At 42.7% G+C, this 57,671-nt stretch carries 60 protein-coding genes and 1 riboswitch (2 of these 61 cut by a window edge); of the genes, 14 read left to right on the forward strand and 46 right to left on the reverse strand.

Annotated features, from left to right (window positions below):
- From qoxB to MHI41_RS17820, 6 genes are all read right to left on the reverse strand, one after another.
- Positions 1-494, reverse strand: partial view of a cytochrome aa3 quinol oxidase subunit I gene (qoxB, locus tag MHI41_RS17795; RefSeq protein ID WP_008345496.1) — the beginning only. Its footprint begins 1,465 nt before the window's first position; only the first 494 of its 1,959 coding nucleotides appear in the window; the start codon lies at positions 492-494; the stop codon falls past the left edge of the window.
- 27 nt (positions 495-521) lie between these two features.
- Positions 522-1,478, reverse strand: a complete 957-nt coding sequence (gene qoxA / locus MHI41_RS17800) for a cytochrome aa3 quinol oxidase subunit II (protein WP_089374137.1) — start codon at positions 1,476-1,478, stop codon at positions 522-524.
- 514 nt (positions 1,479-1,992) lie between these two features.
- Complete coding sequence (locus tag MHI41_RS17805; RefSeq protein WP_282833296.1) at positions 1,993-3,075, reverse strand: aminopeptidase P family N-terminal domain-containing protein; 1,083 nt, start codon at positions 3,073-3,075, stop codon at positions 1,993-1,995.
- A gap of 7 nt (positions 3,076-3,082) precedes the next feature.
- A complete protein-coding gene (gene galT / locus MHI41_RS17810; protein WP_342494369.1) occupies positions 3,083-4,603 on the reverse strand; it encodes a UDP-glucose--hexose-1-phosphate uridylyltransferase in 1,521 nt (506 codons plus the stop codon).
- 31 nt (positions 4,604-4,634) lie between these two features.
- Positions 4,635-5,627 carry a UDP-glucose 4-epimerase GalE gene (gene galE / locus MHI41_RS17815; RefSeq protein ID WP_024719494.1) on the reverse strand — a complete coding sequence of 331 codons (993 nt, stop codon included), beginning with the start codon at positions 5,625-5,627 and terminating at the stop codon, positions 4,635-4,637.
- Complete coding sequence (locus tag MHI41_RS17820) at positions 5,627-6,811, reverse strand: galactokinase (RefSeq protein WP_342494370.1); 1,185 nt, start codon at positions 6,809-6,811, stop codon at positions 5,627-5,629. The genes galE and MHI41_RS17820 overlap by 1 nt, the downstream gene beginning before the upstream one ends.
- Before the next feature lie 175 nt (positions 6,812-6,986).
- Between MHI41_RS17820 and MHI41_RS17825 the strand changes: the two genes are divergently transcribed.
- On the forward strand, positions 6,987-7,832 hold the full coding sequence (locus tag MHI41_RS17825; RefSeq protein ID WP_008345501.1) for an AraC family transcriptional regulator: 846 nt from the start codon (positions 6,987-6,989) through the stop codon (positions 7,830-7,832).
- Positions 7,833-7,866: 34 nt separating this feature from the next.
- On the opposite strand, the gene MHI41_RS17830 is transcribed toward MHI41_RS17825, so the two are convergent.
- Together MHI41_RS17830 and MHI41_RS17835 are read right to left on the reverse strand one after the other, a co-directional pair.
- Complete coding sequence (locus MHI41_RS17830) at positions 7,867-8,124, reverse strand: hypothetical protein (RefSeq protein ID WP_008345502.1); 258 nt, start codon at positions 8,122-8,124, stop codon at positions 7,867-7,869.
- Between the two features lie 26 nt (positions 8,125-8,150).
- Entirely contained in the window at positions 8,151-8,534 is a 384-nt protein-coding gene (locus MHI41_RS17835) for a GtrA family protein (protein ID WP_024719496.1), read from the reverse strand.
- A gap of 458 nt (positions 8,535-8,992) precedes the next feature.
- Here MHI41_RS17835 and MHI41_RS17840 point away from each other — a divergent pair, with 458 nt between their 5' ends.
- From MHI41_RS17840 to MHI41_RS17865, 6 genes are all read left to right on the forward strand, one after another.
- Positions 8,993-9,133, forward strand: coding sequence for an anti-repressor SinI family protein (locus MHI41_RS17840; RefSeq protein ID WP_008345506.1), 141 nt, complete (start codon positions 8,993-8,995; stop codon positions 9,131-9,133).
- Positions 9,134-9,431: 298 nt separating this feature from the next.
- Positions 9,432-10,121 (forward strand): class I SAM-dependent methyltransferase, encoded by a 690-nt coding sequence (locus MHI41_RS17845; RefSeq protein ID WP_342494371.1) that lies wholly within the window; start codon positions 9,432-9,434, stop codon positions 10,119-10,121.
- Positions 10,114-10,782, forward strand: a complete 669-nt coding sequence (locus MHI41_RS17850; protein ID WP_046526772.1) for a glycosyltransferase family protein — start codon at positions 10,114-10,116, stop codon at positions 10,780-10,782. Before MHI41_RS17845 ends, MHI41_RS17850 begins: the two co-directional genes overlap by 8 nt.
- Before the next feature lie 107 nt (positions 10,783-10,889).
- Complete coding sequence (locus MHI41_RS17855; RefSeq protein ID WP_025208191.1) at positions 10,890-11,204, forward strand: DUF485 domain-containing protein; 315 nt, start codon at positions 10,890-10,892, stop codon at positions 11,202-11,204.
- Entirely contained in the window at positions 11,201-12,739 is a 1,539-nt protein-coding gene (locus MHI41_RS17860) for a cation acetate symporter (RefSeq protein WP_282833292.1), read from the forward strand. The genes MHI41_RS17855 and MHI41_RS17860 overlap by 4 nt, the downstream gene beginning before the upstream one ends.
- Before the next feature lie 301 nt (positions 12,740-13,040).
- Positions 13,041-13,379, forward strand: coding sequence for a DUF4288 domain-containing protein (locus tag MHI41_RS17865; RefSeq protein ID WP_017360152.1), 339 nt, complete (start codon positions 13,041-13,043; stop codon positions 13,377-13,379).
- Between the two features lie 26 nt (positions 13,380-13,405).
- Here MHI41_RS17865 and MHI41_RS17870 read toward each other — a convergent pair whose 3' ends face one another.
- The 4 genes from MHI41_RS17870 to MHI41_RS17885 form a co-directional block, all read right to left on the reverse strand.
- On the reverse strand, positions 13,406-13,780 hold the full coding sequence (locus MHI41_RS17870) for a nuclear transport factor 2 family protein (RefSeq protein ID WP_008345523.1): 375 nt from the start codon (positions 13,778-13,780) through the stop codon (positions 13,406-13,408).
- 113 nt (positions 13,781-13,893) lie between these two features.
- On the reverse strand, positions 13,894-14,583 hold the full coding sequence (gene thiE, locus MHI41_RS17875; RefSeq protein ID WP_342494372.1) for a thiamine phosphate synthase: 690 nt from the start codon (positions 14,581-14,583) through the stop codon (positions 13,894-13,896).
- Positions 14,570-15,394, reverse strand: coding sequence for a hydroxyethylthiazole kinase (thiM, locus tag MHI41_RS17880; protein ID WP_342494373.1), 825 nt, complete (start codon positions 15,392-15,394; stop codon positions 14,570-14,572). Before thiM ends, thiE begins: the two co-directional genes overlap by 14 nt.
- Positions 15,395-15,411: 17 nt before the next feature.
- Entirely contained in the window at positions 15,412-16,299 is an 888-nt protein-coding gene (locus MHI41_RS17885) for a LysR family transcriptional regulator (protein WP_008345526.1), read from the reverse strand.
- A gap of 165 nt (positions 16,300-16,464) precedes the next feature.
- Between MHI41_RS17885 and MHI41_RS17890 the strand changes: the two genes are divergently transcribed.
- Together MHI41_RS17890 and MHI41_RS17895 are read left to right on the forward strand one after the other, a co-directional pair.
- Positions 16,465-16,848, forward strand: a complete 384-nt coding sequence (locus MHI41_RS17890; protein ID WP_008345527.1) for a CidA/LrgA family holin-like protein — start codon at positions 16,465-16,467, stop codon at positions 16,846-16,848.
- The gene (locus MHI41_RS17895) at positions 16,842-17,522 is read left to right on the forward strand and encodes a CidB/LrgB family autolysis modulator (protein ID WP_007497850.1); all 681 of its coding nucleotides are present in this window, start codon (positions 16,842-16,844) and stop codon (positions 17,520-17,522) included. Before MHI41_RS17890 ends, MHI41_RS17895 begins: the two co-directional genes overlap by 7 nt.
- Positions 17,523-17,559: 37 nt before the next feature.
- Here the strand turns inward: MHI41_RS17895 and MHI41_RS17900 are convergent, their stop codons facing one another.
- Positions 17,560-18,741 (reverse strand): class I SAM-dependent rRNA methyltransferase, encoded by a 1,182-nt coding sequence (locus MHI41_RS17900; RefSeq protein ID WP_045033808.1) that lies wholly within the window; start codon positions 18,739-18,741, stop codon positions 17,560-17,562.
- A 117-nt stretch (positions 18,742-18,858) separates the two neighbouring features.
- Between MHI41_RS17900 and MHI41_RS17905 the strand changes: the two genes are divergently transcribed.
- Positions 18,859-19,242: a VOC family protein gene (locus MHI41_RS17905; RefSeq protein WP_008345541.1), complete on the forward strand. Its 384-nt coding sequence runs from the start codon at positions 18,859-18,861 to the stop codon at positions 19,240-19,242.
- 87 nt (positions 19,243-19,329) lie between these two features.
- Here the strand turns inward: MHI41_RS17905 and MHI41_RS17910 are convergent, their stop codons facing one another.
- From MHI41_RS17910 to MHI41_RS17920, 3 genes are all read right to left on the reverse strand, one after another.
- Positions 19,330-20,058, reverse strand: a complete 729-nt coding sequence (locus MHI41_RS17910; RefSeq protein ID WP_025208197.1) for an amino acid ABC transporter ATP-binding protein — start codon at positions 20,056-20,058, stop codon at positions 19,330-19,332.
- Positions 20,055-20,699, reverse strand: coding sequence for an amino acid ABC transporter permease (locus MHI41_RS17915; protein ID WP_007497860.1), 645 nt, complete (start codon positions 20,697-20,699; stop codon positions 20,055-20,057). Before MHI41_RS17915 ends, MHI41_RS17910 begins: the two co-directional genes overlap by 4 nt.
- A 70-nt stretch (positions 20,700-20,769) precedes the next feature.
- Positions 20,770-21,534, reverse strand: coding sequence for a transporter substrate-binding domain-containing protein (locus MHI41_RS17920; RefSeq protein WP_148943751.1), 765 nt, complete (start codon positions 21,532-21,534; stop codon positions 20,770-20,772).
- A 528-nt stretch (positions 21,535-22,062) separates the two neighbouring features.
- On the opposite strand from MHI41_RS17920, the gene MHI41_RS17925 reads away from it, so the two are divergent.
- Both MHI41_RS17925 and MHI41_RS17930 read left to right on the forward strand, forming a co-directional pair.
- Positions 22,063-23,148: a Rap family tetratricopeptide repeat protein gene (locus MHI41_RS17925; protein ID WP_008345544.1), complete on the forward strand. Its 1,086-nt coding sequence runs from the start codon at positions 22,063-22,065 to the stop codon at positions 23,146-23,148.
- 19 nt (positions 23,149-23,167) lie between these two features.
- Positions 23,168-23,317 (forward strand): hypothetical protein, encoded by a 150-nt coding sequence (locus MHI41_RS17930; RefSeq protein WP_017358698.1) that lies wholly within the window; start codon positions 23,168-23,170, stop codon positions 23,315-23,317.
- 51 nt (positions 23,318-23,368) lie between these two features.
- Here the strand turns inward: MHI41_RS17930 and MHI41_RS17935 are convergent, their stop codons facing one another.
- From MHI41_RS17935 to MHI41_RS17955, 5 genes are all read right to left on the reverse strand, one after another.
- On the reverse strand, positions 23,369-24,001 hold the full coding sequence (locus MHI41_RS17935) for a GTP pyrophosphokinase family protein (protein WP_007497867.1): 633 nt from the start codon (positions 23,999-24,001) through the stop codon (positions 23,369-23,371).
- 94 nt (positions 24,002-24,095) lie between these two features.
- Positions 24,096-25,109: an ABC transporter permease gene (locus MHI41_RS17940; RefSeq protein WP_017368303.1), complete on the reverse strand. Its 1,014-nt coding sequence runs from the start codon at positions 25,107-25,109 to the stop codon at positions 24,096-24,098.
- A complete protein-coding gene (locus MHI41_RS17945; protein WP_342494374.1) occupies positions 25,106-26,602 on the reverse strand; it encodes a sugar ABC transporter ATP-binding protein in 1,497 nt (498 codons plus the stop codon). The genes MHI41_RS17940 and MHI41_RS17945 overlap by 4 nt, the downstream gene beginning before the upstream one ends.
- 72 nt (positions 26,603-26,674) lie before the next feature.
- Positions 26,675-27,793 (reverse strand): sugar ABC transporter substrate-binding protein, encoded by a 1,119-nt coding sequence (locus MHI41_RS17950; protein WP_007497873.1) that lies wholly within the window; start codon positions 27,791-27,793, stop codon positions 26,675-26,677.
- Positions 27,794-27,965: 172 nt separating this feature from the next.
- Positions 27,966-28,075, reverse strand: a riboswitch (SAM riboswitch).
- Positions 28,076-28,192: 117 nt separating this feature from the next.
- Positions 28,193-29,620: a right-handed parallel beta-helix repeat-containing protein gene (locus MHI41_RS17955; RefSeq protein ID WP_272511236.1), complete on the reverse strand. Its 1,428-nt coding sequence runs from the start codon at positions 29,618-29,620 to the stop codon at positions 28,193-28,195.
- Positions 29,621-29,979: 359 nt separating this feature from the next.
- On the opposite strand from MHI41_RS17955, the gene MHI41_RS17960 reads away from it, so the two are divergent.
- Positions 29,980-31,071: a branched-chain amino acid aminotransferase gene (locus MHI41_RS17960; protein WP_008345553.1), complete on the forward strand. Its 1,092-nt coding sequence runs from the start codon at positions 29,980-29,982 to the stop codon at positions 31,069-31,071.
- Between the two features lie 324 nt (positions 31,072-31,395).
- Here MHI41_RS17960 and MHI41_RS17965 read toward each other — a convergent pair whose 3' ends face one another.
- From MHI41_RS17965 to sigY, 13 genes are all read right to left on the reverse strand, one after another.
- Positions 31,396-31,794 (reverse strand): hypothetical protein, encoded by a 399-nt coding sequence (locus tag MHI41_RS17965; RefSeq protein ID WP_025208200.1) that lies wholly within the window; start codon positions 31,792-31,794, stop codon positions 31,396-31,398.
- Between the two features lie 117 nt (positions 31,795-31,911).
- On the reverse strand, positions 31,912-33,240 hold the full coding sequence (locus tag MHI41_RS17970) for a 6-phospho-beta-glucosidase (protein WP_007497885.1): 1,329 nt from the start codon (positions 33,238-33,240) through the stop codon (positions 31,912-31,914).
- Entirely contained in the window at positions 33,237-33,563 is a 327-nt protein-coding gene (locus MHI41_RS17975; RefSeq protein WP_342494375.1) for a PTS lactose/cellobiose transporter subunit IIA, read from the reverse strand. Before MHI41_RS17975 ends, MHI41_RS17970 begins: the two co-directional genes overlap by 4 nt.
- Before the next feature lie 26 nt (positions 33,564-33,589).
- Positions 33,590-34,939: a PTS cellobiose transporter subunit IIC gene (gene celB / locus MHI41_RS17980; RefSeq protein ID WP_007497888.1), complete on the reverse strand. Its 1,350-nt coding sequence runs from the start codon at positions 34,937-34,939 to the stop codon at positions 33,590-33,592.
- 14 nt (positions 34,940-34,953) lie between these two features.
- Positions 34,954-35,259: a PTS sugar transporter subunit IIB gene (locus MHI41_RS17985; protein WP_007497889.1), complete on the reverse strand. Its 306-nt coding sequence runs from the start codon at positions 35,257-35,259 to the stop codon at positions 34,954-34,956.
- A gap of 121 nt (positions 35,260-35,380) precedes the next feature.
- Complete coding sequence (locus MHI41_RS17990) at positions 35,381-37,324, reverse strand: BglG family transcription antiterminator (protein WP_342494376.1); 1,944 nt, start codon at positions 37,322-37,324, stop codon at positions 35,381-35,383.
- A 242-nt stretch (positions 37,325-37,566) separates the two neighbouring features.
- Entirely contained in the window at positions 37,567-38,181 is a 615-nt protein-coding gene (locus tag MHI41_RS17995; RefSeq protein WP_048001160.1) for a class F sortase, read from the reverse strand.
- Between the two features lie 69 nt (positions 38,182-38,250).
- Positions 38,251-39,633 carry a copper amine oxidase gene (locus tag MHI41_RS18000; protein WP_342494377.1) on the reverse strand — a complete coding sequence of 461 codons (1,383 nt, stop codon included), beginning with the start codon at positions 39,631-39,633 and terminating at the stop codon, positions 38,251-38,253.
- A 111-nt stretch (positions 39,634-39,744) separates the two neighbouring features.
- Positions 39,745-39,858, reverse strand: a complete 114-nt coding sequence (locus MHI41_RS18005) for a hypothetical protein (RefSeq protein WP_008345567.1) — start codon at positions 39,856-39,858, stop codon at positions 39,745-39,747.
- Positions 39,859-39,941: 83 nt separating this feature from the next.
- Positions 39,942-41,312 carry an NADP-specific glutamate dehydrogenase gene (gene gdhA, locus MHI41_RS18010; RefSeq protein ID WP_342494378.1) on the reverse strand — a complete coding sequence of 457 codons (1,371 nt, stop codon included), beginning with the start codon at positions 41,310-41,312 and terminating at the stop codon, positions 39,942-39,944.
- 308 nt (positions 41,313-41,620) lie between these two features.
- The gene (locus MHI41_RS18015; RefSeq protein WP_017368315.1) at positions 41,621-41,833 is read right to left on the reverse strand and encodes a hypothetical protein; all 213 of its coding nucleotides are present in this window, start codon (positions 41,831-41,833) and stop codon (positions 41,621-41,623) included.
- Complete coding sequence (locus tag MHI41_RS18020) at positions 41,830-42,141, reverse strand: YxlC family protein (protein ID WP_008345570.1); 312 nt, start codon at positions 42,139-42,141, stop codon at positions 41,830-41,832. The genes MHI41_RS18015 and MHI41_RS18020 overlap by 4 nt, the downstream gene beginning before the upstream one ends.
- Positions 42,141-42,671 carry an RNA polymerase sigma factor SigY gene (sigY, locus tag MHI41_RS18025; protein ID WP_241511627.1) on the reverse strand — a complete coding sequence of 177 codons (531 nt, stop codon included), beginning with the start codon at positions 42,669-42,671 and terminating at the stop codon, positions 42,141-42,143. Before sigY ends, MHI41_RS18020 begins: the two co-directional genes overlap by 1 nt.
- 488 nt (positions 42,672-43,159) lie before the next feature.
- On the opposite strand from sigY, the gene MHI41_RS18030 reads away from it, so the two are divergent.
- The gene (locus MHI41_RS18030) at positions 43,160-44,191 is read left to right on the forward strand and encodes a pectate lyase (RefSeq protein ID WP_138826679.1); all 1,032 of its coding nucleotides are present in this window, start codon (positions 43,160-43,162) and stop codon (positions 44,189-44,191) included.
- 57 nt (positions 44,192-44,248) lie between these two features.
- Here the strand turns inward: MHI41_RS18030 and cydC are convergent, their stop codons facing one another.
- From cydC to MHI41_RS18090, 12 genes are all read right to left on the reverse strand, one after another.
- On the reverse strand, positions 44,249-45,985 hold the full coding sequence (gene cydC / locus MHI41_RS18035; protein ID WP_272511242.1) for a thiol reductant ABC exporter subunit CydC: 1,737 nt from the start codon (positions 45,983-45,985) through the stop codon (positions 44,249-44,251).
- Positions 45,975-47,711 carry a thiol reductant ABC exporter subunit CydD gene (cydD, locus tag MHI41_RS18040; RefSeq protein WP_272511243.1) on the reverse strand — a complete coding sequence of 579 codons (1,737 nt, stop codon included), beginning with the start codon at positions 47,709-47,711 and terminating at the stop codon, positions 45,975-45,977. Before cydD ends, cydC begins: the two co-directional genes overlap by 11 nt.
- Positions 47,711-48,727: a cytochrome d ubiquinol oxidase subunit II gene (gene cydB, locus MHI41_RS18045; protein WP_017368319.1), complete on the reverse strand. Its 1,017-nt coding sequence runs from the start codon at positions 48,725-48,727 to the stop codon at positions 47,711-47,713. Before cydB ends, cydD begins: the two co-directional genes overlap by 1 nt.
- Positions 48,714-50,129 carry a cytochrome ubiquinol oxidase subunit I gene (locus MHI41_RS18050; protein ID WP_073413150.1) on the reverse strand — a complete coding sequence of 472 codons (1,416 nt, stop codon included), beginning with the start codon at positions 50,127-50,129 and terminating at the stop codon, positions 48,714-48,716. The genes cydB and MHI41_RS18050 overlap by 14 nt, the downstream gene beginning before the upstream one ends.
- 329 nt (positions 50,130-50,458) lie before the next feature.
- Positions 50,459-51,580 (reverse strand): heme oxygenase, encoded by a 1,122-nt coding sequence (isdG, locus tag MHI41_RS18055; RefSeq protein WP_035702523.1) that lies wholly within the window; start codon positions 51,578-51,580, stop codon positions 50,459-50,461.
- Between the two features lies 1 nt (position 51,581).
- Positions 51,582-52,595, reverse strand: a complete 1,014-nt coding sequence (locus tag MHI41_RS18060; RefSeq protein ID WP_342494379.1) for an iron ABC transporter permease — start codon at positions 52,593-52,595, stop codon at positions 51,582-51,584.
- Positions 52,592-53,530 (reverse strand): ABC transporter substrate-binding protein, encoded by a 939-nt coding sequence (locus MHI41_RS18065; protein ID WP_342494380.1) that lies wholly within the window; start codon positions 53,528-53,530, stop codon positions 52,592-52,594. Before MHI41_RS18065 ends, MHI41_RS18060 begins: the two co-directional genes overlap by 4 nt.
- An 18-nt stretch (positions 53,531-53,548) precedes the next feature.
- Positions 53,549-54,298, reverse strand: coding sequence for a class B sortase (gene srtB, locus MHI41_RS18070; RefSeq protein ID WP_058213457.1), 750 nt, complete (start codon positions 54,296-54,298; stop codon positions 53,549-53,551).
- A gap of 26 nt (positions 54,299-54,324) precedes the next feature.
- Positions 54,325-55,095, reverse strand: coding sequence for an ABC transporter ATP-binding protein (locus tag MHI41_RS18075; protein WP_342494381.1), 771 nt, complete (start codon positions 55,093-55,095; stop codon positions 54,325-54,327).
- Positions 55,082-56,068, reverse strand: a complete 987-nt coding sequence (locus MHI41_RS18080; protein WP_007497915.1) for an iron ABC transporter permease — start codon at positions 56,066-56,068, stop codon at positions 55,082-55,084. Before MHI41_RS18080 ends, MHI41_RS18075 begins: the two co-directional genes overlap by 14 nt.
- 33 nt (positions 56,069-56,101) lie before the next feature.
- A complete protein-coding gene (gene isdE, locus MHI41_RS18085) occupies positions 56,102-56,989 on the reverse strand; it encodes a heme ABC transporter substrate-binding protein IsdE (protein ID WP_113746841.1) in 888 nt (295 codons plus the stop codon).
- Between the two features lie 77 nt (positions 56,990-57,066).
- Positions 57,067-57,671 carry the 3' end of an NEAT domain-containing protein gene (locus MHI41_RS18090; RefSeq protein ID WP_342494382.1) on the reverse strand. It continues 1,249 nt past the right edge of the window, so 605 of the gene's 1,854 nt are visible here — the last part of the coding sequence; its start codon lies beyond the right edge, outside the window; it ends in the stop codon at positions 57,067-57,069.

The following is a 57,671-nucleotide window of genomic DNA, read 5'->3' on the forward strand; positions in this document are numbered from 1 at the left end:
CCTGCACTTGGTGATCCTCCAATAACGAAGGAAATGTTGAACAGCATTGCTCCGACCATAAATGTCCAGAAGCTCAAGTTGTTCAAATACGGGAATGCAACGTCACGTGCACCAATTTGAAGAGGAACCACGACGTTGATTAAACCAATTAAGAATGGCATCGCCATGAATAAAATCATGATCGTACCATGCGTTGTGAAAATTTCATTATAGTGGTTTGAATCTAAAAACGTATTATTAGGAAGCGCCAGCTGCGCGCGCATCATCAGTCCGTCTACCCCACCGCGGAAGAACATAATCACAGCAGCAAGGATATACATGATTCCAAGCTTTTTATGATCAACTGATGTCAGCCATTCTTTCCAGAGCCATTTCCACTTTTTGAAGTAGGTTAAAACAAACACAATGGCAATGGAAGTAAGAGCGATAGAAATTTGCGCACCAAGAATTAATGGGTCTCCAGTTACAAAAAACTCATCCCATTTTAAATGCATAACGGCCTCCTCCTTTCCTTAGTCAGTTTATTCGTTTTCTAGTTTTCTTTTATAGTTCTTCACATTCTCGAAAGGATCTGTCTTGGAATGCGGAGAAACTGATTGGTAACCTAAACGTTTGCGTGCTTGGAGTGCATATTCAGAATCCTCTCCGTGCTTCGCAAAAGATAAATGTGTTGATGAGAATGTCTGCACATCTGCAGCATCAGGAAGCATCAAGTAGTCATACGTTTTCTTCGTTAACTTTGGTGCTTCTTTTTTCGTTTTATTTACCCATTTATCATAGTCAGACTGCGTCATCGCATTGACTTTGAATTTTTGCTGAGCAAAGCCTTCGCCTGTGAAGTTGGCGTTTCTTCCTTCATATGTGCCTACTTCATCAGCTTGAAGATATTGTTCCATTTCCATTCCAGCCATCGCATACTTCTCCCCGCCTAGCTGAGGAATCCATAGTGATGCCATTGTATCAGCAGAAGTGATTTTAAATAAAACCGGCTGATCTTTTGGAATGTTTAAGTAGTTCACTGTTTCAATATTTTCCTCTGGATAGCTGAAGATCCATTTCCAATCAACTGCTGTAGCATAAACGACAAGTGGATCTTTATGACTTGTTGCTTGAGGCGCCTCTTCCAAAGAGTAAATGGTTTTTACAGTTGGAACTGAAAGGGCAGCAACGATTAATATTGGGATCACTGTCCAGACAACTTCTAGAAGCGTATTCCCGTGTAGTTCTGGGTTATAAGAGGCGTTTCCAACGTCCTTACGCTCACGGTATTTAACCAAAATGATGGTAAACAGTACAAATACCGCACCAACGATAAAGAGCATGAATCCAATAGATAAAAGGATTAAGTCTTTTTGTTGTGCTGCGACTGGTCCTTTAGGATCTAAAACAGCGATATTGCTGCAACCTCCTAATACAAAAACACTCACGAGCATCGCTAATAAAAGCATAGGTTTAATGGCTCTGAACAAGAAGATCACCATCCTTCCTTAAATAATGTATAAATTGCTGAATAATTGTGAAAAGCCATCTGCCTTCGAAAACTTTTCTTCCCTTTGTAATGCTATCAAAATCTGTTGGAGTTAGCTTCCCTTTTTTCAAAAGTTCATTTATTTTTCAACAGATTTCTATTAAAATGTCATAAATTCGACATAAATATATATTATTGCACACACAATAAATTTCTAGGATTTTGAAAAGTTGAGAGTTGAAGGCAAAGGACATACAATCAAGAACTTTGTCAAATTTAGGTTTACCACAATAAAAAAGTTTGGTCAAATTTCAATTTAACTTTATGAAATTTTATCTAGGTAAACAATTCCGAAATAGGTATCCCCATATTTAACAAAAACCTTACTCATTTTAACGCAAGTCGACAAGAAAAGAAAGTATCGATCGCTCGCCTATGCGCTGTAATGATTGGTAATGGTGATAAATGAGTGGAAACTCACTAAAGACTTCCAGCAAAAAACCGGCTCATCGCCGGTTTCTCATTTATTCATCTCTCACCAAAATGTCTGGTCGCCTATAGATGCTTCCTTCATGTTCTATGTCTATATACGTCCACTTGCCTGTATAGGTTAAAAAGCGATTCCCCTCTTTCTCTACGACCATCGTATCCTCTGATTTCAATCCTGGTAAGGAAGGATTCCAAGTGAATACTTGATGAAGCTGGATCTCTTCCACGGATGAAGGAACTGCAATGATCTCTCTAGACACAAATCCAGTCTTCCCTCCTTGGTGAAGCTTTTTCCAGCTATCAGGAAATCCTTCTTTTTCATATTGAGCAATGCCTGCCTTCAATACATCTCCAATGGTGTTCCCTGGACGAGTGGCTGCATTCATGACCGTGTCAATTCGCGCAAGCCTTTCCTTGTTTTCTTCAAGCTCCTTTGGTAGCTGTCCAAAGTAAACGGATCTTGTGACATTTGCCACGAGTCCATGCCGTTCAGCACAAAGGACAACCAGTGCATGCTTTTGAAGTGCTTTTTCTGTTGGGATCGGGTGGCGATATTGATGAATACGGTCATCTGTCGCCACAAGCAGCACTTCTATCGTCATCCCCTGCCCAATCGCTCTTTGAGCAACAAGCGAAGCAATTTCATGCTCCGTCTGTCCTGGAACGATTTCTTGACAGACACTTTCTACAATAACCGCTGTTTCATGACAAAGGGTTTCGTATTGGCTGAGCTGTGGCGCTGAAAGGATCGATCGAACACGAGACAAATCGGGTTCGATCCATTCCACTCCTTCCATTTGAATGTCCGCACCGATTCGTTTGTCTTTTATGAGTGTTTGAATGTAAGGAGTCTCATCCTCAAACCAATCCATTGTGACGACTTGAAAGGGATGGTCAAAATACGCCATTTCTTCTTCAATGATTCGTTTTTCTTCCATTTGATTCACAACTAGGACAATATCGTCTTTCAACACAAGGAGCTGACAAACGCCCTCTGGCGTGTTTAACACAATGTGGTTTCTTCTTCCCCCTGTAAGCCAAGAAAAGTTATTACGCTTTTGAATAAGAACACCGTCGAGTTGTTTTTCTTCCATTAAAGTTCTTACCTGTTCAATCATCAACTCATCACCTGCCTGTATGGAGTGTTTGAATGAAACGTTTAAATGCTGTTTTCCCTTGCTCTGTTCTTTTAAACACACCCGCCTGCGCGAGTATACGAGAAAAAATGAGGCCGATTTCTTTTTGTAAAATGGTTTCTACGTTGTCCTTCGTAAAGGTATTCTCTTCGATCAGACGCTCTGCCCATGGCTCGTGCTTCATGATAGACGGGCAGGCTTTGATTTCTTCAAGAGGTTTTTTGGATAGCAGCGCTGCTTTTAGCTGGCTTAATTCCTCTGCTAATCTTCCAGGAAGGACGGCGAGACCCATGACCTCAATTAAACCGATATTCTCTTTTTTAATATGATGAACTTCTTTGTGCGGGTGGAAGATTCCGCCTGGGTGCTGCTTGTCTGTACGATTATTTCGTAGCACGAGATCTAATTCGTACTCATCCCCATGACGGCGTGCGATTGGTGTAATGGTATTGTGCGGGGTCTCTCCTGTATGAGAGAACAGCCCCGCTTCTGGATCTGAATACATTTTCCACTCATTTAATATAAAATCCGCTGCCTCCGCAAGTGTCTGCTGGTCGCTGCTTTGAAGCCTGATCACTGACATCGGCCATTTCACAATACCTGCCTTCATCCTCGGAAACTTTTCGAGAGAAAACACTTCTTCCATCTCTGCTTTCGCCATCGGAAATTCATGAGCACCACCTTGAAAATGGTCATGACTTAATATGCTCCCTCCAACAATGGGAAGATCAGCATTTGATCCTATGAAATAGTGCGGATATATCGATATGAAGGAAAGCAGACGCTCGAAGGTCTTTTTAGATATCTGCATTGGTTCATGCTCGCCCTTGAACACAATACAATGTTCGTTGTAATACACATACGGCGAGAATTGCATAAACCACGACTCATTTGTAAGTGTCACCGGAATAATCCGGTGATTCTGTCTTGCTGGGTGATTGATGCGTCCCCCAAACCCAACATTTTCTTTACAAAGGAGACAAAGAGGATATTGCTTTTGACTCAGCTTTTTGGCTTCAGCGATCGCTTTTGGGTCCTTTTCCGGTTTCGATAGATTAATCGTGATCTCAAGCTCACCATCTTCTGTCGGTGTAAACCACTGCACGTTTTTGGCGATTCTGCCTGTATGAATATAGTGGGCATGCTGCTGCATTTCATAAAACCAGCTTGTCGCTGCCTTTGGTCCGTCATGTTGGCGTTTCTCTTCAAACTTTGCATAGATGACACTCGGAGGCGCCACCAAGCAGCCCATGATTTTGGCATCTAATAAATCACGATACGTATCTGTCCCGTCAGGAATAAGACCTGTTTCAACTGCCCAATCGAGCATCGGCATTAAGATGTCTTCAAGGTCGCTGTCTCCTGAGACTGTTCTTGCCTCAGCATCATCGAGACCAAGCACCTCTAGCAGCCGGTTCCTTGTATAATCCATATCTAGTGGTGATATTAGCTCTTTATTGATCCCGTATTGAATCAGCTGTTCTAGCTTTTCAAAAATATCAATCGCCATTCCCTTTGTCTCCTCCCTTGCCTGCTACACGTTACTCACTTTGATAGCCATCTGGATGTTTCTGAAACCAATCCCATGCACTTTGAATGATGGTGTGGAGATCTGCATATTGCGGCTTCCATCCTAGTTCTTTCAGCGCTTTTTCTGATGAAGCAATCAGCTTAGCCGGATCACCCGCACGTCTTTCTGCCACCTGTGCTGGAATGGCATGCCCCGTCACTTCTCTTGCAGCTTCTACGACCTGCTTCACAGAGAAGCCTGTGCCGTTCCCTAAGTTGTACGTCGCGCTTCCTTTTCCTTCACGCAGACGCTCAACCGCTAGAATGTGTGCCTCTACTAAATCCATGACATGAATGTAGTCTCTAATGCATGTACCATCCTCTGTTTCATAATCATCACCGTAAATCATGATTTGATCACGCTTTCCTAAAGCCACTTGTAGAATAATCGGAATTAAATGCGTTTCTGGCTGATGATCTTCACCGACAATCCCTTCTGTATGAGCACCGGCTACATTAAAATAGCGAAGCACAACATATTCAATACCATATGCCTGCTCAGACCACTTCAGCATTTTCTCAATCGCGAGCTTCGTTTCCCCATAAGGATTTGTTGGGTTCGTCTCATCCGTTTCAACGATCGGTACACGCTTTGGTTCACCATATGTCGCAGCAGTTGAAGAGAATACAATGCGTTTCACATCAAATTCATTCATCACCTGAAGTAAAGCCGTTGCCCCTCCGACATTGTTGTCATAGTACTTCAGCGGGTCTGTTACACTTTCTCCAACAAGAGAATCTGCCGCAAAGTGCATGACCGCTTCTATGTCATGCGTTTGAAAAACCCGTCTTAAAAAAGCATGATCCCTTAAATCTCCCTCTTCTAATACGGCACCCTTTACGACTGCCTCTTTATGACCTGTCTGCAAATTATCCACAATTACTACTTGTTCTCCTTTAGCCAAAAGAGCCGCTACCGCATGACTGCCAATAAAACCTGCTCCCCCACATACTAAAATTGCCATCAAAATTCCTCCTTCGTTAATTCTCTAGCGCCGCCTCCAATTCCAGCTGTGTAAAAAGAGGCTTGAATGCCTGTTTTTTCTTGATAAATCGCACCTGTTTCTTCTATAAATGAGTCCAGTAGCTCTTCTTTCACAATGCTGACGGTACAACCCCCAAAGCCAGCACCTGTCATACGGGAACCAATCGCCCCTGGATGTTGCCATGCGGCTTCCGCCAGTGCATCTAGCTCAAGCCCAGTGACTTCATAATCATTCTTTAAAGAAAGGTGAGATGCCTTCATGAGTGCACCTAGTTCTTCCATTTTATCATCTTTCAGAAAATTTACTGCTTTCATGGTCCTCTCGTTTTCCGTGATGGCATGTCTTGCACGTTTTCTACACGTTTCATCTTGTATCAAATGTTCATGCTTAGCGAATTCATCCACCGTGAGCTCACATAAATGCGCAATATCTCGTTCTTTTCTAAGATCGTTTAAAGCCGATTGACATTCTGAACGGCGTTCATTGTATTTGGAATCTGCAAGTGTTCGTTTTTTATTTGTATTGGCAATGACAAGTGCCAGACCCTCTTGCCGAAATGGGCTGTATTCAAAGGAAAGCGTGTCACAATTGAGCAAAATAGCGTGACCTTCTTTTCCAAGACTAATTGAAAATTGATCCATAATGCCGCAGTTCACGCCAATAAACTCATTTTCAGCACGCTGCGCAAGAAGGGCTAGGTCGATTTGCGTTACGCCGAATGACGACCATTCATTGATCAAGACAGCCGTGACGAGCTCAATAGAGGCAGAGGATGACAGGCCTGCGCCATTTGGGATATTGCCGGCATATACAATATCAAAGCCTTCTTTCACATCCATGCCTGCTTCGATAAACTGTTGGAATACTCCCTTCGGATAATTCGCCCAGCCGTCCGATTCTGAGAAAGCGATTTCAAAAAGGTCGAACTCTTTCACACCTTCTTCTTCAAAATTCAAGGAATACATTCTGACGCGTCCATCTGATCGTCTTGCTCCCGCAGCATATGTACCAAGAGTGAGTGCACATGGAAAGACATGGCCCCCATTATAATCTGTGTGTTCACCAATCAGATTGACTCTGCCTGGGGCGAAAAAATAGCGGAGTTCTTCCTGATTTCCAAATTTCTGGTGAAATGCTGCTCGTAATGTGTCGATCATATCCATTCCCCTTTTCTCTTCTGATAATCTTATTTTAGTTGCCCCGTCAGCTGAAGTTCAATGGTAAAAAAATCGTTAAAAAATACCCTTTTTTTGCTGTGAATGGTACGATGTGATATGAGGTGTAACATGATTCAAAATAGAAAAAGGTTGTTTTTTGCTGTGAAGGAGGGTTTCCAATTTGAAGAAGGAAGCATTTGCATTTCGTTTTCACCATTCTGATGTGACATTGCCGGCCCAAATCTGGTCTGTTGGCTGGGAAGTTCAATCATCTTCGTTATACAGCTGGAATGGCGTAGAGCGGAAGGATCAGGGCAAGTGCATCTTTCAGCTCACACTGTCTGGACACGGCATGATTGAAATCGGACAGAAACGATTCAAAGTATTGCCTGGACAGGCCTTTCTGGTGAAAAGCCCCAGTGCTTATCAATACTATTTTCCAGAAGACAGTGAACATTGGGAATTTCTCTATTTAACACTTTATGGGGAAGCCTGTGACCTTTGCTTTGATCAATTTATCGATCAAGGAAAGCAGGTCATGCGTTTTCATCCGAATTCCAAACCGATCCGCCTGCTAAAGAAGATTTATGATGAAGCCAGTGAAAGACGGATTACCAATCCATTTGAGGGGTCTAGCCTTGCTTATCAATTTGTCATGGAACTGTATTCATATTTGCCAAAGCTTGAGGGACAAATGGAGAAATGGCCTGAGCCCATCGTCCAAGCGGCCTTATTTGCAAGCCACCATTTTCACGAGGAGATTGGGCCTGACGATATGGCAGCTGCGGCACGTTTATCCAAAAGTCATTTTACGAGGGAATTCAAAAAGGCAACTGGCTTCACACCGATTCATTATTTAACCAATATTCGTTTAGAAAAGGCGGAAACGTTACTGAAAACAACGAAATACTCGATTGAAGAAATCGCCACACAGTGCGGCTACCGAAACGCGAATTACTTGAATAAAGTCTTTCGAAAGAAAATCGGCATGTCTCCAAAGCAACTCCGGGAAACAAGCGATGCATAATAAAAAGCAGCCGCTTTTCAATTGGCTGCTTCTTTTACGCTTTCGTCAGGTCAACACGAATTCTCCCTTGTCTTAAAACAATGGTCATTTGCGTATCAGGGGTCATTAAATTTTCTAAAATGTCCGTCGCTGTTTGAAGCGCAATGTCCATTCGGTTGATCTTTTCCTTTTCTTGTTCAGAAAATGCTTCTGGATGTGCGGTCATTTCTTTGACTAGCCTCAACACTTGTTCATGCTGCTTTTCTGTTTGTTGATATATGGCATCATATAATTCGTCTGGCCTGCTGCTCATTTCACATCACCTATCTTTTTCATGTGTTAAATCGCATCTTCTTTTGTTTTCTTGAAGACGAACCATTTACTGGCGACATAATTGACCACGACAATCACAAAGTTAACAAGAATTTTTGCGACGGTTTCGTTGAGCGCCATTTGGCTCACAAATAAAATCATCAGCCCCAGATCTACACCTAGAGACATGAGACGGACACTAAAAAATGAAGAAAGCTCACGCATCAGGCTTTTTGTGTCACGAGCCTTTTGCTTGAAGACATACTTCTTATTGGTGATATAAGCAAAGAGCACAGCAAACACCCATGAAACAACCGTTGCTGTTTTGTAATCCATAGAAAACATCTCAACGAATAAATAGAAGCTGACTATGTTGACAATGGTTGTACACACACCCATGATCAGATACATGACAACTTCTTGATACTTTTGAAAAAGGCTATACATGTCTTTCTTCATTCCTTCTTGGTGAATTCTGTTTCTTTTAGAATACCATCTTAAGAAGAACTTCCCAAACGCACAATATGTGCGTCCTGCAAAGATGAAATTTGTTCACGCTGATGGCATATGTCAACCTTATTGGTTTATATGAGTCAAATGATTTAGGTCTTTATCATTATTTTAATTTATAATCTTTTAACTGACTTTACAATTGTTTATTATGAGAAGTAAGAATTCAATATTTATGGGTTTTTTAGTCATTTTTTTAGGAACGTGGTAGGTGATAGATTTTACAAAATAGGTTAAATGTCATCATTTTTCGACAAAAATCTATTTTTGTACTCCATTCACATACACGTACAGTTACTAGACGGTTTGTTCAAGTCATTGGTTGCAGATGAATATGTCTTATTGAACTGGAGGATATTATGGATACGCAAGTGAAAAGAAGAGTTGACGAAGAGTGGGTTTATTTGATTCAAGAAGCGAAAAAAATTGGACTAGGCATCGAGGAAATACAAGCTTTTTTAACATCCAACGGTGATCAGAAGATGATAAACAAACCGTAATCAACGCCGTTATCCTTTGTCTTTCAGATTGCTTTGGCTAAAGTTCTAACCTGTCAATTGACCTTTTAAACATCCTTTCATGACGATACGCTACAATAATTGAACACCTCATCATACCAATCCCTTCCACTCAATGGGGTTCTGTCTTTCTATTTTTAGGAGGACAGTCCGTTCCCTGTTCTTTATATGACCCCTTTTTAGCTGTCATTCATGGAAATTGCCCATTTTCGTTATAAAACCAAGCTCCCCACCCATATATTAAGCATGAGACACAAGAAAGAAGAAAGGTGGGTGGCGCGTGAGTTCAGATTCCCTATCTTATTATCATCAAAAGAAGGATCAATATTATCACGGTGTGAACCCTGTGATTGTCCATCGTATTCGTAAGGAATGGACGTCTATCTTGGATATCGGATGCGGCACAGGCCAGCTTGGCAAAGTCCTAAAACAACAAGACCGTACCATATATGGAATTGAATCTTTTGAAGATGCGGCAAAGCAGGCTGAGAAAGCGCTGGATTATGTTTTATGCGGCAATATTGAACAGATGGCGCTGCCTTATCAGCATGAACAATTTGACTGCATCATTTTCGGAGACGTCCTTGAACATTTATTAGACCCTTGGGCCGTTTTAAAAAAGGTCAAACCTTTTCTGAAAAAGGAAGGGGTCATCTTGTCTTCCATTCCGAATATTGGTCATATTTCAACGGTTTTAGAATTACTGGCTGGGAGATTTTCTTATACAGATGCAGGATTAATGGATCAAACACATTTACGCTTCTTTACCCTTCACGAAATTCATGCCCTCTTTCAGTCAGCCGAGTTCCATGTTCGTGAGCTTGAAACCATTCGTGTACAACACCCTTCCTATACGGGCGTCATGAATGATCTACATGAATTACTCGTAAAACATGGCATCCGTTTTGATTTTAACGAGGCAGCGACAGCCTATCAATACGTGGTTGAGGCGGTTCAACTCAATGAGTAGCCCCACCATCTTATTTGTTTTATGTGTAAATGATGAGTCGATGTTTCAAGCTTGCTTCCGGCAGCTCGCTTCACTTCCTGCTCCGCACGGGTATCATGTAGAGGTTTTGCCTATTAGACATGCATCAAGTATGGCCTCTGGATACAATGAAGCTCTCACTCATCCTGCACAGTTTAAAATTTATCTTCATCAAGATACACTCATCGTCAAACAGCATATGCTTCTCGAGCTGATCCCACTTTTCTTGCAGAATCCGTCACTTGGCATGCTTGGGGTAATAGGTGCAGAAAGTGTGCCAGACAATGGAATCTGGTGGGAGAGCCATGATTGCAGAGGGAAAGTCATTGAATATCGGCACGACACCTATCAGCTACTGACGTTTGAATCTGGTCATCCACAGACAGAGCCCCAAGGTTATATCAAAGCTTCTGCTATTGACGGTCTTTTTATGGCAACACAATATGATATCAAGTGGCGTGAGGACCTCTTAGACGGGTTTCATTTTTATGATGTGTCACAGTCTTTTGAGTTTGCACAGCAGGGATATGAGGTTGGGATTGCAAGGCAAGTGGAGCCCTGGTGTATTCACAAATGCGGAGATCATTTTGATGCAGAAGCATATGAAAAAGCAAGACAAACATTTCTTGCAAATTATCGATAGAAAGCACCCTTTTCGGGTGCCTTTTTTATGATATACTGTCATAAACAACCAGATCGTCTCATATGCATTGGAGTACCTTGTCCCTAATTCGTACAAAGGAGGAAACAATGGCAGACAAAAACGTTCATTATAAGAAGGTTGCCGCTTCAAAGGATTTTCGAAAACTTCTTGAGGAAAAACGCAGATTTATCGTACCGATGACGATTTTCTTTTTTCTCTTTTACTTTTCACTTCCGGTTGCTACATCCTACTTCACCTTTTTGAACACGCCAGCAATTGGAGCGATCACGTGGGCTTGGTTATTTGCCCTCACGCAATTTGTGATGACATGGGTTTTATGTGGGCTTTATGCAAAAAAAGCAGCTCAGTTCGACAAATATGTAAGCGCTTTAAAAACTGAATCTAGAGGTGATGACGAATGAGTATGACCGCTTTTATTTTATTCATAGCGATCGTAGGTCTCACATTGGTCATCACGTATTTTGCTGCGAAAAAAACAAGCAATGCGAGTGATTTTTACACCGCAGGCGGCGGACTGACTGGGTTTCAGAACGGCCTTGCCATTGCCGGGGACTATATGTCTGCTGCTTCATTTTTAGGGATCGCCGGCATGATCGCCTTAAATGGATTTGACGGCTTTTTCTATAGTATTGGCTTTCTTGTAGCGTATCTTGTCGTCCTTTATGTCGTGGCTGAACCACTGCGAAATCTAGGAAAATATACGATGGCTGATATGATTGCTGCACGATTTAAGCGTCCTGCCATTCGAGGGGTAGCCGCATTTAACACAATCACAGTCTCAACTTTTTATATGATTGCACAGCTTGTTGGGGCAGGTGCATTAATCAAACTGCTTCTTGGCATTGATTACTGGATTGCGGTGCTGATCGTAGGTGTCTTGATGACTATTTATGTCGTGTTTGGCGGCATGATCGCAACCAGCTGGGTACAGATCACGAAAGCTGTGCTTCTCATGCTGGGCACGCTGATTATTTCGCTGCTTGTGTTTGCCAAGTTTGATTTTAGCCTGCTGAAGATGTTTGAGCAGATGAAAACAGCGACCCCGCTTGGTGAAGCTTTTCTTCACCCGGGAAATAAATATGATGTGCCTTTAGAGACCCTGTCTCTGAACCTTGCCCTTGTGCTAGGAACAGCAGGTTTGCCGCACATTTTGATCCGTTTTTATACAGTAAAGGATGCCATTTCTGCGCGTAAATCTGTTCTATCCGCTACGTGGATTATCGGGATTTTTTATTTAATGACGGTTTTCCTCGGCTTCGGTGCCGCTGCTTTTGTCGGAACAGATGCAATTACGGCAGCCGATGCAGCAGGAAACATGGCAGCACCACTGCTTGCACAGGCCCTAGGGGGAGATTTTTTATTTGCCTTTGTTTCCGCTATTGCCTTTGCGACCATTTTAGCAGTGGTGACCGGTCTTGTTTTATCCGCCGCGTCTGCCTTTGCCCATGATTTTTATAGCCAGATTATCCGCAAAGGGAAAGCGAGTGAACGGGAACAGGTGAAGGCGGCACGCTTTGCTTCCATCGGCGTGGCCATCCTTTCCATCATTCTTGCATTATTTGCGCAATCTTTAAACGTTGCTTTTCTTGTGTCACTTGCCTTCGCAGTGGCAGCAAGTGCGAATTTACCGTTGATTATCTTCACTGTCTTTTGGAAACGATTTAACTCAACAGGTGCTATCGCAGGAAGCTTAACAGGTCTTCTGAGCGCACTCCTGATCGTGTCACTCAGCCCAAGCGTCTGGGACCCATCAGGGGCAGCAATTTTCACAGGAGAGCCGCTTATCCCACTATCGAACCCTGGGATTATCTCGATCCCGCTCGGATTCCTTGCGGCTTACTTAGGCACCATTTTCTCCTCTGAAAAAGCAGATGAAGACACCTTTACAGAAATTCAAGTAAAAGCACACACAGGCATGCATATGGATACAGATTGATGAGAAAAAGCCGGCTGCTCTGCCGGCTTTTTCAGTGTTCTTGCTATTTCAAAACTGTACTCAATATGGGATAAATTGGCCTTTTAATCTCTCTTTATATCTTTCTAACTTGCCACATTTCCTCAACGTGATCAACGAACAGCATGTGATGATGATCAACAGAATTTCATGAACTTCTCCTCTGTTATCAATGATTCTTTTCAACCCTATTACCCCCATAGACTTCAATTCTCTTGTTATTCTTATGTTATCATTTTAAACACATACTGGAAATTCACCCCACAAGGAAGAAGTGAAACATATGCATAAATTGTACTCAGCAAAATTATTATTTGAATCTAGCTCCTCACCAAAGGTGAGACCGGATAAAATCTTTGAGGAACGAATCATTTTAGTGAGAGCAAAAAACAATCGAAAAGTGAAACAAATCGTCAAAGACCATTTTCCAGATGAGACATTTGAAAATGGGGATCATGGACAAACAACCACAAAACTAGTAGCCGTACTAGATATCTTTGAGCTAGTTGAAAACTTAGACGAAGGTCCCCTGCATTTAAGCGAAGTGTACAGCCGATATCTTCTTTTTGATCAAGAAACATCTGCTAAAGAAGCGATTGACGCTTATTCGTTAGACAAATAAAAGAAGCCGGCTGCTCTGCCGGCTTTTTAATATCGCTGGAATAACTCTGGGTTTTTCGGGACGTTTTCTAAATAAACGATCTTTCCTTGATCATCCAGCTCCGCAATATCAATGCCTTCTGCTGTATATACACGACCGTCTGTTAACTTTCCGCAAACAGCCCAGTTTGTTTCATACTTCCCATCTTCTCGTTTCACCCAGCCATCCCACATGTGCTTAATGTCTTCATGTACGTGGAAAAATGTGTTCAAAAACTGTGTGAACGCTTGGATGCCAGGCTTTTCAGCACCATTTAAGACAATCATGACATCATCAGAAAACAATGCCAGCAATTCGTTCATTTGCTCTTGCCCTTTTCCCGCTTCATCATATCGGCGAAAATACGTATCGAGCACTTCCATGATTCATTCTCCTTTATTTACCTGTCATTTCGAAGAAAATCGAACAATTAGATTGTACACAATTGTATCTCTTCTGTCTATTTTTCACGCAAGTAAGAAAAGACATGGATGAGTCAATCCATGTCTTTTACAGATGAAAGAGCTGCTTTCTCTGACTCGACGAGAGATGTTAGTTCTTCCGCAGCTTTTTTCGGATTAGCGCTTTGGCTAATGGCGCTAATGATGCTAATGCCATCGGCTCCCGTTTGGATGACTGGTGCCGCATTTTCATATGTGATACCGCCGATGCCCACAATAGGAATGTGAAGAGCGTGTTGACGTACTTCGTTGATTAAAGAAACACCTTGGACACTGCGTGTATCCTTTTTTGTTTCTGTAGGATAGACTGGACCCATCCCAACGTAATCTGCCCCGTCCTTCATCGCTTGCCTCACTTCATCTAGATTGTGCGTGGACACGCCTAATATTTTATTCCCGATTCTTTGCCGTACATCTTGTGCAAGTGTATCTTCCTGCCCAACATGGACACCATCTGCATCAAGATCGATTGCAAGCTGTACATCATCATTTACGATAAAGGGGATATTCGCTTCTTGGCAAAGTGCTTGAATCTGCCGAGCGATTTTTTTCTTTTCTTCACCTTGCAGAGCACCTTCACCCTTTTCACGAAACTGAAACATCGTGATCCCGCCTTGAATGGCCTCTTTCACCACATCAAGCGGATGCCGGCTTGTATTCGCTGTTCCCATAATAAAATAAACCGATAATTGCTGTTTGATTAGCTGCTGATCAACCTTCGTCATGCAAAACTCCCCCTATTTTTCCTAACGTGATCACATCTTGACCATTTGTATTGGACAGCGCGTTTAACAATTCGATTTGAAAGGTCCCTGGCCCTTTCTCATTTGTCTGCTGAGCTGCCTTTTCTGCAGCGACACCATAAAACAGCAGAGCTGATGCCGACGCATGAACTGGACGTTCCCCTGTTGCACAAAATGCCCCTATGACAGAGGTGAGTAAACAGCCGGTCCCTGTCACCTTGGTTAACCATTCGTGTCCATTATGAATAGACAGAACCTCTTCTCCATCTGACACGACATCCACTTCCCCTGTAATCGCCACAACGGTTTGAAGTGCTTTTGTCGCCTGCTTTGCTAAAGACGATACATCTCCATTTGCCCCTTTTGCATCAACCCCTTTTGACTGCCAGCCATTCACTCCAATTAAATGAGCTATTTCAGCAGCATTCCCTCTAACAACAGTGATGTCCACTTGCTGTAACAGCTGTTTCGCCGCACTCGTCCGAAACGTTGTCGCACCAACACCAACAGGATCTAATAGAACCGGTACACCTTTTTCATTGGCCGCTTGTCCAGCAATGACCATTGCTTCCACTGTATCCTTTGTTAGTGTGCCGATATTCAGCACAAGTGCATCCGCTAATTGCGCCATTTCTGCCACTTCTTCTTTGGCGTTTGCCATGACTGGAGAAGCACCTAAAGCAAGCAGTCCATTCGCTGTAAAGTTCGTCACAACCTGGTTGGTGATATTATGGACAAGCGGATTTTCCGCTCGAACCTGTTCCAAAAGATGAGACACGCAGCTTAATTTCATCTGTATCGTCCTCCCTTTTACTCTGCATCCCACACATAGGATTTTGTATGCTTTAACCATTCTCTTGCAGCAAAGGACAAGTAGCGGTCCTTTCGCCAAATGACACCCAAATGCCACGGAATAGACGGATTTAAGGAAATGATCCTCACTTTATCAGGATCTAGATCACGGCAAATCCGTTCAGGCAGAAGCCCGATTCCAAGGTTCTCAGCAACCATTTCACTGATGAAATCCCATTGTGACGTTTCATAAATAACGTTTGGCCTGAATCCCGCATTCATACATTCATTTAAGATTCGGCTGTGCAGAACGAAATCTTCTCGAAAGAAAATAAAAGACTCTTCCTTTAAATCAGCCAAATGAACCTCATCACGTCCTGCCATCGGATGTGATGGATGGGTGACAAGCTTCATATTCTCTTTAATGATGGTGTATGTATGAAAAATTTTATCATTTGCAGGCAGAACAATGACACCAATATCTAATGATCCATCCTCTACCCCTTCCTCTACTTTAATGGAGCCGTGCTCCACCAATTGAAAGGTGACATCTGGATACTGTTGGCGGAATTCCCCCATCACATTTGGAAAAAAGCTTGATCCAATCATGGGCGGCAGTCCTATTCGGATATGTCCTTTTTTCACATTCATTAAATCATTTAATTCACTAGTTAAATTCTGAAATGATTGTGTAATTTCACTCGCCTGTGTATACATGGTTTGTCCAGCATCTGTCATTTCAACCTGTCTGCCATTACGGTAAAACAACTGCACACCTAGCTCATCCTCTAGGTTTTTGACCATCTTGGAAATGGTCGGCTGCGACACATAGAGCGATTGCGATGCTTTCGTAAAACTCTTTAACCGTGCCACTTCTAAGAAATATGTTAAATGTCTGATGTCCACATGGTTCATCCTTTCTATAGACAAAAGGAATACTAACTATTCGATATATGTATTTTACCTATAATAGAACGTGCTGTACACTTTAAAGTAAGCTCACCGATTAGAACGTTGTGTTGTTTTTGTGAAACAGTGAACAATTTATATAGAAAAAGGAGTGAACAGAAAGTGCAATTGCTCAAAACGTCGCTGATTGCTACCCTTCAGATTATGGCTTTATTTGCTTTTGCGAAATTGATGAATGTGCTGGCGGCCTTTTTGCATTTAAGAATTCCGGGCACGATCTTAGGCATTCTTGTCATTTTCTTATTACTTCATTTTAACATCATTAAATTAAAATGGATTGAACTTGGCGCCGTATGGCTGCTCGGAGAACTGCTGCTCTTCTTTATCCCTTCAGCAGTAGGTGTGATTGATTACGGAACATTACTTTCTCAATCTGGCACAAGTATTGTCCTTGTGGTTTTACTTAGTACCTTTGTGGTCATGCTCTCGACTGGCATGATGACGCAGATGATTGCGAAAAGAAAGGAGCGAAAAAAATTATGTTAGTTGGTGGACTATTTTTGATCTTAACCATTCTGATCTATCTCGGATCAAAAGCGGTTTATAAACGTCATCCGAAAGTCTATGTCTCCCCTTTACTTGTAACACCGGTTGTTCTTGTGGTCTTGCTGTTAATCGTGAACATTCCTTACGATGCTTACAATCAAGGCGGAAAATGGCTGACAAATATGCTTCAACCTGCGACTGTGGCATTTGCCATTCCTTTATATAAGTATTTTCACATTCTGAAGAAGCATGCAGTAGAAATTATTTTGAATGTGGCTTGCGGTTCTATCGTTGCGATTTTATCAACAGCGTTTATCGCCAAATTGTTTCATTTGGATACGAGTCTGATCGAGAGCCTCGTCCCAAGATCCGTCACAACACCTGTTGCAATGAGTGTGTCTGAAATGATTGGCGGGATGCCGTCCGTTACGGCTGTATTCGTCATTTTAACAGCATTATTTGGTTCAATCATTGGGCCATTGGTTATCCGTTATTTCCGCATTGATAATGACATTGCAATGGGCGTTCTGCTTGGTACAGGAGCACACGGTGCAGGCACATCGAAGGCCTTTGAACTGAGCTCCGTCTCAGGCACGATCTCAAGTGTGTCCATGATCATTTCGGCCATTATTACATTATGTGCAGCGCCTATCCTGATGTCGTTTGCCTTATAGAAAAAGCCATTTCCCCTTATCGGAAAATGGCTTTTTCTTATGCTTGGATGAAGACAACCTTTAAATAGTTCCCCTCAGGATAATTTTTCGTTGTACGGAAGTCCTCAGGAAGTGTATATTCCTCAAGAATACGATACGTTTTCCCCGATTCTTTAAAGGCCTGTGCAATAAATCCTTTAAACTTTTTCATCCCAAATGCACTGCTATTGGTTGACGCCACAATGACGCCGTTCTCAGCTGTGATCTGGATGGCTTCTTTTAATAGTTTCTTATAATCCTTCGCCGCACTGAATGTGTGTTTCTTCGTTCGTGCAAAGGAAGGTGGGTCCAAGATCACAACATCATAGCTCCAGCCTTTTTTCGCCGCAAACGGGAAATATTTAAAGACATCCATGACTTTGATATCCTGCCCGTCTACATCAATGCCATTCACTTCAAACTGCTCGGATGTTTTTTTCAAACTGCGGTTTGCAACATCTACACTTGTCGTACGGCTTGCCCCGCCAAGCGCTGCTGCTACAGAGAAAGCGCCGGTATAAGAGAACGTATTAAGGACGGTCTTTCCTTTTGCATAGCGATCTCGAATTGCTTTTCGCACATGACGCTGATCAAGGAAAATACCTGTCATCGCACCATCATTTAGATAAACCGCCACGTTCATCCCATTTTCTTTGACGATAAGAGGAAATTCACCTTTCTCCCCTTTTACAAAATCGTCATCTTCGATATATTGTCCAGACGTATCAAATCGTTTCTTTTCATAAATGCCTTTATAGTCAGGGTACACCTGCTCAATCGCAGCCAATACATCTTCTTTTAATGTAAAAACACCTTCGCTATACCATTGGATGAGATAGAATCCATCATAATAATCAATCGTGATTCCACCAATTCCATCCCCTTCCCCATTGAACACACGGAAAGCCGTCGTCTGTGCATCACGAAATAGATGCGTTCTGCTTTTGGATGCCTGTTCAAGTTTAGAAACAAAAAAGGGCTGATCTATTTTTTCGTTAGCGTCAAAGGAAAGCACCCAACCGATGCCTTTATTTTGCACACCATAATATCCTTTCCCTAAAAAAGAGCCTCTTTCATCTACCCATTCAATGAGCTCGCCTTCCTGTACACCGTTCACACGCGACACAGCATCTTTTGAAATAAGCGGATATCCCTTTTTCACTTGTTCTGCAAATGTTTGTTTTAATGAGATTTTTTTCATTTGTGTCATCCTTATCCTAAATTGACTCTCTCTATCCTACCATATGAATGTATACGTTACTTCTATTATGATAAGATGAGGAGAAAAATATCAACTCGACATAGAGGAGGCTCTTTTTTGACAACATTACGCTTAGATCATACAGGGATTATGGTGACAAATATTGATCAGTCCATTGATTTTTATGAAAAAGTGGTGGGCATGAAATTAAAGGATCGCATCACTCATACAAACGGAGTCATTGAACTTGCCTTTCTTGGCTTTAAAGACGAAGCGGAAACGGAAATCGAACTCATTCAAGGGTATAGCAGTGACCTTCCATCTGAAGGAAAGGTTCACCATCTCGCCTTCACAACAGATAATATTCACGCTGAATTTAACCGTATTCAAAAGCTGCAAATTGAGCTAATAGATGAAGAAATCACAACATTGCCCAATGGCTATTGCTACTTCTTTTTCCGAGGGCCAGACCAAGAGTGGATTGAGTTCTTCCAGCGATAATATTTCCTAGGAAATGCATGCGAATCGGTATATTCATTCTCGTCACAAAAGAAAAAGAGTAAGAGCATACCTGCTCTTACTCTTTTTTTATAGCACCTTACTAAGAAATGATTTGGTACGCTCATGCTGAGGGTTTCCAAAGAGTGCTTCTGGTTTGTCTTCTTCGACGATATATCCGCCATCCATAAAGATCACGCGATCTCCCACTTCTCTTGCAAAGCCCATTTCATGTGTGACGACAATCATCGTCATTCCTTCGACTGCTAATTGTTTCATAACAGCTAAAACATCCCCAACGACCTCAGGGTCAAGAGCAGATGTCGGCTCATCGAATAAGAGCACTTTCGGGTCCATCGCCAAGGCTCTTGCAATGGCAACACGCTGTTTTTGTCCACCAGATAATTGGTTAGGGTAACTTTTGGCCTTGTCTTTCAAGCCGACCTTTTCAAGCAAGTCTAATGCTTTATCGACTGCGGCTTTCTTCTCCATCCCTTTTACTTTCACCGGTGCGATCGTGATATTTTCTAACACGGTTTTATGAGGAAATAAATTAAAGTGCTGAAACACCATGCCAACTTCTTGTCGTACTTTATTGATATTCACTTTTGGGTCTGTAATCGTATGTCCGTGGACAACAACTTCCCCAGCCGTAATATCCTCTAATTTATTGAGACATCTTAGAAATGTGCTTTTCCCTGATCCTGAAGGACCAATGACACATACAACCTCTTTTTCCTCGATGACTGCATTAATATCCTTTAAGACTTCGTTATCACCAAAGGATTTCTTCAAGTTTTTCACCGTAATCATACTCATTTCACATCAAATCTCCTTTCTGCGTAGCTAGCCAGTAGAGAAAGTAAATAAATGATCACGAAATAAATGACACCGACAATGAGCCAGACATTCAAAGGATCAAATGTAGCCGATGCTTGAACTTGTCCCCGCTGCATGATATCAGCAATACCGATAATCGATAAGAGAGAGGTGTCCTTCAAACTGATGATGGCTTGGTTCGTAATGGCTGGAAGCATACGGCGGAATGCCTGTGGAAGAACGATAAAACGCATGTTTTGTCCACCTGTGAATCCTAAAGAGCGTGCGGCTTCTGTTTGTCCTTTATCAATGGACTGAATCCCTGCACGAATAATTTCTGAGAAATAAGCTCCTGCATTAATCGCTACTGTAATAATCCCTGCCGGCACTCGATCAAGCGAAATGAATTCAAGTGTATTAAGCCCAAAATAAATGAAGAATAGCTGTACGATAAATGGCGTACCTCGAATGGCATTGACAAAAACGAGTGAAATAAAGTTCAAGATTTTAAATGGTGACAGGCGGAATAGCGCCACAATCAACCCGATAATAAAACCTAAAATGATAGCAACAACAAAGATATATAAAGTGGTTTGCAAACCATCCATTAAATACGGAAATGCATTAACAATCGTATCCATGTTTCTCCCTCCCTAATTCACATACGGTTGACACATAAAGAAAGCGCGCTCTGAGCGCGCCTCGCTTGTGTTATGACTTCAAATATTTCTCAATAATTTTGTCATATTCACCGTTTTTCTTTAGGTTTTCAAGCCCTTTATTGATTTTCTTCAATAAGTCCTGATTTTTCCCCTTCATGACTGAGATCCCGTATTGGTCGCCATTCAAGCGGTCTCCAACTGTTTTCAATTTCAAGTCTTGCTGTGCGATCGCATACGTAATGACAGGATAATCCTCAATTAAAGCATCTGCATTTCCATTAGATACTTCTTGGAACATAGATGGACTGTCATTGAATTGAACTACTTCATACCCATATTTGTCTGCGTTATCTGATGCAAATTTTGCACCTGTTGTCCCATTTTTAACAGCTAGCTTTTTCCCCTTTAAATCATCAATCGATTTGATGCTGCTGTCCTTTTTCACAACAACTGTCAGACCAGCGTCGAAGTATGGATCTGAGAAATCCACTTTCTTTTTACGTTCATCTGTAATACTCATACCACCCATTCCAACATCAAGCTGACCTGCTTGCATCGCTGGAATAATCCCTGAGAAATCCATTGCTTCAAGCTTCACTTTGAAGTCTTGGTCTTTCGCAATGGCGTTAATTAAATCAACGTCTATTCCCACCGTTTTACCGCCCTTTTCAAATTCAAATGGCGGATATGTTACATCTATCCCGATTTTATATGTCCCTTTGCCTTCTCCCGAACCGCTGTCTGATTTTGAACCACAGGCTGCCATGACGAGCACAACAATTAGTCCCATGATCAGTAACATCGATTTCTTCATAAAACACGACCCCCAATTGTCAGTTTTGTCTAAATATTCGCAATAACAATCTTACTATACCACGCTAAAGCTATACTGTGTGATATTTTTTATCAATACCAAAGATCCATACAATTCTAGATCGATAGTCTCTTTAAATTTTACTTTTTTGCGAATAACTCATTTTATTCTGAAAGAAGCATGTTTCACAATATTCATGTGATATAATCTCACAAAAAACCGCGAACACTCCTTTATAAATACCACTTCTTTCTCACCTATGAAAAAACCCTCTTTCACTGTCTCTCTTCCTCTATTGATATCCTGATATATTTTTTCAACATCCTCTTTTTACCTAAAAAAATGTAAGCGTATACAATTCGATCACTACTCCCTAATTTTTTCACTACTGGTTGAATTTACATCAAAAAACATGTTTTACAAATTGAGATAGACCGCTTAAAATATAAGAAGATACTTAATATGGAAAGATGATTCAGACAAATAAGAATCAGCAGAAATGAATAGGTGAAGAAAGGAGGATACCAATTGGCAGAAACAGGTGTTTTGTCATCCGTTGATGTAGCAAATATGCTAAATGACTGGTATGTCTTGATGAAAAAAAGAGACATACAAGAAGCAATACAGCTAAAAGAAGAGATTCTTCAAGCATTTGATCGAATGGAAGAGAATCAAGATGTCTTACTCTACTATCAACTTTTAGAATACCGTTTCAAAGATTTAGTCGAAGATACAGCTTCGTTAGATCACAGTCTTTTTGTGGATGAAAATGCGATTCGTACAGATGATATGCTCAGCTACTATTTCTATTTCTTTAAAGGCATGTATGAAATGCGCAGAGGGAATCAAGATACAGCATTTCACCATTTGAAATTGGCCGAGGATAAATTAGATCTCGTTCATGATGACATTGAAAAGGCAGAATTCCATTATAAAACAGGATGTCTATACTATAATATAAGATCCACACTTCTCTCCATCCACCACTTAAAAAAGGCTTCGTCTATTTACGACGCAGATCCATGTTATGTGAAAAAATCAATCAGCTGTCAAATGATGCTTGCTCTGAATTATGCGGATCAATCGAAATATGATGAGGCAGAAACTTTGTTTCAACAGGTGATTTACTCACTAGAACAGATGGAGGATCCGGATTTACTTGGCCACGCGTATTGCAATGCAGCTTTTATTAAAAGTCTAAGAAATGAATACAGTGAAGCTGTGCCGCTCCTAGAAAAAGCTTTATTGATTGAGTCATTCGAAACTTCTTCCCCAGGCGGCTATTTACTGGCCTTGTATGCCTACACGAAAGCGCTGTTTAAGCTGAAAAAGCCTGGTTTGTTCCACTATTATGTACAGCTTTCACTTCAAAAAGCAGAAAATTTAAAACAACGAAACATTTCACTTAAATTATCCATTTTAGAAACATTGATGCTCCAACCAAACAACATGATTGAGCAGATCATTTCTTATTGTGATCAATTGGAATCTATGAATTTCCTTGTTGATCTTGAGGCTATCTGTCAGGATGTAGCCGCCTACTTAACTGAAAATGGTCTTCCGAAAGAAGCAATTTATTTTCAGAACAAGGCGTTGTCATTCAAAACTTGTTAAGAAGATGGAGTGATGTATGATGAAAAAATGGCTGATCTCAAGTGCGATTTTTACGTTCTTGATTACAGGTGTTTTGATTGGCACTTCTACTCAAAAAGAGAGCCAGTCTGCACAATCGCAAGATGACGGTACGATTATTCAAAAGAGAGATCGAGGCACCAACCCTTAATAAGACTAAAAAGAGTAGCTGTCATTCAAAACAGCTACTCTTTTTTATTGGTTAATCAATTTCTCGTTTGATATTTTGCATTTTTTCATCTAAGTAGTGAGCGATATCTGCCGCTTCCTTTAGTTCATCGGTGAGCTGATGAGGAACATCGTTTTGCAGTTTATAATAGATTTTATGTTCGAGACTCGCCCAGAAATCCATCGCAATGGTCCGCACCTGAATTTCAACCTTCACATGCTCCACACGATTCGTTAGGTAAACAGGAATCTCAACAATTAAATGAAGACTTCGATAGCCATTTGGTTTCGGATGCTGAATGTAATCTTTCACTTCAAGGATCTTTAAATCCTCTCTTTGCCTCAGAACATCAATAATGTTATAGATATCTTGAATAAACGAGCAGATGATGCGGACACCAGCGATATCATGTATGTACTCCTTGGCACATTGTGTGGTGATGTCACATCCTTTTCTCGCTAGTTTATTCACGATGCTTTCAAAGGATTTGATCCGTGATTTTGTATGCTCTATTGGGTTGTGTCCATGGATTAAATTATATTCCTGACTAATAATCGAAAACTTTGTATCCATTTCATCTAATGCAAATTTATATACTAATAATTCATTTTTCCAGTCTTCCATGACACTTTTCAAATCTTCTACATGAGTTGCTGACATATTCATTTCTTTTTGTCATCTCCTTTTGGCAAACAGCTGTTACACTGCTTTCCGTTTACTAGACGGAGAGAGAACGCAAATGGTTTTAAAAAAGTACATCTTAGCCCCGTTGTTTGTAATAAGTCAGCGCGAGTGCCAGTGCAAGTACAGATCCTTTCACGATATCCATTGCATAATACGGGACAGACATCATCACAAGTCCATTTTGCAAAATACCGATGAGCACCGCACCAATAAACGTACCGAATGCGTTTGGTTTACCTGCTCCCATGACTGAAAACCCGATAAAAGCAGCAGCTACCCCATCCATTAAATATGGCGTTCCTGCGTTAATTTCTGCTGTCATCACCCTTGATGCCAGCACGATACCACCGATCGCCGCAAATAAGGCAGACAACAGATATGCTGCGATTTTGTATTTGTTCACATGAATACCAGATAATCGAGCGGCTTCTTTATTTCCACCAATGATATACATCAATCGCCCATGCTTTGTGTAAGTCATAAAAACATGTGCAAAAAGCACAATGGCCGCCATAATCAAAATGATATAGGGTACCTGCCCAATCTTGCTGAAAAAGGCCGGGATGGTGCCAGTTGAAAAAGTGCCATCAGGCAGCACCATATTTTCAGAAATGGTCGCACCTTTCGTATAGGTTTGTGCCAGCCCTTGAATGATAAACATCATGGCTAGTGTCATGAGCATATCTGGAATCTTCATTTTGACAATCATCCAAGCATTCAGCAAACCGACAATAAGAGAAGCCGCCAGCGCAGAAAGGATCGCAATGAGTGGGTTTTGCGAGAACCATACAAACATGGAGATCACAATTGCATTTGATAACGTAGCAACTGAGCCTACAGATAAATCAAAGCCGTTCACTGCTAGTGAGATCGTCAGCCCTACCGCAATGATGGTTACAATCGAGATCGATCGTAAAATATTGATGATATTTCCTGACTGTAAAAATGCCGGATTGGCTGCCGCAAAGACAACAATCAATACGACAATCGTTAAGATGGTGCCATATTGATAAAAGAAATCAAACAGATGAAAGGATGGCCGCTGTTTCTTGATTTGTTGAACTGGGGCTGAAACTTGTCGTTCACTCATGATTGTCCTCCTGTTGAATGATATAAAAGCTCTTCTTCAGTCATTGGTGCCGTCATTTCCCGGGCAATGCTGCCATCATATAAGACGTATACTCGGTCGGCGATTCCTGCAATTTCTGAAAGCTCACTTGAAGCATAAATAACCGCTTTTCCTCTTTCAGCTAGTTCTGCAATGAGAGAGAAAATGTCCTTTTTTGCTCCAACGTCTACACCTTTGGTTGGTTCATCAAAGAGATAGACATCCGCCTCAGCCAACAGCCATTTTCCAATTGCAATCTTTTGCTGATTTCCACCAGATAGATGCTTCACCTTCGCTTCAAGAGAAGGTGTCTTGACGCCAAGCCGCTTGACGATTCCATCTGCTGCCTTCCGTTCCTTAGAACGATGTAAGAAGCTGAACGGCCGTGTAAACGAACGTAGACTTGCAGCTGTTACGTTCCATCCAACAGTTTCTTCTGTTAGAATCCCTTCTTTTCTCCGTTCTTCAGGCACAAGGGCAATACCCGCTCTCACAGCGTGATGAGGCGACTTGATATGAATGGTTTGACCATGCAGCTGCACAGTGCCTGACTTTTTTTCTGAGGCGCCGAATAGGGCTTTGCACAATTCTGTTTTACCAGCACCGACTAGTCCTGCAATCCCGAGAATTTCTCCTTTTTTCACATGAAGATGAATGTTGTTTAATTTATGCTGGTCATGCAACTCTTTCACGTCAAGCACAATCGGTGCATCCTCAAGCGTTGTACGAGATGGGAATTGTTCCTCTAATGGCGCGCCAAGCATTTCTTCAATGACCTGCTTTGGATCGGTTTCTTTAATGAGGTGTGCCGCCACATCGGTTCCATTCTTCATCACAGTCAGTTCATCACAGATGTTGAAAATTTCTGGCATGCGATGCGAGATAAAAATGATGCCTGTGCCGTTCATTTTCAATTGATGAATCATTGAGAATAGCTTGCTTGTTTCTGCATGACTAAGTGGAGCGGTTGGTTCATCCAAAATTAAAATGCTGCATTTGATCGACACAGCCTTGGCAATGAGCACCATTTGTTTTTCTGCCAGTGTCAAATCACTCACAAGACGCTTCGTCGAGATGTCAATGTCCATCTCTTTTAACAGCTGTGCTGCCTTGCGGTGAATCTCTTTCCAGCGGACGAATGGATTTTTCTCCATTTCATGGATCATCATATTTTCGCCAACACTTAAATATGGCACTAGAGCTGTATCCACTTCTTGATGGACGGTCTGCACACCGTATGAGGCCGCATCCTTCGGTGTATGAATGGTCGCCGCCTCGCCATTGATGTGGATGCTTCCTTCAAAATGTGAATGAGCACCAGAGAGAACTTTCATTAACGTTGACTTCCCAGCACCGTTAGCCCCAATCAGGGCATGGACTGTGCCTCTTTTTAATGTGAAATTTGCTTGATCTAACGCTTTGACTCCTGGGAATTCAATCGAAATGTTTTTCATATGAACAAGCGGCGTTGTCATAGGTGTCCTCCTTCTCTCCTGATCGTCAATTGAAAAACGAAACACCCTCTATGAAAAGAGAGTGCACGTTGTTTATTTTGCATAATGCTTCTTCAAGGTCTTCATCCAGTCTTCTTCAAAAGCAGTCGAAGAACCGAATCCTTTTACTTCATCTGCAAGATTGACCATATTGATGGCCTTTCCTGCATCCTGAAGCTGCTTTTGTGAAATGAGAGAGGCCTCAAGGTCATAGGAAGATGGCGTTTTCTCGCCAGCTAGTTTCTTCGCAAGAATCCTTACGTCGATTGCACCAATGAGCTTCGGATCGACAGCGGCAGTGTACTTCCAAGGACTGTCTTTCGCAGTCATTTCTTGGAGATCGGCATTAGATACATCAATACCGTAAATCTTCACTTCGGTTCTCCCCGCTTCTTTTAAAGCTCTTGCAGCACCAATCGCAAATGCATCCCACGTGGCAAAAATCGCATCCAGTTTACCCTTTGGATATTTATTCAGCATAGCCGCAACCGCATTTTGTGTTTGAACTGATGTATCAGAGGCCGCAACGCCAAATCGGTCAAGTTCCTTGATTCCTGTATGCTGTTTAAGCGTTTCTTGGTACACCTTGTTTCGTCTCACCATTGGAGGGAATCCGTCTACCCAAAGATACGCAATATTTGCTTTCCCTTTAAAATCAGCCACTAGCGCGTCTAATGATTTTTTCGCTAATTGTTCATCATCTTGAGACGTCACTGTGACTCCTTTGATATCCTTCAGCTTCGGATTTGAATCAAACGCCACAACTGGAATGCCTTTCGCCGTGATCTTCTTCACATCAGCGACTGTCGCCTCATCATCCCCATGAGAGATGATAAAGCCATCATAGTTTTCTTCTAGTGCTTGAGAAATGGCATCATGAAACTTCGCCGTATCACCATTTGCCGTGTAGACATCTACTGTAAAGCCTAGCGCTTCCCCTTCTGCCTTCGTTCCTGCTAAAAACTGAGCGGTATGATCGTCCCCGCCAATTTTACGGATGACTTTAATTTTTGCTCCCTGTCCTTTTGCAAATCGCTTCGGGACATTGTCAAAAGAGACCTTTTCGTTTGCATTGGCTTTTGAGCCTGCGCTTGATCCCGTACCGCAGCCAGATAATAGCACGGTCAGGACCGTCAATAATACAAGAGATGATGTCCAATATTTACGTTTCATTGCTGTTCCTCCTCAAGTTGTTTTATTTTTCACATCGGAAAACTAGGTAAAAAAGTGGAAATATGCCTGTGAACCCAGTCTTTTGATTCTAAAAAAAGAGATCAAAAAAGCCTCTCTTGATAAAGAGAGGCTTGATCACCGTTGCATGAAACATGTATCGGGAAGTCTTCCTCTCTTATCTGTCAAAGCTGTAACAGCTTTGCAGGAATTAGCACCAATTTCTTAGATAGAAACGGTTGCTGGGCGTCATAGGGCCAGTCCCTCTGCCTCTCTTGATAAGAGATCCGTTATGAAATTTGTTTTAGTTGAAATGTCTTCTTTACTTTAATGTGATGTCTCATCAATGTCAATGACTTTTTTGAAAATTTCTAAAATGATCATTTGCACCGAATGCCTTGTTTAACTGCCGATGATTTTCTTAGCAGGTGATGATGCCTTAAGACGGAAATCATATTTTTTCTCATTCACAAATTGGGGATTGAGGTGTGCTGATCCTTTATCTTGACCGCTTTTCGAGCGATACGTTTTGTAGCCTTCCATCCATTTCCCGCGCCATACCCACTGAGAGGCTTTTGCACCTTTGCGGTCATCGTAGACATTCTTTTGGAATGTATTCTTCTTGTTCACTTCGTAGAGATTCACGACTAAATAATGCGAAGCACTGGCTGTCATGATATTATTCGTGATTCGATTGTTCACCGATTGATATTGCATCAGCAATTGACCGCCTTCTAAGCCGGCTGTGTCATTTTTGTACAAAATGTTATGGGAGATGGTTGTGTTTGTGGTTCCGCCGCGCTTCTTGTCATATCCGCCAATTGAGATGCCTGTATAACGGTTTAAATATACTTGATTGTGCTCAATGCGAATGCGTTCGGCCATCTTCCCTTTATGTTCACTTGTGACCTCAATCCCAAGGTCATTATGATGGCTGATGTTATGATCGATCACGATGTCTTTCCCGCCATCCACATAAATTCCTCCTGCGGAGATGTCCTTGCCGTACGCTGGATTCCCAACACTCGTAATCTCATAAACTTTGTTTCTAGATACGACACCATTTCTCACTTGATCATACTTTTTAGAAGGTGCGACATTCTCAAAACCAATTAAATCAATCCCGATATTGTCCGTATGCCGGACTGTATTATGTGTCACGCGGAATTTTTTAACGTTTCCGTTTAGCACAAGGGCTTCACTAAAACCCAGCTTTAACTTTTCCACAGTGTTTCCTTTGATTTCGATGTCTTCAATGGCTGCTGGTGCTTTCGTTCCATAGACCGCAATCCCATGAGCATTCCCATTTTGATGTGTCGTCTGAATGTCGTACACACGGTTGTTAAGCAGTTTGACGCCTTTGCCGCTGCCTGTGATGAACATACCGATGGGTGTCACATCTTCTTTATTCGTTTTAATATGTCCGACTGTCAGTCCTTTCAGGGTGATATAGCTTTTTTGATCAATCTTCACAAGACCACCGTCTGCTTGATTTCCTTTAAGAGATGCTCCGCTAATGACAGGCTTCTCTTTTCCATACGCTTGAAAAACAACTGGTGCTTTCTTTGTTCCAGAATGGCGGACAATCAATTTCTCTTTGTATGTACCGCCTCTCATATAAACTGTTGTCCCAGCTTTCGCGATACTTGCCGCTTTTTTCAGCGTACGGAAAGGCTTTTGCTTCGTCCCTGGATATTTGTCGTTCCCGTTTGCTGCGACGTAATAGGCAGTACCTTGCTTCGCACCAGCCTCCTCCGTCATCGCTTGACAGCCAAAACTAATGGCGGTCATCAATAAAATCAATAAGGCGCCTGATATCATTCGTTTCATCTCGTTGTTTGCTCCCTTCCACTCTCTTCTACCTTTATCGGTTTAAAAAAAGAGGATTAAAATATGGCAATGCCCCTTGCAATGTACTAGTCAAAAGGTGTATGGTTGAAAGAATATCTTACAGGAAAATAAATCGCTTTTAAATTGTCAGATTAATCAGTTAATAACGAAATTGGATTTTATTTCTAAGGGGAAACTTCAGTAAAACCACGACAGAGAGGAGGAAAGCGCTTTAACAGATTTTTCTTGTCTGAATTCCAGAAAACCTATTGCTAATATTTTGTGAAGGTATAGAATAGAATCATAATTATTTCATATTATTAGAATTTTCAAATAATCAAACAGCAAGGAGATTTACGATGCCAAAACAACCCATCCGCGTTGAACTTAGTTCAACAAAAAAACCAAAACCTCAATCTGATCAACTTGAATTCGGAAAAATCTTCACAGACCACATGTTTGTGATGGATTATTCAATTGATAAAGGCTGGTATGATCCGAGAATTATTCCTTATCAGGCGATTCCAATGGACCCAGCTTCTATGGTTTATCATTATGGCCAATCTGTTTTTGAAGGCTTGAAGGCGTATGTGTCTGAGGATCAAAAGATTCTCTTATTCCGTCCTGAAAAAAATATGGAACGCTTAAACAGATCAAATGACCGCCTATGTATCCCGCAAATTGATACAGAAACGGTTTTAGAAGGCTTAAATGAACTCATTCGCATTGATAAGGATTGGGTACCTGATGCAGAGGGCACTTCTTTGTATATTCGACCATTCATTATTTCTACTGAGCCCTATTTAGGTGTTGCACCGTCAAGCACCTACAAGCTGATCATCATTTTATCTCCAGTAGGTTCTTATTATAAAGAAGGCATCCATCCGGTCAAAATTGCGGTGGAAAACGAATTTGTCCGCGCTGTTAAAGGCGGAACAGGAAATGCCAAAACAGCTGGAAACTATGCATCAAGTCTGAAAGCACAGCAAGTTGCTGAAACGAAAGGATTTTCACAAGTCCTGTGGCTTGATGGCATCGAGAAAAAGTACATTGAAGAAGTCGGCAGTATGAATATCTTCTTTAAAATCAACGGAGAAATCGTGACGCCTGAACTGAACGGCAGCATTTTAGAAGGGATCACACGGAATTCTGTGCTTGAGCTGTTAAAGCATTGGGAAATCCCTGTAACAGAACGTAAAATTTCAATTGATGAGTTAATTGAAGCACATCAATCAGGTGAACTTGAAGAAATCTTCGGAACAGGAACGGCAGCCGTCATTTCTCCTGTCGGTGAATTAATTTATCACGATCAGCCATACGTCATTCAAAATGGTCAAACAGGTGAAGTATCGAAGAAATTGTACGAAGCGATTACCGGAATCCAAAAAGGAACTCAGCCAGACATCTTCGGCTGGACAGTAGAAGTCGATTCGGTTGTCAAGCAGGCATAAGCAAGCGAAAGAACCTTTCATTTGATGAAGGGTTCTTTTTTTGTTTCTTTATCTCCTCCACTACCTCATAATGGAAAATATGGATCTATTCCACACTTAAGGAGTGATGGTATGTTTTTTACTTATTTACTAGCGTTTTTTGGGATTTGCATCGGATCAATCATCATCGCTACAGGTTTCGATGATTCATCGTTCTTCACCCGTTTTCTATTTAAGTTTCTCGGAATTTCTATCTTTGTTCTTTCCATTACTTTTGTAAAGGTGAGGCGAAAGAGGTTACGCAACAAAAAGGCGAAAAAGACTTAGATGTCAGTCAGCCTCTTATCAAATCGTGCACCAAAACAAGACCGATATCCCCACAATGGCCCCTGCATATATCCACTGTTTCCCTTTGATACTCCGCTTTCTCTCGATCAGTAAAAAGATCTCTGGTAAAAAGACGATGATGATTTCTAGGATAAAAACAAGATGATAAACTGGCGGCATCGGCTGGAAATCAAAGTCTCTTTCATCTCCACCGATGGTTGCGAAATACATTAACAGATTGGTTACTGGAATGGTAAAACAAACGAGCAAGCGGAGAACATACATCCACACATCCTGTCTATGCCGAATCAGACCAATAAATGAAGCGATGATTCCATACAAAAACAAAACCACTGTGCCGTAACTAAGTAGAGGTTGAACGATAAAGCCGTAAAGCATTAAACCAATTGCCACCATATTCTAACCGTCCTTTCTTTGAAGCAGTACATGTTGTTTTTTCTATCATACACTGCTTTCTCCGGTTTCCATATGAAAAAATCATAAAAAACGACCCCATAAAGGGGCCATTTTATTTTAAGCATTCACTGATTTGAAGAACTGCGGTAAATATTCACGGTGCGCTTCAAGCATTTCATCTAAGATTTGCTTTGCAATTTCATCAGATGGAACGAGTGGATTGATGGTCATGGCGACAAGAGCCGTCTCGTAATCTCCTGTCACAGCTGCTTCAGCTGCCACACGCTCGAAGGACTTGATTTGTTGAACGAGTCCTCTCACAGCCACAGGCAGATCACCTGTCGCGATTGGTTTTGGTCCGTCCTTTGTAATGATACAGTTCACTTCAACCGCTGATTCGGCCGGAATGCTGGCAATCGCTCCTCTGTTCACTGTGTTTACCGGTTGAATGTCATGTTTATCATTGTAGATGGAACTGATCAAATTACATGCTGCATCGCTGTAATAAGCCCCGCCTCTTTTTTCGAGTTGCGGCGGTTTAATCGATAAATCTGGGTCTTTATATAACTCAAACAATTCATGCTCGACTTGCTGCACAACCTCTGCTCTTGTTCCTTTTTCTTGAGCCGCTTTTTGTTCTTCCTCCAGCATATCTTTCGTTTTATAGTAATAACGATGATACGGACATGGAATGACCCCTAAGCCTTTGACGAAAGAAGGCTCCCAGTTTTTCGCTTCAATATTCCTCATGGACCACTGGCTATTTGGATTTCCTAATTCATCGAGCACTTGATCCATAATGCTGACCCCGTCTAAATACACATCTAAGCCATAGACCATGTGATTGAGGCCTGCAAATTGTACTTCAATGCGTTCGACATCGACATCCAGCGCTTTTGCAATGCCCATTTTGATTCCAATCGGCACATTGCATAGACCGACCACTTTTTTCAGATTCGTGTAGCGTAACACCGCCTCTGTGACCATGCCTGCTGGATTTGTAAAGTTCACCAGCCAGGCATCTGGGCAAAGCTCTTCCATATCCTTCACGATGTCTAGAATGACTGGAATGGTGCGTAGACCTTTAAATAACCCGCCTGGACCATTCGTTTCCTGTCCAATGACGCCATATTTAAGCGGGATTCTCTCATCCTTAGCTCTGGCTTCGAGCAGTCCTACACGAAATTGTGTCGTGACAAAGTCCGCATCTTTCAGAGCTGCCCGGCGGTCAAGGGTGAGGTGCACTTCAATCGGCAAACCTGCTTTTTCGACCATACGTTTTGCAAGGGCACCCACGATGTTCAACTTTTCCTGACCTGCTTCAATATCCACAAGCCATAATTCCTTTACAGGCAATTCTTGATATCGTTTGATAAACCCTTCGACCAGCTCAGGCGTATAGCTTGATCCACCGCCTATTGTGACAATTTTGATTCCGTCTTTCATGAATTGACACCTCCGAATTGCTTCATTTTTTCATGGAGCTCAATGATTTCAGCTGCAAGCTCCTTGACGGTCATTGCGTTCATCAGATGATCCTGTGCATGAATCATCAAGAGACTGACGTCGGTTTTCTCTCCTCTGATTTCTCCTTGGATCAGCTCTGTCTGTGCGTGATGCGCCTCATTTAACGCGTCTTGTGCTTCCTGCAATTTTTGCTTCGCCTCATCAAAATTGCCTTGCTTTGCACATGTAATGGCCTCCATGGCCGAGCTTCTGCCATTACCACCGTGCAAGATGAGTTGAAACACAATTTGTTCCAATTCCATCGGCCGCATCCCCCTTGTTCCCTCTATTACATGCTGACGACATTTTCATCTGTTGATGCTTTTGCTTCAAGCTCATTTTCTTCTTTCAATTTCTGCTTATCCCACATTCTAAAGAATGGATAGTATAGCGCAAATGACAAGGCAAGGTTAATCAGCTGCATGACCGCGCCAGAGATTTTCCCGCCTGTTGCGAGATAGCCTGAAATGATTGGCGGCATTGTCCACGGGACAGCGATCCCTGCCGGTTTTGCTACAAGTCCTGTGCTCATTCCGATATATGTGGTGATGATCATCATAATTGGCGTAAGGATAAACGGAATGAGAAGCATTGGGTTCATCACAATCGGCATTCCAAAAATGATCGGTTCGTTGATGTTAAAGATGGCTGGCCCAATCGCAAGACGGCCAAGCTGTTTCATTTGTTTACTTCTCGCACGCAAGATCATGGTCAGTACCAAAGCAAGCGTCGCGCCGCTTCCGCCGACATTGATAAAGATTTCAAAGAACTGCGCTGTGAAAATATTCGGCAGCACTTCTCCTGCTTGGAAGGCAAGACGGTTTTCATCCATCGCACCGAGCCAAATCGGACCCATGACTCCGCCGACAATGGTGGCTCCGTGAATACCACATGCCCAGAGGAGCATTTGCACACCGATGGCAACGATACTTCCGCCTAAGCTTCCACCAAGAATGGATAGTGGTGTGCCGATTAAGACCGTGATGATATTATGAATACTCTCAAAAGGTGTCATCTCAATCAGAAGCCTAGCGACCCAGATCAGCGTGATGACCACAAAACCTGGAATAAGTGCGATAAACGATTTACTAACTGCTGGCGGTACACCATCAGGCATTTTGATGACGATATTCCGCTGTACAATAAAGCGGTAAATTTCGGTGGAAAGCATGGCAATAATCATGGCAACGAATAGCCCTTTACTGCCCATCAGTGTGACGGGAATACCGCCATTCACTAGGATAGCTTCTGTTGATCCTTCAGGTGTGAACGGGACTTGATAAGGTGTGGCTAGAAGGAAAGCTGCGACAGCAATTGCACCAGATGACAGTGCATCGACTGCATACTTTTCAGCTAACCTGTACGCGATCCCAAAGGTCGCAACAAGTGCCATAATGTCAAAGGTGGCATTCACAGGATAGGATAGTTTCGTGGCCCATTCGGCTCCGAAGACACTTGCCATAAAATCGCTATATCCTGGAATCGGAAGGTTGGCTAAAATGAGAAACAGTGAACCGACGATAATGAGAGGCATGGTTAAAACAATTCCGTCACGCAATGCTTGTAAATGTCTTTGAGCAGCAATCTTCCCTGCAAACGGCATAACCTTCTCTTCTAGAAATCGGTTGAATCCATTCATCCCTTCCGCCCCCTTTATCCGTTCACTAACTGTTCAGCAGATTTTAAAACCTCAGCACCATTACATACGCCATAATGCACGGTATTAATCACGTCTACTGGAATTCCTTTGTCTTCTCCGAGTTTTTTCATTTGCGGTAATAAATAACGAACTTGAGGTCCTAATAAAAGCACATCGGCTTGATCAATATGATTTTTTGCAGCATCTCCAGATACTGCCCAAATACGATAGTCTTTTCCTTGTTCTTGTGCACTTTTCTCCATTTTTGTGACAAGTAAGCTTGTTGACATACCTGCTGCACAAACTAATAAAATGTTCATTGTAAACGCCCCCTTTTTGAAGTATGAAGCTTTTCTTTACACATTCATCATATTATGAAACCGCTTTCATAAACACCCATACTTTTTCCTTTAGGAAGCGGAAAAAGTTAATATCACACCATTAGTTCTTGTACGAAGGCGCTTTTTTATACATGACATCCAGCATGTCTTCAAAGGTGTCACAGGTGATGAGGTGCTGAATAAATTTCACATGATGGACAAGCTCTCCAAGCAGACGGTACATGCCTTTTAAGTCTTTGGCGTTCTCTTTTTCGACACAAAGCAAGCACACAAATTGAACTTTTTTCTCTCCCCAAATGATCGGTTTTTCTAATGTACAGATCGCCCAAAACGTCTCTTCTGTCAGCGGGGTCATCGGATGCGGAATCGCTGTATAATGTCCAAATGAAGTCGGTGCAGACTCTTCTCTTTCCATCACAGATTGTGTAAGTTCTGCTGGCGCTAAGCCCATGTCAATGACCTTTTGCGTGAGAAAGTGTATGACCTCTTCTTTTGTTTGAAAGGCGCGTTTTGTAAAGACCAATGCCTTTTTCATATATTGCGTGGCTAATGTCACTCTTGTTTCACTTGTCAAAGCTTCTTCTATTTTTAAAAAATCACTGCCTCCTAAAATCGTGTTCACTTGAATGACAGGAATCGGTAAATCCATATGAATGGGAATGGTCGTAATAATTAAATCCAATGCATGTAAAGAGACATGCGGAAGGGAATAAAGCTCTGCTGTGCCTAAAATGGTCAGCTTCGACCCAAATTGTGACCGCAAACGATCTTGAAGTAGCCTTGCACTCCCTGCACCAGACGCACAGACAATCAGGCATCGCTTCGGTGGTATCTCCATTTTCCTGCGCTCTAAGGCCGCACCAAAATGAAGTGCCATATAGCCGATCTCATTTTCATGAATGGACAAACCTGTCTCTTCTTCAATGACCCTGCTCGCCACAATCCCTGCTTCAAAGGCAATTGGATAGCCCGCTTTGATCTCATCTAGCATTGGATTTCTTAAATTCATTCCATACTTACACCGATTGATCGCTGGCTTTAAGTGCAAACTGAGGCCAATCAGCAATTCCGCATCTCCCGCTAAATCCAGCTGCAATTTTTGATCAATGGCTTTCAGCATCAGCTGAACAAGACGGCTCGTGTCATCATCCACAATTTGTTTTTGACCGCCCGTTGAAAAAGACTGTACCATTTTGGCTGTTCCTAGCAAATGAATGGCGATATAAACGATTTCCTCTTGTGGAAATGAGACATCCAGCAGCCCTTCAAGACGCTCAACCATTTTTTTGGCTACCTTGTATTCTTTTGCCCTTGGGATTTCGTTGATTTCTTCAGGCAGCACAGATACATAGTTTCCGTGTCTAATCCGTTTACAGGCAATAGCAATATGAACAATTAAATTATTCATGCAAATGTCTGATAGATTCATTTTTTCCTCGTTGATATAATCAATCATGGTTCTCTGAATCAATTCCAGCTCATGTTTTGGCAAAATCGTAACCGCCGTGTTCAGCATTGTTTGATAGGAACGCCGTTCATTGAATAAATATTCTGACATGCAATAACGGATTTTCATCTCAGATCCTTTAATCCGGCAGCCTTTATTCGGCTTTGCTTCAAGCTTCAGATCAAAGGGTTCGAGCTTACGTTTGACCCATTTCATGTCATTACTCATCGTCGATTTACTAATAAACAGCTGCTCCTGTAAGTCTTCCAGCTTCACATATGATTCCGCTAGAAGCAGCTTTTTCAAAATAAATCGAACTCGTTCTTCTGGAAGAACAGCAAGTGGTTCTTCCTGTTCGACTTCTTCCTTCATAAAACGGCGAAAGGCATTCTCATCGTTGATCAACAGCTCATAGCCAGCGCCCCTAACAGCTGATACAGCTGCTTGATAAGGGGCTAGACGCTCATTCAGTTCCTTGATGTCTGTTCGGATGGTGCGGCTTGTCACTTGTAAACTGACAGAAAGCGCAGCGCTCGTGAGAGGAGTCTCAGCTGCCATCAGCTGACTTAAAATGTGCGCCAGTCTTTTACTCAGCATTAGATCGGCCTCCTTCATTTAGGGTGGAGAATCTGCCTTGTTTGGACAGGTTGTATACGCTTACAGTTCTCTTCATTACTCATATTCTACTGAAAAGAAATAAAAATTGCCAACTCATTTATATGACAAACGCCCCTATTTATACAACCAACCATATCTAATGACCTATGAATCTTCTTCTAAGATGCTGTTGTGGAAATCATGAAAAAAAGGCGTTACACCTCCGTGTATCCGCCTTTTTCTTATGAGGAAATCAGTTGTGTAAAGACAACCAATCTTTTTTCATGTGTACCGGCTGCATGATCAAAAGTTCCCGTACATGTGATGAAATTGAGATTCCGTGTAAAGGCGTACCCGAAAAAAGCATTTGGTTTCTCTTCGCGCGGATAGCTTTTCACCTTGAGAACCTCAAAGGTTCGCTTTTCCCCTGACGAGGATGTCACAATGACTTTGTCTCCCTTTTTTAGCTCCTTTAGTCGATAAAAAACAGCTGGACCCCATTTATTATCAACATGACCATTTATGACAGCATTCCCTTTATCACCAGGCTTCGGACCATCTTCAAACCAAGCTGTGTGATCTGTATTTTGCGGAACACCCATACTGCCATCCTTTGATAAAGTCGTTTTCTCCACTTTTGCTTGGACATCAATCGCTGGAATGGAGATGTCAGCGGGAACAATACCCGATGGCTCATCTTTTAATGTGTCGTGTGAATGAGATTGATTCTTGGCTTGTTTTGCTGTCATTGGCTCAGGAGATGATGCAGTTTCAGAGGATGACTTTTCATCTATTGATTGGGATGCGCAGCCCGTGATGATGAGAAGCGTAAGAATACTAAACAGCCATCTTTTCACGCAAGTCGACCTCCTTTTGAAGAAAGGAACGGCACGATTGTGCACGTTCCCTCTTGTCTTGATGCCTGCTTAATTTAATTGTTTACGGCGAATGAGGAAGAACGCGCCCACTGCACCTCCGGCTAAGATGAGACTTGCCATCATCCCAGCAAATGCTTCATATGACATACCTAATGGACCGGCTGTGCCTCCCATACCTGTTTTCGGCATCTCATTTGGCATGTTGGATTTGAATAATTCAGGATGCTGATCGACAATAGCTGATGCGACATCTTGACCAACCATGAACATATGGCCGTATGCTTCTCTGACAGTCGGGTACAGCTGATCATATTCGCCATTGTGATAAGACGTGTACGTTTTGATGAGCTCATCAATATGGGTTTTCAACCCGGCTTCTAAGTCAGCCGCCTTCAAGCGGCCATCTGTCGCTTGATCTAAAAATTTTGCTTGTTTCATACGGTAAGCATCTAAATCTTTAACAGCCTTCTCTTTTGCTTGCTCGTCCCCTGATGCATCCGCTTTGACATAATCAACTAAGTAACCGATATGGCTTGACCAGATCGTTTTAAATTGTTTTCCTGCATCTTTTCCATAAACAGAAGCGATCGCATCTGATAGATCATTCGTGTTTTCATTTAACGCTGCTGCCGCTTGGTCAAAGTCCTTGCTGCCATCATTCCCTTTTTGCATAGCCACTACCGCGAGTGCCAAATGCTCTGAGAACAAGTAGTTTAAATCCTCACGAAGATCTGCGGCTGGAGTATCCACTGATTTTTGATCAAATTTCCCAGGAAATTGATCTGTAATCGCCCATGATACGCCTTTACCTACTTCAAACATATGATGAATGGATTTTCTGACCGTTTCATAGGTTGTATCAAAATCCTTTTCTGTGTAACTGTCAAAAGCTTTTAGCAGTTCATTGACGTGCATTTTTAAACCTTCTTCAAGTTCACTTGCTTTCAATCTTCCATCCGTTGCTTTATCAAGCATATCAGCTTGTTTCATGCGGTATTGATCAAGCTCTTTGACCGCTTTCTTTTTACCTGCTTCATCTTTTTTCGCTGTTGCTTGTACATAATCAACAAAGTAACCGATATGGCTTGACCAAATCTCTTTGAATTGTTTCCCTGCTTTTTTTCCATACACAGAGGCGATCGCATCTGATAGATCATTCGTGTTTTCATTTAACGCTGCTGCTGCTTGATCAAAATCTTCACTTCCATCAATTCCCTTTTGCATCGTGATCACTGCTAAATAAGCATGCTCTGAGAAGAGCTGATCAAGCGCTGCGCGAAGATCCGTTGCTTTATTTGACACCTCTTGTGATGATGACGACTTTTTTGCATCCCCATGCATATGTCCTTCGTGTGCACTTGCCATTTGAGCAGTTGGTAATAATAATGCTGCACTAAGCGGGATCGTTAAAAATGCTTTTTTCATTTTCATCTGTTTTGCCTCCTCTTTCCGTTTGTTATGTACTTAACGGAGAGAGAAGTGAAATGGATCATTCCCACAGCATATTTTTTTGTTTCATTCATTTCATAAAAAAAAGCCGGATTACCCGGCTGATACGTTACGACTTTTGGATGCTTTTCGTTCTTTGTATATTTTCCTCACCACTGGATAAATCACTGGTGCCCATTTGACAATTTGTTTCAGCCACTTTTTCATTTTCTCCCGCGCCTCCTTATTGTCATTCTTACAAGACGATTCCCGATCTTGTTATGAAATAAACAGGTGCGGGAGAGCAGGAGTTAAATGACGCCTTGTGCGATCATGGCATCTGCCACTTTGCGAAATCCTGCAATATTTGCGCCTACCATTAAGTTTCCAGAGTGTCCGTATTCTTCAGCTGTCTCGGTACACTGACGATAAATCGACTGCATCATTTGTTTCAACTGACCATCTACTTCTTCAAAAGTCCAAGACATTCTCGCACTGTTTTGCGCCATTTCTAACGCCGAAACACCCACTCCCCCAGCATTTGCTGCTTTTGCTGGTGCAAACAAAATATCATGTTGTTCAAATACTTTGACGGCCTCAAGCGTGGACGGCATATTGGCCCCTTCTCCTACAGCGATGACACCGTTTGCCACTAGTTGCTGTGCTTGCGACTCTGAAATTTCATTTTGGGTCGCACATGGCAGCGCAATATCACAAGGGAGAGACCAAATTTGTTCGCAATCTTCAATCAATTCAGCATGCGGGTGAATGTCTATGTAGGCACTAATTCTCTGGTTATCGACTTCCTTCAGCTGCTTCACTGTCTCAAGTGAAATGCCTTGAGGGTCGTAAATGGCTCCGCTTGAATCACTACAAGCCACAACCTTTCCGCCTAATTCCAATACTTTTTCCATCGCATAAATCGATACATTTCCTGACCCAGACACAACAACAGATCGTCCTTCAAATTGCATTCCGTGGGCTTTTAACATTTCTTCCATAAAGTACACCAGTCCATAGCCGGTCGCTTCTTTTCTTGCTAAACTGCCTCCGAAGCCAGGGCTCTTTCCTGTCAGGACACCTGCTTCATACGCACCACGCATTTTTTTGTACTGGCCAAACATATAACCGATTTCGCGTGCGCCTACCCCAATATCTCCTGCCGGTACATCTTGATCAGGTCCAATATAACGACTGAGTTCACTCATAAAACTTTGAACAAAACGCATGATTTCTCCATCAGATTTCCCTTTAGGGTCAAAATCTGATCCACCTTTTCCTCCGCCGATCGGCAAACCTGTCAGTGCGTTTTTAAAGATTTGTTCAAATCCTAAAAACTTGATGATGCTTGCATTGACCGATGGGTGGAAACGAATGCCCCCCTTATAAGGACCGATGGCACTATTAAATTGAACCCTGAATCCTCTGTTCACCTGTACTTTGCCTTCATCGTCTACCCACGGTACACGAAACATCACAAGCCGCTCAGGCTCAATTAAGCGTTCTAAGATCCCCTGTTCTTCATACTCTGGGTGTTTTGCAAAAACCGGGACGAGGGATTCCAGAATTTCTTTCACGGCTTGCTGGAATTCCGCCTCGCCTGGATTTCGTTTTTCTACATCCTCTAGCACACGGTGGATGTAGCTTTGTGCTGTTTGTGCTGCTCGATCTAAGGTCAACATGTCTCATCTGCCTCCTTGTCAATATCTCACTCTTTGGTTGTTAGATTTTCTCACGCATATTGAGATTAATTTAACACCATTTGTAAAAACTGATCAATATTGATAACAGATGAAAACGATGCCGAAATGAGATAGATCAAGCAGGATCACCTTTCATCATGAAGATGACCCGCTCAAAGAATGACTATCGTGCTAGAAATGACGAACTGGACGTTCAACATCCCGCTTTCTTTGACACATTCATGAAACTTTCACTTTTTCTAGATGATGATCATTCAAAAAAAAGGTCAAAAGTTTTACAACGTCTTTCAATCTTTTCTGAGCTTTTCTCCTCTTTTCCGATCAGGTAAGACAACACACAGCCAATATAAAATAGAAGAAGATGGGAAGTTGATTAACCCAATGATGCCCCAGAACCATTTATAACGCCCTCTTTTCTTAGCATCCATAAATAAGAGAAATCCTTGTGCAAACAGTAACGGCAATACGCACAATAAGATGATCATATCTGTCTGACTCATAAGGAGGACCCTCCTTTAATCTGTTGATATTCCTTGATGCCGACAACCACACAGAGCGGCACGCTCACCACTTGGAGAAGAATGAAGATGATGGGCAAATGAGTAATGGCAGCTGCAAAAAGTGTCATGATGGTCAGACTGACGATGATGTACGCCAGCACTTCTTGTTTAAAACGTTTTTTCTCTTTTTCCTTTGCCTGCTTTAGCATCAACATCAAAGCTTGTTCACTCGGCTTTTCTACTTCGATTTGTTCATCGAGCTCCTGCAGCTCCTCTTTTAAACGATCGGCGAAACGGTCTTCTTTCATCAGTCCCACTCCTTTCGAATTTTCTTGATCCCATGATGAACCCTCGATTTCACCGTACCTTCTCTCACCCCGAGTATCGAAGCGATTTCAGGGTAAGTAAAGCCATAATAATAATGGAGAAGGATCGGTGCTCTCTCCTGAGCCTTTAACTCATTTAAAGCATCCCACATGTCATGCCAAGTATGGCCTTTTTGCTGAACATCCCATTTGAACCGGCGGATGGCTTCTTGATTCGCCTTCCCTTCTCTCGTTTGTTCACGTTTTCTTTTCTTTTGATGATCTAAAAATTGTCTAGATGCAATGGACATAAGCCATGTTGAAAATAATGAATCTCCTCTAAAAGAAGAAAGTTTCATGTACGCTTTGAGCATCGTTTCTTGCATGATCTCCTCTGTCAGCTCTTGTTGAAGGGTCAATTTCATCAAATAACGGTAAAGAAACGAATAATGATGCCGATAAAGGGCGGTAAATGCAGCATCATCCCCCTGTTTTGCCCGCTTGATCCATAAAGTCTCCTCGGTCTGCTCCAAACACGTCCCTCCTTCCTTTCTTTCTCTTATTGATTAGACGACACCGGTGATCGCATCGTTTAAAATAGACCTTCTTTTTTTAAATTGGAGCCTTTTCTACCTGCTGTTCAGCGCATGGATCTATTTGATATCCATTTTTTCTTATGTAATGATTATGACATTTCTTTGTCTCTAACAAAATGACGCTTTTGTAATCATCTTGATTTTCCTTCAAATGGGGAACGTCCTTTTCATAATCACTAGGTTACCCCAATACCTATCGTCAATGATCCTTGTCTCATTTAGATAAATTGAAATAATCATTGCCTTAGTTTCCTTGAAAATCGTGGAATACTTCGTTCCAATTCTTAGCCGATGATACCTTTTTGCGTGCTATGCTCTTCCTACATTCCGAAAGAGGCGATGCTGGCGAAGGAAGGAGGAGCGGTTGAATCGCAGCTTATTTTGGAAACGTTTACATTAAAACAAAATATAGAATGGAGATGTTCATGTTGAAGAAAAAAGTTCCAATGTTAGCTGGTGTGTTAGCGGTTGGTCTCGTGACTTCATTATTTGCGCCAAATGGAGAGGCAAAAGCAGCAACGAAATATCCAGAAAGCCCTTCGATTATGGCCAATTTTAATCAGCAAGGATTCTCCACATTAAATGGCGGTACAACAGGCGGTGAAGGCGGTAAAACGGTGACAGTGAAAACCGGAAATGAACTATTAGCTGCCCTCAAAAGCAAAGGAACAAATGAAAAATTGAAAATCGTGGTAGACGGAACGATTACTCCTTCTAATACTTCAGCCAATAAAATTGATGTGAAAGATACAAACAATGTCTCCATCGTCGGTAAAGGGACAAACGGCGAATTTAACGGGATTGGTATTAAAGTATGGCGCGCCAATAACGTCATCATCCGCAACCTCAAAATCCATCACAGCAAAATCGGTGATAAAGATGCCATCGGAATCGAAGGCGGCTCTAAAAACGTATGGGTCGACCATAATGAACTCTACAACACTTTGAACTCTGGGAAAGATGACTATGATGGGTTATTCGATGTGAAAAATGACTCCGATTACATTACGTTCTCATGGAACTATGTCCATGACAGCTGGAAAACAATGCTGATGGGCAGCTCCGATAACGATAACTACAACAGAAAAATCACATTCCACAACAACCGTTTTGAAAACTTGAACTCTCGTGTACCGTCTATGCGCTTCGGGGAAGGCCATGTGTATAACAACTATTACAAAAACATCCTAACAACAGCGATTAATTCACGTATGGGCGCGAAAATGAGAATTGAACACAACGTATTTGAAAACACGAAAAATGCCATCGGCAGCTGGGACAGCAGTAAAGTTGGTACTTGGCATGTCATCAACAACTCTTATATTAACAGCACAGGTAGCCTGCCAACGTCTTCAACAGGTACGTACAACCCTCCTTATAACTACTCTTTGCTTAACGTGAACAATGTGAAATCAGAAGTTGTATCTAATGCGGGTGTAGGAAAAGTAAATCCTTAATCTCAAAAAAACGTTCGGGCAGAAATGTTCTGTCCGAACGTTCTTGTCATCCATTTTTTACACGACCGAAAATGGACGATCCATTTCATACAGGTTTTGATAACGCAGGTTTTCTTTCAGCAAATCATGATGCTGCCCCTGCATCTCAATGCGTCCACCTTCAATAAACATCATACGATCGCATGCCTCACAGCCAGTGAGATGATGGGTGATCCAAATGACTGTTTTTCCTTTTAACACGCGGAAGATCGTTTCAAGCAATTCACGCTCTGTGCGTGGATCAAGCCCGACGGTTGGCTCATCTAATACAACAATCGGTGTGTTTTGCAGCAAAATCCGAGCTAGAGCCATACGCTGCCTTTCTCCACCAGAGAAACGAACCCCTGTCTCTTGTACACCTGTGTGATAACCTTCTGGCAAAGACTCAATGTAATCGTGCAGCTGCACTTGCCGCGCGGCTTCTTTTACTTGCTCTTCTGTCGCTTCTGGTGAGCCTAAACGAATGTTGTTTAAAACAGACGTATCGAATAAATAGGGCTGTTGATTGAGCACAGAAACATAAGAGGAAATCTCCTCTTGAATGCTTTGTACCGGTTTTCCCTGAATGCTGACGACCCCTTGATTTGGCACGACTGCCCCTTCTAACAATTTTAAAATGGTCGATTTGCCTGCACCGCTCTTTCCTAAGAGAGCGAGCGATTCACCTTGCTTCAGGGAAAACGAAAAATGCTTTAATACATGTTGATCTACTTCATATCCGAAGGTGACTTGATCAAAACAGACCGCTTCAGCGCCATAAGAGACGGGTGTCTCGTCTGCTGCCTCCCTCTCCACTAATCCTTCATACGATTGCTTTTCATAATGATTTAATCTGCTGACGGCATGCTGATAAACAGGAATGTCGCCTGCTGCATCTGACAGCGGAAGAAAGGCTTCTGTTAATGGAAACAGCACAAGCACAAAAGCTGCGATCAGCGTGTGCGGCATAGAACCAGCCTGAACGACCGAGCCGCTCCAATACACGAAAAGGACGACTGCTCCTCCAATGACTAGCTGTGCTAAAAATTGGCGCAGACGGATAAACCGATGCTTTGCCGCTTCGAGTGCTAATAGCTTTGCTTCTTTTCGTTCATAGCCTTCAACAAAATCGTTCTGTCTGCCGCTAAACAACCAGTCACTCACGCCCATGACGGCATCTGTTAAATGGCTGTACAGTTCATTTCTGCCTTTCTTCATTTGAATTTGTCTCGCCCGGTTCACAAGTACTGTGATGTATGGGAATACAAATACGAGCAGCGCCATATAAAGCAGCATCAACCCGGCAAATGGCCATGAAAAAAGCCCAAGTGCTCCAATCGAAGCGGCATATAAAAGCAGCGCACCGATAGATGGAAAGATTGTTTTTAGATACGCATCCTGTAATCTCTCCACATCTTCTGACAACAGTCCAAGCATTTCACCTGTTCCCAACTTAGTCTGTTTGGCACTTCGTTCAGCCATATCATAAAGACGTACCCGCATTTTTTCAATCATCGTCAAAATGAGCTGATGACTCGCCAGTCTTTCTGCATAACGAGCAGCTGAGCGTGAAATACCAAAGGTACGTACTGCCACGATTGGGACATAGACCATCAAGATATTCTCAGGTCTTGTGGCAGCTTTTGAAATGAGGAACCCTGACGTATACATGAGCATAGAAGCAGAAAACACCGCAATCGCCCCTAAAAAAAGCACCAAGGCAAACAGCTTTTGATTCTCCTTGATATAAGGTATAAACCAGCCTTTACTGACCATGTGTGACCGCCCCCATTTGTTCCTGTACCAATTGATAGTACACACCTTTTCTTTTCATTAATGATTCATGAGTCCCCATCTCTGCAATCGTCCCATGATCCATCACAATGATTTCATCCATATCCGTCATCCAATGAAGTCTGTGTGTGGCTAAAAACACAAGTTTATCTTCAAACAATGGAAGCATTGTTTTCTTCAATTCATACTCTGTCTCAATATCCAGATGAGCCGTTGGTTCATCTAACAGCATAATGGATCGCTGGCCGAGCACTGTGCGAGCGAGTGCAATCCGCTGCGCTTGTCCGCCGCTCAGCCCTCTGCCCTGTTCGCCAATGACCTCATCCAGTCCATTGGGGAGATCAGCTACGAGCTGAGACAAACCTGCCTCTTGCACCGCTCTTTCAACGTCTTCATCTGTTGCATTCGGTTCATAAAAACGAATGTTTTCTCTCAGTGTCATGTGAAATAAATAAGGATGCTGCGGCATATAAACAACTTCTTTTTGCCATGCCGCCAGCTGTAAATGAGCAAGCGGCTTTCCGTTTAGGATGATTTCACCTGCAGACGGTTCAACAAAACCGCCGAGGACATCCGTTAACGTCGATTTCCCCGAACCACTGGCACCGATGATCCCAATCTTTTTCTTTCCTTTCACAGTGAGGTCCACATCCTGAATCGAATAAGGAGCATGTTCATCATGCAACACACTGACATCTTGCAGAGTGAGCTCAGATTGCTCATTCCACTCGTTCAGCTGCACGGATTGTGTCTCCTGATCTCGGAAGCCCTTTTCCTCTAAAATCACTTGAATGGCCTCATTCGCTTCTTTTCCGTTTAACGTCGCATGATAATCATTACCTACTTCACGTACTGGCAAAAAATATTCTGGCGCGAGCATCAGTGCGGTCAAAGCCGGCAATAACAAAAGATCTCCTTCAATTAAGCGCAAGCCGAGAAATACAGCGACAGTCGCAATGGACAGCATAGAAAAGAAATCGAGAGCAAAAGATGAAAGAAAGGCGACTTTCAGTGTGCTCATCGTCGCCTTTCGATAACGCTTTGAGACCTCTGCAATATTGCGAGAATGCTTTTTGCTAATCCCTAAGTAGCGAAGCGTTTCAAGGCCACGGAGAGAATCAGTAAAATGATTGGATAATTTCTCATACGATCTCCATTGTTTGGCCGCTTTACGCTGAGCGACAAGTCCTAGCAAAATCATAAAAACAATTAAAATCGGCAGCGTGACAATCAGAATGACAGCAGATGTTTCATCTAATGTCCAAACATAGACAAACACCATCACCGGAATAACTGCCATGTTCACCATTTTCGGCAAAAACAGCTGTAAATACTGACGATATTGGGCAATGCCCTCCATCGCCAATGTCACAAGCTTTCCTGTTCCTTTTTTCTTCGTGAAAGCTGGCCCTAAACGAAAAAGTTGGTCTAACAGCTGCTTTCTGACGTCTGCTCCAATTCCGGAAGAATAGGTGAACATGACCTTCTCCCGCATCAAGGTGAGACCGTGCCGCACCAGAAAGGCAGCAAGAAACAGCAAGACATAAGGCGTTGCCTGCATGAGGCTCTTCCCGTCAAACAGCGTTGTTATGGCATGTGCCAGCCACTGTGCTTGAAAAATAATACTTGCTCCTTGGATGATTGACACAATACCTAAGAGGGCAAGAAGCCCCCTCATTCCTTTTAGTTGAAGCAAACGTTTATCCATTAGTAGGTCATTGGCTCCTTACCGCTTACACGTTTACGGAAGACATAGTAGCTCCAGATTTGATACCCAAGCACAAAAGGCAGCAAAGAAATGGCAACAATCGTCATGACCGTCAGTGAATAAGAACCTGATGCAGCGTTTTGAATGGTGAGGTCGAATGCATGGTTGATCGAACTAATCATGACACGCGGGAATAATGCTGTGAAAAGCATGGTCACCGTCACCATAATACCTGCACCTGTGAATAAAAATGTCCATCCATCACGCTCTTTTCTCATAAAGAATAGAGCCGCTACATAACAAACCACAATGAGTACAGTTAAAGGGATCGTAATGATCGGACGCACGGTATAAATGTCTGTTTCAAGAATAGACACACCAACAAATACAACAAGAACCGGCAGTGCAATCAATAAAACACGCTGGCCGAGCTTTCTTGCACGATTTCTTAAATCACCCTCAGTGCGGAGTGTGACGAAAATCAATCCATGCAGAAGGCAAAGAACCGTCACGGCTACCCCGCCGATCACTGAATAAAGATTCACAAAATCTGTAAATCCAGCGTACATATTCATGCTTTGATCAATGGGCATTCCTCGTAAAATACTTGTGAAGAGCACTCCGAGTAAAAATGGTGGAAGCAGGCTGCCAAAGAAGATCACCCAGTCCCACGTTTTGATCCATGAAGCCTTCTCGACCTTCCCTCTAAATTCAAAGGCGACCCCCCGCCCAATGAGCGCTAGTAGGAGAACCGTAAACGGAATATAGTATCCGCTGAACATCGTAGCGTACCAGTGAGGAAAAGCGGCAAAAATAGCGCCGCCAGCTGTAATCAGCCAGACCTCATTTGCATCCCAGAAAGGGCCAATCGTATTGATTAAAATGCGTCGCTCATGTGCATCTTTTCCAAGCAGCTGCATGGACATCCCAACACCAAAATCAAATCCTTCTAAGAAGAAAAATCCAACAAACAATACTGCGACAAGAATAAACCAAATCTCGTTAAGATATGCCATGATATGCGCCTCCATCAAATGGATCTGTAGACAGGTCCGTTTCATCCTTTTGATCTGTATTCTCTTCAGAATGTGCACCTTTTTTAATTTCTCGAATGAATAAGTAGGCAAGCACGATGGCAAGAATCAGATAAATGGTCGTAAAGCTAATGACTGAGAATAGCAACATGCCGTAAGATACGTTTGGTGAAATGGATTGTGCGGTTGTCATCATACCAAAGACTGTCCACGGCTGACGCCCAATTTCCGTCATGATCCAACCAGCTGAGTTTGCAATAAACGGGAACGCAATCATCCATACCATGAAGCGTAAATACCATTTGTTTGATTCTAGTTTTTTTCTAAAGCTCAAATACAAACCAATCATACTAGCAAAAATCATCAACATGCCGGCACCCACCATGATTCTAAAGCTCCAGAAGGTTGTTTTGACTGGAGGAATGTAATCTCCAGGACCAAACTTGGCTTCATATTCTTTTTGAAGGGTCAGCATGCCTGGCACATCTCCACTAAACTTCGAATAGGCCAAGTAACTTAAAGCAAACGGAATATTGATCTCCGCAGAGTTTTCTTTTTTATCTGTGTCAATGTTGGCAAATAGTGTCCAAGCCGCTGGATCTCCACTATCCTTCCAAAGGGCTTCACTTGCTGCCATCTTCATCGGTTGTGATTCCATTAAGTGTTTCGCTTGATCATGTCCAGAAAACGCCACACCTAAGCCAGAAATGAAAGCAAGCACCATGGCAATCTGGAAAGATTTTTTGAAAAAGGCGACTTCTTGTTTTTTGATCATTTTAAAGGCACTAACTCCTGCGATAAAGAAAGCACCGGTTGCCAATGCACCAAACAGAACGTGCGGGAACTCTACCCAAAGTTGCGGATTTGTCACGAGCGCCCCAAAGTCATTCATTTCTGCACGGCCATTTTTAATCACAAATCCAACTGGCTCCTGCATAAATGAGTTGGCGAGTAAAATCCAAAACGCCGAAAAGATCGTACCAAGAGAAACAAGCCAAATACATAACAAATGAATTTTTTTCGGCAGACGATCCCAGCCGAATATCCAAAGTCCAATAAATGTAGATTCAAGGAAAAAGGCCAATAGCGCTTCAATGGCAAGCGGTGCACCAAAGACATCACCGACAAACCTTGAATAATCAGACCAGTTCATCCCAAACTGGAATTCTTGCAGAATCCCTGTCACCACACCTACTGCAAAGTTAATTAAGAAAAGGTGACCCCAAAATTTCGCCATCTTTTTATAAATCTCTTTTTTCTTGACGACATAAAGGGTTTGCATCAATGCAACGATAAATACCAAACCTATAGACATAGGAACAAAAATAAAATGAAATAATGTCGTTGAGGCAAATTGAAATCTTGCTAAAAACAGCTCACTCACAGCCTTACATCCTCCCTTACTTTCGCATGCCGAATGATTCGAGATATTTATGCTCACCATTTCACAAAAAATTCACTATTTGTTCAATGATTCACAAGTAAAAGTCCATTTGATATGGTTAACTCGGTGAAATTTTACTCTTGATTTTCATTCGGTTAGTTATTTATACCTGTACTTTACACCCATGCGCTTCAAAAATAAAGTAAATTTTACCTAAAATTTGGATGGGATTGTGTCAGTTGTTTGAATACTTTGTCAAAAATATGTGACGGAAAGAGACAATCACAAAAAAAATAGCGCTGCTTCTTCGCTGCAGCGCTTTTGAATATTTAGGCTTTTTTCTGTAAAGCGGGTCTTGTCACTTGCACTTCATAGTACGTAATTTTGTTTTTTAACAGGCCTTCAGGTTTCGCCTTTCCATGAGCGTGCGCATCACCAAATGCCTGGGATTTTGTCCAATTCACAAAGTCTTCTTTTCGATTCCAGCGGGTGTGAATGGTCACTTCATCGTAATCAGTTGTCTGCTGAGTGACCCATACTTCCATACCTAAAAAGCCTTCCATAAATTCTACTTGTCCCTGCTTGTTAAACCGTTTAACAAGGTGGTCGGCACTGCCTTTTTCTACTCTTACTTGGTTGTTTACAATAATCATGTTTGGTTCATCTCCCTTTTGTTGTTGAATGGAGGCAATGGGGATAATGAGCGGATGCGGTCCGTCTAAGTGAACCTCTGCCTGAATCCCAAAAACCTCCTTGAAAAAGTCTTCTGTTAACACTTCTTTTGGTGAGCCAATTTGATGCACCTGACCTCGCTTCATAGCAATGAGACGGTCACAATATTTTGCGGCCTGCTGCAAATCATGGAGAACCATTAAAATGGTGATGCCATGTGTTTGATTCAGCTGTTTGAGCAGCTCCAGTAATTCAAGCTGATGTGCAATGTCTAAATAAGTGGTTGGCTCATCGAGAATGATGGTTTCTGTCTTCTGAGCCAGTGCCATTGCAATATATGCCTTTTGTCTTTCTCCGCCTGATAATGTATGGAGCATTCTGTTTTCATTCATGCGGCTATTCGTCACCTCAAGCGCCCACTCAATCGCTTCATGATCTGACGTGGTGCTTTTTTTCCAGATGGAACGATGCGGACTGCGTCCAAGTGCGACCAGCTCACGTACTGTCATCGATGGAATGGCGGTTCTTGTTTGCATGAGAACTGCCACCTCCTTGGCGATCTCCTGTGCCGTCATCTCTTTTTGCGGGATGTCGTGAATGTAAATCATGCCGCTTTCGATTGAGGTCAGTCGTGCGGCCGCTTTGATAAAAGTCGACTTACCTGACCCATTCGGGCCAATGATTCCGGTCACACTCCCTTTAGGAACAGCTGCTGAAATGGAAGACAGCCGAAAGCCGCCTTGACTGAGACTCACGTCATCCATTGCAATGACATCCAACTTAACCCCTCCCTTTCTTTTTTAATAAATAGAGGAAGAAAGGTGCACCGATGCAGGCAAGCAAGATCCCTACAGGCAATTCAACCGGTGTAAACCAGACCCGTGCCGCTGTATCGGCAAAGACCACAAGCACGCCCCCTCCAAGCATTGAAATCGGTAGCAAATACCGGTAGTCATCTCCGATTAAAAGACGGATAAAATGAGGCACAACAAGCCCGACAAATCCGATTAAACCACTGACACTGACAGCCGCTCCAGCTAAAAGAGCGGCCAGCGCAATGAGAAAAAATCGAGTCCGCTCTACTCGAAGGCCCAATAGCTGAGCCGATTCATCGCCAAGCAAAAGGAGATTGGACGGTTTAATGGCGAAAAAACAAAGACATAATCCAGCCAGCGCATATGGCGACACAAAGCTAAGATGATGCCAGCTCCGTCCGTTTAATCCGCCTGATAGAAAAGGCAAAACAGCCTGCACACGCTCACTATAAAGCACCATAAACCCATTCATCACCGCACCAAGCAACGCATTGACGGCAACACCTGCCAAGATCAATTTAAGCGGTGAAACCCCTTGATCAAATGACAGCATATACACGACAAGAGCTGCTAATAAGGCGCCCAGAAAAGCGGCTGCCGGAAGCAAATACGTGAATTGTGGAAGAACAATCATGCTGAGTACAGCAGCTAACCCGCCGCCCGCGGTCACACCAATGATCCCAGGATCAGCAAGTGGATTTCGGACAACTCCTTGTAAAATCGCCCCTGATGCTGCGAGACAGGCCCCAACGAAAAAACCAATGAGCACACGCGGCAGCCGTAAATCCATGACAATTTTTTCATGAACAGGCAGACCTGATCCCGTGAAGACAGCCATTAAATCCGTCAGCGATAATTGGACAGAACCTACCGCAAGTCCTAGACAGACGCCCACACATAAAGAGAGAAACAATCCTGGTAACAGCCATTTTCGTCTTGACTGCCTTTTTTGAAAATCTAGTTCTTCATTCATCTTCATGGTGACAATCGCTTCAATTTCTTCTCTAATTCATCGATCGCTCTGATGACTTCTGCGCCTGGATTTGTCCCAAATAGGTCACTTGGTAGAATCTCAACGTGTCCATTTTTGACAGCTGATACATCGTGCCACGCCGCATTTTGCTTCATTTCACTCATAAAGCCTGCTTTGACATCTTCAGGATTGCTGTGTGTCATCAGCAAAATGAGATCTGGATCGGCCTCGATTACCTTTTCTGCATTGATTTGTGCATATTGCGGAAACTTTTCGAGTGCTGGTTCATTTTCAGCAATATTCGCACCACCAGCGATCCGCAGCAGATCACCGCTTAAAGATTGTGGAAGTGCCGCCATATATGTGCCAGGCGCACCATATACAACGAGCGTCTTTACTTTTTTCTCAGGCTGCTTCACTTGCTTGATCCGCTGATCGATTTGAGCATTGAGCGCTTTGGCCTTTTGTTGCTTTCCAAGTAAATCACCAAATAAAGTAACTTGACGCTGGATGTCCTTCACTGAGTTGGCACTTGTCAAAAAAAGCTGTGAACCAATTCCTTCTATAGTAGAGATATCCTTGCTGTTTAATGATTCATTTCCAAGCACCACATCGGGCTTTAAACTCGTGATCAGCTCGACATCAAATTGATGGGTTGTGCCAATTGATTGTACAGACTTTGCCTTTTGTAGATTGTCTGGCAATTCGGCAGTTGGCCGGCCGACAACTTGACCACCTAAGGCATAAATGATGCTCATGTCGCCAGTTGACAACGAGACGATCCGTTCAGGTGATTCATGAAACGATAATGTTCTGCCGGCAAAATCCTGAATGTTGAGCGCACCTTGCCCGCTCCCATTCTCGGCCGGCGCCGCCTGGCTGCATCCGCCGAGGAGAAGCACGACGACGAGTCCTGCCCAAATCACATGTAAACATTTCAACCGTCTGTCTCTCCTTTTCTAGTAAACTTTCTTTAGCTTCGCCTGTACCACGAGACGCTTGTTTTTAGGTGCCAGCACATGATCACAGGTCGATAATGTGAGAATCAAGTCATCTGTGGATACGTCTGTTTTCGTTTGATAGATGGACTTCTTACGAACAGCTTGCAAGTAGTGTGCATATTCACCAAGATCCTGAAAATCAGTCTGAATATAATCAAAGTCGACTGTCGTTTCATACACAGCAAAAATCTCTGCTTCATAGCTTTGGTACAGCGTGTCGTACTGAAATGTGCGATGATCTTGGAAGAAATCTTTTTTTAAATAGTTTGTGAGACCAGCAAACATAGACCCATCCCTCATCCGGTGACCGTACACCACTGTATTGGGACTTTCATGCAAGACGTCATTACGATAATCCATAAAGATACTGCCTGCCCGTGTGTCATCCTTTACATAATTACGAGTTAAATAGAATGCATTATCGTTTGACTGAACAATTGGATACTGAATCATCGTGTCCTTCATATCAATCCAACCGACAATGTCTTGATTCACCTTTCGCAAATCATCAAATGACTGACGGATTTCTCCAGGTTTTCGCTGTTTCATTCCATCCTCGTGTGTGTAAAGTGTCTGAGCCTTTGCAAGCACCTGACGATTTTGATAATAGCCAAAGAGCTCCAAGCCAATGGCAGTACCGCTATATAGAAAAACACCTAAACAGACGATCGTCAGCATTCGCTGCCCGATCCTTTTCCCTCGTTTCACACTGTCTCACCTGCTTTTTGCACAACTTATATGCCTACAGGCACGATATACATCCCTGTTTCTGCATCCTGCTTAATTGTGACGGACACATGATAAATGTGCCGCACCATCTCTTCTGTTAACACATCATTTGGCCGTCCTTCGCGAATAATTTGTCCATCTTTCATGGCGATGATGACATCACTATAGCGAATCGCCTGATTCATATCGTGCAGGACCATCACGATGGTTAATCCATGCTCGACATTGAGCTCTCGAATAAGCTCAAGAATGTCAAATTGATAATACATATCCAAATAAGTCGTCGGTTCATCTAAGAAAAGGATCGGTGTTTTTTGCGCTAAAGCCATGGCAATCCATACACGTTGTCGTTCTCCACCTGACAATGAGGCGAGAGGCACCTTTCGCTTATCCGTCAGCTTTGTACAGGACAGTGCCCACTCAATTGCTTTCTCATCCTCTTCCTTGTCACTGCCGCGCATCGTCTGGTAGGGCGTTCTCCCAAATGCCACGACTCGTTCGATCGTTAAATCGAGCGGCGCTTCATTTTGCTGATGTACGACTGCCAGCTTTCTCGCGAGTTCCCTTGGCTTGAACGCATTCAGCTCTTGTCCATCTAAATGAATCTGTCCTTTGTTTGGACAATGGTTATGTGCCATCAAAGAAAGCAGCGTGGATTTGCCCGAGCCATTAGGACCGATAATGGTCGTAATTTTCCCCTTTTCGATGTGCGTGGTGACCGATTGAACAATGTCCCTCTGCCGATCATAGGAAAACGACACCTCACGAATGTCCATGCAGACGATCCCCCCTTCTTAATAAAAAGATCAGAAACGGTCCGCCAATGACAGCCATGATTGTAGAAGCAGGGATTTCATTTGGTGCCACTAGCGTTCTGCCGAGCGTATCAGCCGTCAAAATGAGCAAGGCCCCGCTTAACGCAGAAAATGGAATCAGTACCCGGTGGTCAGAGCCGACGAGCCTTCTAGAGATATGGGGAATGAGCAAGCCGACAAAGGCAATCACGCCCGCTACCGCAGCAGTCACCGCTGCTAATAACACCGCCGTGATTGAAATCAAAAGGCGCATTCTGGTCACACGCAATCCTAAGTTTTTCGCCGTCTTATCTTGAAGGGCAAGCAAGTTACACCATCTGCTAAAGAAAAGCGCAACCACAAGCCCAATGACGCCATAGACACCGATTAAACGGACATCTCCCCACGTTTTCATCGTGAGATTCGACTGTCCCGACTGATTAATGGTGATATTGAAATAGCTGCAAATGGTCACAAACGCTTCTGCCATCCCTGTAAACATGGCATTGATGGCGATCCCCACCAAAATCATTCGAATCGGGCTTAAGCCGCCTTTCCAAGACAACACGTATACAAGGAAGCAGGCAATTGCCCCGCCTAAAACTGAAAATAAAGGAGAGTAGAAATAAAATTGAGGAAGCGCTGTAATTGCCATTAAAGAAAAGAAGCTAGCTCCTGATGAAATACCAATAACACCGGCATCTGCTAATGGATTCCTCATCACAGACTGCAAGAGGACACCGGAGACAGATAAAGCCGCCCCTGTAAACATCGCAATGAGCATGCGGGGGATTCTTAAATCTTTAATGATTTCTACCTGTGCATGTTGACCGGTCATAAGCCCTTCCAATAATTCAATCGGTGTAACATGAATGCTCCCCGTAATGGCGGAATAAATAAATACGCCGGCTAGTAAGAGACTGACTATCAGAAATAAAATCCCTGTTTTTTTCATCTTGAACGTCCTTTTATCATTAAGATTCGCCGCTTATGACGGGTACAACATACGAGTCAATTCATCTAATGCCTCTGCTGCCTTTAAGTTGCCTGTTGTCCCGAATAAGCTTTCTTCGAGGTCGTACACCCGGTCTTGTTTGACCGCATTAAAATGTTTCCAAATATCATTTGTTTTAAATTCTTGATCAAACATTTTGACGACTTCATCCGGCATCCCATGTGCGGCTCGGAGAATGATATCTGGATTGGCTTTTTGTAAATACTCCGTATTGGATGCCAAATACTCCATTTTCTCACCTTTTACGATGTTCTTTCCTCCTGCAATACGCACAAGATCACCGATATAGGAATTCTCTGTTGCCACTAAATAACTGCCTGGTACACCAAGCAAAATGAGAACGGATGGCTTCGTCTTTCCCTTCGTTCTCTCTTGTATGTCTTTCTTTTTTTGTTCAAAATCATCCACAATGCGTTTCGCTTGTGTCTTTCTATCATATTTTTCTCCAAGCTTTGTGATGGCGTTCTCCATCTTGTCCAGGCTCTCAAGATTGAGGTATGTCGCAGGGACAGAAGCTTGTTGAAAAGGCGTTTCTAAATCATATTGAAGGGTCGTGACAGACAGGACATCTGTCGGTTGAAGTGATTGGATGATTTCCATGTCCGGGCTCATTGGGTTACCGACTGCTGGGAGTCCTTTGTATCGAGCCGGCAAGGATTTTTGACTTGTTGGCACCCCAACAAGATCTACCTCTAGCGCATCCATGATCTCAGCAGCAGCTACAGTCGTTGCCACAATGCGGGCACTTGATGCTGCGCTTTTTTTGCCTTTCGCTGAGCTTTCAGCTGATTGTGAGCAGCCTGCTAAGAAGACGCACACACATAGAGCCGTGATCAGGGTACATAACATTCGATGCTTCAAAAAACAGAAGCCTCCTTTCGAAAAAAAGGAAGTGGATGCGCCGAGATGAATGGCGCACCTCACTTAACATAGATTCTTTATCTTGTACGAGATTGATACTTTCTGACGAGCACGAATAGTGACCCGCCGAATAAAAGAATGTACACCCAAAGAAGTGAAGCATCTCCTGTTTTCGGGTTCAGCTGACCTGTCTCAGACTTGGTTTGGTCATCTGATGGTGTAAAGGTCATCTGCTCTGCGCCCGTTTCCTCAGGTGCGAGATTCGCAAGCTGGTTTGGTTGAGAATCGTGATCATTCGGATTTTTCACAAAGCCGATGCTCTCATCGTCTCCGATCACCGTCGCAATTCCGCTTCCTTCACCACTTGCGATGCCTTTCGTATCATAGACAAGTTTGACATCGTACTGCTCATGATAATTGGCAGCTGGAATGTCAATTTTCACGCGTGCTGCCTGAGCACTACTCAAACTTTTTGCTTCATATTGAATCACTCGTGTATCTGCTTTTTGATCAGCCTTTGCAACTAGCGTCTCTTCAAATTTACCGCCGGTTCCTACTTGGAACGACGTGATGGCTGAGCTGTTCTTGACAGTGTATGAAACGAAATGGCGGCCATTTTTCACCACCAATGTCGCAGGGCTCACGACGTAATCGTTCATGCGAGAAAGCTCATCTTTGTCTG

It is taken from the genome of Bacillus sp. FSL M7-0307 (genome assembly GCF_038627835.1).
GTDB lineage: Bacteria > Bacillota > Bacilli > Bacillales > Bacillaceae > Bacillus > Bacillus altitudinis.

Bases quoted from the DNA above. Each gene is read 5' to 3' on its own strand.
- MHI41_RS18000 (WP_342494377.1), bottom strand. From the start codon at position 39,633: ATGAAAATGAAAAAAGCATTTTTAACGATCCCGCTTAGTGCAGCATTA.
- MHI41_RS17910 (WP_025208197.1), bottom strand. From the start codon at position 20,058: ATGAGTATGATTACGGTGAAAAACTTGAAGAAATCCTTTGGTGATAAC.
- MHI41_RS17965 (WP_025208200.1), bottom strand. From the start codon at position 31,794: ATGGTGGCAATTGGTTTAATGCTTTACGGCTTTATCGTTCAACCTCTA.
- galT (WP_342494369.1), bottom strand. From the start codon at position 4,603: ATGGCGATTGATATTTTTGAAAAGCTAGAACAGCTGATTCAATACGGG.
- MHI41_RS17820 (WP_342494370.1), bottom strand. From the start codon at position 6,811: ATGGATATGATCGACACATTACGAGCAGCATTTCACCAGAAATTTGGA.
- MHI41_RS17855 (WP_025208191.1), top strand. From the start codon at position 10,890: ATGGCAGACAAAAACGTTCATTATAAGAAGGTTGCCGCTTCAAAGGAT.
- cydD (WP_272511243.1), bottom strand. From the start codon at position 47,711: ATGGATAAACGTTTGCTTCAACTAAAAGGAATGAGGGGGCTTCTTGCC.
- MHI41_RS17945 (WP_342494374.1), bottom strand. From the start codon at position 26,602: ATGACAACGCCGCTTGTTCATATGAAAAACATTTCGATTGAATTCCCA.
- thiM (WP_342494373.1), bottom strand. From the start codon at position 15,394: ATGAAATTAAGCTGCGTGTCTCATCTTTTGGAACAGGTTCGAGCGGAA.
- cydB (WP_017368319.1), bottom strand. From the start codon at position 48,727: ATGGCATATCTTAACGAGATTTGGTTTATTCTTGTCGCAGTATTGTTT.
- MHI41_RS18080 (WP_007497915.1), bottom strand. From the start codon at position 56,068: ATGAAAAAAACAGGGATTTTATTTCTGATAGTCAGTCTCTTACTAGCC.
- MHI41_RS17895 (WP_007497850.1), top strand. From the start codon at position 16,842: ATGTTAGTTGGTGGACTATTTTTGATCTTAACCATTCTGATCTATCTC.
- MHI41_RS17900 (WP_045033808.1), bottom strand. From the start codon at position 18,741: ATGAAAAAAATCTCATTAAAACAAACATTTGCAGAACAAGTGAAAAAG.
- MHI41_RS17865 (WP_017360152.1), top strand. From the start codon at position 13,041: ATGCATAAATTGTACTCAGCAAAATTATTATTTGAATCTAGCTCCTCA.
- MHI41_RS17830 (WP_008345502.1), bottom strand. From the start codon at position 8,124: ATGAGCAGCAGGCCAGACGAATTATATGATGCCATATATCAACAAACA.
- MHI41_RS18075 (WP_342494381.1), bottom strand. From the start codon at position 55,095: ATGGACATTCGTGAGGTGTCGTTTTCCTATGATCGGCAGAGGGACATT.
- celB (WP_007497888.1), bottom strand. From the start codon at position 34,939: ATGAATGGATTCAACCGATTTCTAGAAGAGAAGGTTATGCCGTTTGCA.
- gdhA (WP_342494378.1), bottom strand. From the start codon at position 41,312: ATGTTGACCTTAGATCGAGCAGCACAAACAGCACAAAGCTACATCCAC.
- MHI41_RS17955 (WP_272511236.1), bottom strand. From the start codon at position 29,620: ATGAAACGAATGATATCAGGCGCCTTATTGATTTTATTGATGACCGCC.
- MHI41_RS17920 (WP_148943751.1), bottom strand. From the start codon at position 21,534: ATGAAGAAATCGATGTTACTGATCATGGGACTAATTGTTGTGCTCGTC.
- MHI41_RS18030 (WP_138826679.1), top strand. From the start codon at position 43,160: ATGTTGAAGAAAAAAGTTCCAATGTTAGCTGGTGTGTTAGCGGTTGGT.
- MHI41_RS17990 (WP_342494376.1), bottom strand. From the start codon at position 37,324: ATGCTGAGTAAAAGACTGGCGCACATTTTAAGTCAGCTGATGGCAGCT.
- cydC (WP_272511242.1), bottom strand. From the start codon at position 45,985: ATGGTCAGTAAAGGCTGGTTTATACCTTATATCAAGGAGAATCAAAAG.
- MHI41_RS17860 (WP_282833292.1), top strand. From the start codon at position 11,201: ATGAGTATGACCGCTTTTATTTTATTCATAGCGATCGTAGGTCTCACA.
- MHI41_RS17930 (WP_017358698.1), top strand. From the start codon at position 23,168: ATGAAAAAATGGCTGATCTCAAGTGCGATTTTTACGTTCTTGATTACA.
- MHI41_RS17940 (WP_017368303.1), bottom strand. From the start codon at position 25,109: ATGAGTGAACGACAAGTTTCAGCCCCAGTTCAACAAATCAAGAAACAG.
- MHI41_RS17985 (WP_007497889.1), bottom strand. From the start codon at position 35,259: ATGAACATTTTATTAGTTTGTGCAGCAGGTATGTCAACAAGCTTACTT.
- MHI41_RS17960 (WP_008345553.1), top strand. From the start codon at position 29,980: ATGCCAAAACAACCCATCCGCGTTGAACTTAGTTCAACAAAAAAACCA.
- thiE (WP_342494372.1), bottom strand. From the start codon at position 14,583: ATGACGAAGGTTGATCAGCAGCTAATCAAACAGCAATTATCGGTTTAT.
- MHI41_RS17950 (WP_007497873.1), bottom strand. From the start codon at position 27,793: ATGAAACGTAAATATTGGACATCATCTCTTGTATTATTGACGGTCCTG.
- MHI41_RS17805 (WP_282833296.1), bottom strand. From the start codon at position 3,075: ATGATTGAACAGGTAAGAACTTTAATGGAAGAAAAACAACTCGACGGT.
- MHI41_RS18020 (WP_008345570.1), bottom strand. From the start codon at position 42,141: ATGAAAGAAGACCGTTTCGCCGATCGTTTAAAAGAGGAGCTGCAGGAG.
- galE (WP_024719494.1), bottom strand. From the start codon at position 5,627: ATGGCAATTTTAGTATGTGGGGGAGCAGGTTTTATTGGCAGTCATGCG.
- MHI41_RS17935 (WP_007497867.1), bottom strand. From the start codon at position 24,001: ATGAATATGTCAGCAACTCATGTAGAAGATTTGAAAAGTGTCATGGAA.
- MHI41_RS17850 (WP_046526772.1), top strand. From the start codon at position 10,114: ATGAGTAGCCCCACCATCTTATTTGTTTTATGTGTAAATGATGAGTCG.
- MHI41_RS18060 (WP_342494379.1), bottom strand. From the start codon at position 52,595: ATGAAGATGAATGAAGAACTAGATTTTCAAAAAAGGCAGTCAAGACGA.
- MHI41_RS17970 (WP_007497885.1), bottom strand. From the start codon at position 33,240: ATGAAAGACGGAATCAAAATTGTCACAATAGGCGGTGGATCAAGCTAT.
- MHI41_RS17870 (WP_008345523.1), bottom strand. From the start codon at position 13,780: ATGGAAGTGCTCGATACGTATTTTCGCCGATATGATGAAGCGGGAAAA.
- MHI41_RS17915 (WP_007497860.1), bottom strand. From the start codon at position 20,699: ATGGATACGATTGTTAATGCATTTCCGTATTTAATGGATGGTTTGCAA.
- MHI41_RS18015 (WP_017368315.1), bottom strand. From the start codon at position 41,833: ATGAGTCAGACAGATATGATCATCTTATTGTGCGTATTGCCGTTACTG.
- MHI41_RS17975 (WP_342494375.1), bottom strand. From the start codon at position 33,563: ATGGAATTGGAACAAATTGTGTTTCAACTCATCTTGCACGGTGGTAAT.
- MHI41_RS18005 (WP_008345567.1), bottom strand. From the start codon at position 39,858: ATGAAAAAGTGGCTGAAACAAATTGTCAAATGGGCACCAGTGATTTAT.
- MHI41_RS17835 (WP_024719496.1), bottom strand. From the start codon at position 8,534: ATGTATCTGATCATGGGTGTGTGTACAACCATTGTCAACATAGTCAGC.
- MHI41_RS17840 (WP_008345506.1), top strand. From the start codon at position 8,993: ATGGATACGCAAGTGAAAAGAAGAGTTGACGAAGAGTGGGTTTATTTG.